The sequence below is a fragment of the Clostridium felsineum DSM 794 genome (assembly GCF_002006355.2).
Taxonomy (GTDB): Bacteria; Bacillota; Clostridia; order Clostridiales; family Clostridiaceae; genus Clostridium_S; species Clostridium_S felsineum.
Genome location: NZ_CP096980.1, coordinates 1,845,487 through 1,903,157 on the forward strand (window position 1 = coordinate 1,845,487; position 57,671 = coordinate 1,903,157).

Sequence of the window (57,671 nt, forward strand, 5' to 3'; positions counted from 1 at the left end):
ATGCAGCAACAGTCACTGGCAGGAGCAGCTTCTGTTGTAAATCCTCCAACAGAAACTGTAAAGCTTGCAACGGCTATAATAGTAACAGGACCAGTAATTTTGTTTTACCCATTTGCACAAAAATATTTTGTAGAAGGTCTTACAATTGGAGGAGTAAAAGGTTAAGCTGATTTATGAAAAAACCCAATTATTAAAGTATAACACGATAATAATTGGGTTTTTTAGTTTATAATATACTTTGAAAAATTACTAATAATATAGAATAGAGTTTAACTTTATGTAGTGTAAAAAAATAATATTAAACGTTTATTTATAATGTATAACTTAATAGAATACATAGATTTTATAAGGTAAGAGGTTGTTTTATGTAGTTAATATGATATAATACTTTTGGGTTTTAAGTAAAAGTTTTGCTACAATATGTAGGATGTATAGTTTAAATTAATATATATTGAATTAGATATATATTAACTATAAAAACATTGGTAAAATTTTAAATTAAAATGTTAATTTGCTTAATAGATGTTTAATATATAAGGAGGTAACTTCATGTTTGATAATGATATATCCATGAGTTTAGTAAGAGTAACAGAAGCAGCAGCACTACAATCTTCAAAGTATATGGGAAGAGGAGATAAAATAGGCGCTGATCAAGCAGCAGTAGATGGAATGGAGAAAGCATTTAGCTTTATGCCAGTAAGAGGTCAGGTAGTTATAGGAGAAGGAGAACTTGATGAAGCACCTATGCTTTATATAGGTCAAAAGCTAGGTATGTGGAAGGAATATATGCCTGAAATGGATATAGCAGTAGATCCTCTAGACGGAACAATTTTAATCTCTAAAGGACTTCCAAATGCAATAGCAGTTATAGCAATGGGACCAAAGGGAAGTTTACTTCATGCACCAGATATGTATATGAAGAAAATAGCTGTAGGACCCGGAGCAAAGGGCGCAATAGATATAAATAAAACACCAGAAGAAAATATTTTAAATGTGGCTAAGGCATTAAATAAAGACATATCAGAATTAACAGTTATAGTTCAAGAAAGAGAAAGACATGATTACATAGTAAAAGCAGCTATAGAGGTTGGAGCAAGAGTTAAACTTTTCGGAGAGGGAGATGTTGCAGCGGCACTTGCTTGTGGTTTTGAAGACACTGGAATAGATATACTTATGGGAATCGGAGGAGCACCAGAAGGAGTTATAGCAGCAGCAGCTATGAAGTGTATGGGAGGAGAAATGCAGGCACAACTTGTACCACATACACAAGAAGAAATAGATAGATGTCATAAAATGGGAATAGATGATGTCAATAAAATATTTATGATAGATGATCTTGTTAAGAGTGACAATGTATTTTTCGCAGCTACAGCCATAACAGAATGTGATCTTCTTAAGGGAATTGTATTTTCTAAAAATGAACGTGCGAAAACACATTCAATAATAATGAGGTCTAAAACTGGTACAATAAGGTTTGTTGAAGCTATTCACGACTTGAACAAAAGTAAATTAGTGATAGAATAAAATTAAAATGTCTGATTTACGGCAAAGGGGGATAGTAAATGCAGCAAGTTAGTATTCAGAGTATAATAGAGGAACTTGATTTAGAGGTTTTAGTAAAGGGGAAGGATGATATAAAACTTGGCTTAAGTGATATAAACAGACCAGGACTTCAGTTTGCTGGGTTTTATGATTATTTTGGAAATCAAAGGGTTCAAGTGATAGGAAAGGCCGAATGGAGTTTTTTAAATGCCATGCGTCCAGAAATAAGAGAAAAAAGAGTAAGAAAATACTTTCAATTTGAAACACCATGCATTGTTCTTGCTAGGGGATTAAAGCCACAGAAGGAAATTCTTGAATGTTCTAAAGAATATAATAGATGGCTTTTAAGGTCAAAGGCACAGACTACAAGGTTTATAAATAAAATAATGAATTATTTAGATGATAAATTAGCTCCAGAGACAAGAATTCATGGTGTATTAGTTGATATATATGGACTTGGAATTTTAATTACTGGAGAAAGTGGAATAGGTAAAAGTGAAACTGCACTTGAACTTATAAAAAGAGGACATAGATTAGTAGCAGATGATGCTGTTGACATAAAAGAAATTGAATCAATGCTTGTAGGTAAGTCACCATACATAACTGCTGGAATGCTTGAAGTTAGAGGAATGGGAATAATAGATGTTCCAGCTCTTTATGGATTAAGTTCTGTTTTGTCAGATAAGAATATCGATCTTGTAATATACTTAGAGCAATGGAAAGAAGGCAGAGATTACGATAGACTTGGCACGGACGATGAGCACATAAAGATTTTGAATATTCCGGTGAGAAAAATGACTTTACCAATAAGACCAGGAAGAAACGTTGCAGTTATAATAGAGGCTGCAGCAGCAAATTACAGATATAATTTAAGCACAAAAATTTCTCCTGTAGATACTATTAATAAGAGAATTGAAGAGTCTAGAAATGATGAGTAGCAGTAAAAAAGAACTTAGAGAAAAAATGATTTTAAAAAGAGATGCTTTAACTTCTGATTTGAAATTAGTTAAGGATAATATTATTTATAATAAGGTTGTAAATAGCATACAATATAGAAATGCTAATAATATATTTATATTTGTAAGTTACAAAAATGAAGTGGATACACATAATATAATAAATAAAGCAATACATGATGGAAAAAGAGTTTTTGTACCTAAAGTTATTTCAAAAGAAAAAGGAATGGAAGCCATAGAAATTAAGGGGGTTTCTGATTTAGAAAAGAGTTCCTATGGTATTTTAGAACCTAAAGGTTTTAGTTACATAGAACCAAAAGATATAGAACTAGTTATTTTACCTGGTCTTGCATTTGATAAAAATGGAGGAAGAATAGGTTATGGCGGTGGATTTTACGATAGGTATATGAAGCTTTTAAAAGACTCAGCAATAAAAATAGGAATATGTTATAATTTTCAAGTAGTAGATAAAGTTATTATGGATGTAAATGACGTTGCAGTTGATAAGTTTATCACTGATTAAATATTTTAGCTTGAGGAGGTTAAATTTATGTCAAAGGATTTATTAAAAGAATACGAAAACGCATGGAATAAGTATAACGAGAAGGAATTAAAAGAAGTATTCGAACTAGGAGATAGATTCAAAGATTTTATCTCTAAATGTAAAACTGAAAGAGAATGTGTAGTAGAACTTGTAAAAACAGCAGAAGAAAATGGATATAGAAATATAGAAGATGTATTAAAAAGTGGTGATACTTTAAAAGAGGGAGATAAGGTTTACGCAAATAATCGTGGTAAAGGTTTATTAATGTTCCTAATAGGAAAAGAGCCAATTACAGCAGGACTTAAGATATTAGGAGCACATATAGATTCTCCTAGACTTGATTTAAAACAAAATCCACTTTATGAAGATACTGACCTTGCTATGTTTGAAACTCATTATTATGGTGGAATAAAAAAATATCAATGGGTGACACTTCCGCTTGCTATACACGGAGTTATTATAAAGAAAGATGGAACTATGATAAACGTATCAGTAGGTGAAGATGATAATGATCCTGTTTTTGGCGTTTCAGATATATTGGTTCATCTTGCAGGCGATCAGTTAGATAAAAAGGGAAGTAAGGTTGTTGAAGGTGAAGATTTAAACATATTGATAGGAAGTATACCACTTAAAGAAGGCGAAGAAAAGAAACAAGTGAAACAGAATATAATGAAAATACTTAATGAAAAGTATGACATTTCAGAAGAAGATTTTGTTTCTGCTGAGCTTGAAGTTGTTCCAGCAGGAAAGGCAAGAGATTATGGCTTTGATAGAAGTATGGTAATGGGATATGGTCAAGACGATAGAATATGTTCTTATACTTCCTTTGAAGCTATGCTTGAAATGAAGAATGCAAAGAAAACTTGTGTTACAATACTTGTTGATAAAGAAGAGGTTGGAAGTATTGGTGCAACCGGTATGCAGTCTAAATTCTTTGAAAATACAGTTGCTGAAGTTATGAGTTTATGTGGAGAATATGATGAATTAAAGCTCAGACGTGCACTATATAATTCAGAAATGCTTTCTTCAGATGTAAGTGCAGCCTTTGATCCTAATTATCCTTCAGTTATGGAAAAAAGAAACTCTGCATATATGGGAAAAGGTATAGTATTTAACAAATATACTGGTTCAAGAGGTAAGTCAGGTTGTAATGATGCAAATCCTGAATATATAGCAGAACTCAGAAGAATGATGGAAAAAGAAAATGTAAGCTGGCAAACAGCTGAACTTGGAAAAGTAGACCAGGGTGGTGGTGGAACCATTGCATATATACTTGCAGAATATGGTATGCAGGTTATAGATTGTGGTGTAGCGCTTTTAAATATGCATTCCCCATGGGAAATTTCAAGTAAAGCAGATATATATGAAACTAAAAATGGATATTCAGCTTTTTTAAATAACTAAAAAGAACCCTTAGGGTTCTTTTTAGTTATATGTATTAAAACTTACTTTTCAAGAAAAAGTTTTATATCATTAGTATTTAGATATATGCTACCTATTCTTCCATGCTTTGTATCACCTGAATCATCTGTATGAAAATCGGAACCAGCTGTAACTATTTTATTATATTTTTTAGCTAAAGCTAGTAACTTTTCAGTATCAGTTTCTGTATTCATTGGATATATGGCTTCTATACCGTCAAAATCAAACTTCATAAAATCCTCTACAGGAGTCTTTTTGATTAAAACAGGATGAGCTAAAACCACTGTGGCATTTACTGATTTTAAAAGTTTAATGCCTTCCTCTACAGTTACTTTTTTATTTGGAATATATGCAGGACTCTCCTTATTGAGTATATTGTTAAAAATATATTCGTAGGTATAATTATAGCCAGCATTAATAATAGCACGTGCTAGATGCGGTCTTGCAATGACATTTTTAGCTTCCTTTAAAATGCTTTCATAATTTAACTTTATATTAAAATAAGTATTTAAATTTTCAGTTATCTTTTTTGCTCTTATGACTCTATAATTTTGTATTTCAGACAAAAAATCCTGAAATTCTTTATTTTCATATGAGTTATCTTTAAAATAACCAAGTACATGAATACTCTCCTCGTTGTGAAGAGTTGATAGCTCAATACCGGGAATTACCTTAATATTAAGTTTATTTCCAATTGAAATTGCCTTTTTAGTTGATGCTGTAGTGTCATGGTCTGTTATGGCTAGTATATCTATATTAGCATTTTTAGCAAACTCTAATATATTTTCTGGCGTATATTTTCCATCAGATGCAGTTGTATGAATGTGAAAGTCACCTTTTAAAAACACAAAATCTCCTCCTTACTATGAAGGTTAATTTATAAACCTTAACTTATAAACAATATACCAAAGATTTTAGTAATTGTCGATTTTTTGGATTATCTTGGTATTATATAAGTGCAAAAATTATATGGATTACAAGAAGGAGGAATATCTTTTATACTTAAAAAATCTTTTGTATAGTGACCATCCCAAGGATACACAGAAACATAATTTTCATTATATACATCCATAACAAATTTTGAATTAGAAAAGGTTAAAAAAAGCTTGTACATAGGCTTATCAGGTAAATTTGATGGTTTGTTTATGTAATTATGTTTTTTTAAATGAAGTAAAAAATCTTTTATAGTGACTATTTCTGAGGTACTTAAATTGTGATTTTTGTAATATGAGGTATCAATAAGTGAGAGTTTTACAGCCTTTTCCTTTGCAAAACTTCTAGATAGTAGATTAGTATAATAAAAATTAAAAGGTTTTTTGTTATCTATTAATTCATTACAAGAGGATAGGCATACACAAAACATCAAAAATAAAATTACAAAAAAAATCTTCTTTGCTTTAATGATAATCACCAGCTTATTTTAGATTATATGGGATTTCTAAAATAAGTTAGAAACCCTATATAATCTAAAATATGATGCACTTTTTTATTTTATTACAAAGTTAAGTGAGACTTTTTTTGTGGAATTTTTCTGTATATGGTTCAGCATGTATTACAGTACAAGAATCAGGGAAAACTTTCTTGATTTCATTTTCAATTGAAGAGCATATATCATGAGTTTTCTTTAAAGAATCTGTGCCTGATATTTGAATATGGATATCAATTTCTCTTGTATTTCCACATTTTCTGGTTCTCAGCTTGTGGTAACTTTTAATATTCGGATAGTTTTTAACTATATTAACTATTCTATTTATGTCGGTTTTATCTAAGCTGCTATCAACTAGGTCTTTTAGTGACTTTTTAATTAAATTAATAGCTGTTTTTATTATAAGAATAGATACAAAGAACGCAGTAATAGAGTCTATTATTTTTATATTTGTAAATTTAAAAAGTATAAGACCTAAAATCACACCTAAAGAGGTAAAGGCATCTGTAAATAAATGCATAGCATCTACTTCAAGGGCAATGGATTTTGTCTTTTTAGAAGTTTTTAATATTATGCTGGAAATTACAAAATTTATAACAGAAGAAAAAACCATTATATATATTCCAGAGTCAACGTTATTAATGGCTGAATTAGATATCAATTTATTAAAGGCCTCATAAATTATCATTATTGCAGCAAATAATATTAATATTGCTTCTACAAAGCCAGATACATTTTCGTATTTACCATGACCAAAAGGATGATCATCATCTTCCTTTAGGGAGGATTTTTTTATGGAAAAGAAGGATACTAAACTAGCTATAAGATCGATAGAAGAATGAATGCCATCAGATATTACGCTAATTGAATTCATTGTTATACCAGCAGTAAGTTTGAAAATTATCAAAGTTGTGTTAGATATTATAGATAAAACTGCTGAATTTTTTTTGTCCATGTTAATCTCTCCAATTCATGTTTGTAATTTTCTGTAGAAAAATTTCAAAAAAGTCAATTTTAATATATAATATAATATAGAGTATTAGCTTATATAAGGATTATAATTCATTTTTTAGAATAAAATAATTTAAGCATATATAACAAACTCTATATATAATATTATTTAAAATTACTTTTGGTGAAGAAAAAAATTTAAAAGCTATGGGGTAATAAAATGAGAAAGAATAATAAATATAAAGCAACTATTTTACTGTTTATTTTTGCTGTTGGTTATTTTATAAGTAGTGCATTTAGGAAAAACTTTTATGGAGGATTAGTAGAAAGTATGTGTGAGGCTGCACTTGTGGGTGGTATTGCAGATTGGTTTGGTGTTACCGCTATTTTTAAAAAACCGTTAAATATAAATTGGCCTAAAAAAATATTCAGAACCAATATACTAAAAGAAAATAAAGAAAAGTTTATTTCTACAATAGTGGATATGGTGGAAAATGATTTACTTAATAAAGAAAAGATAAATACAAAAATTAAAAATTACGACTACATATCGTTTATCATGAGTACAAAGTTTTTAAAAGACGAAAATTTAGAAGAGGTAGCAAGAAAGTTAAATTTCAATAAGCTTATAAAGAAAAAAATATTTAGTAATAAGCATTATTTAGATAAGGTTTTATCTGAATTTGTTAACAGTGGTTACTATGATAAGACTGTTAATATATTTATAGATAAAACTATAGAGGTTTTAAAAGCTGAAAATAGCATAAAATTTATTGGAGATATTGTAAATAAGTCTATAGATAGATACGAGAAGGATAGTTCAGGTAGAAAATTTGCTACAAAAATTATAATAAATACTATATTAAAAGGAAATGTAAAATTAGCACCATATGTTATTGTAGATGGAATTGTACAAAAACTAAAAATCATAAAAGAAAATAAGGATAAATATAGAGAAGAAGTAAAGAAAATGCTAGTATCTGTATACCAAAATGGTGAGGGAGGTACTTTAGATATAATATTGGAGTCAATAGAAAACTGTACAAAAAAATGCAAGGAGTGTTCTGAAGATTGTAAGATAAAAGATGAAAACATTTTATCAAAAATTATTACTAGATTAATAAATAGTTTGGGAAAATCTACATTAAATCAGTTTATAGGCAAAGAATTAGAAAAGGTCGTAGGTTATAAGCATAGCGAGATAGGTAAAATAGTAAAAGAAAGCTTAAATAAATATAATGATGAAGAAATAATAAATTTGGCTTATGATAAAGCAGGAGATGAGCTTCAACTTATCAGAATAAATGGTTCAGTAGTGGGCGGAGTACTAGGTGTTATAATATTTGTGATTACAAAAATATTAATTTAAAATAGGATGGTAATAAATATGAATTATAAAAATAAAGCCAACATTATTCTTGGTATTGTTTCAGTATTTTTTATATTTTCTTTTTTATTAAAATATTATGTTATAAATAACGTATATACGGATTTTGTGTTTACGGTAATTAAAGCAGCACTTGTTGGTTCTGTGGCAGATTGGTTCGCTATAACAGCTATTTATAGAAAGCCACTTGGAATATCTTTTCATACGGCGCTAATACCTAGAAACAGGGAAAAAATAGTGGAAGCTACAGCTGCTTTTGTAGAGAAAGAACTTTTAAGCAGAGAAGCTATAAAGAATAAAATCGAAAAAAATAATATTGCAGTTAAAATATCTAAAACTATTATTAGCAATAAAGATAATATAAACTTGAAAGTAATTCAAATGTTGAATGAGTACATAAGCAAAGCTGATAAGAATAATATAAAAAGAAAAATAAAGGATTTAAGAACTGGATATTTAAATGAATTTTATGATAAAAAGAGAATAAAGTGTGTGCTTACGTGTATATACAAAAATGACGGAGAAAAAATCTTAGATAGTATTTTTGATTTTCTGATTTATGTAGTAAAAAAAGATGAAGTACAGCATTACATATATGATGCCATGAATAAATTAAAAAAAGAAAATACTAAAGGATTTATTTTCAAACTGGGATTGTCACTTTTTGAAGCATCAGATAGTGTTAATTTACGAGATGCCAGTTTAGTAGTACAGGACGAATTATTAGACAAAGTACGTAAGCTTAAAAATTCTGAGGATGCTTACAGAAAGAAAATAAGTGCTTTCATTGAACAATATTTGAATAATTTGCAAGATGATAACGTCTTAGAAAACTTTAAAAATTATATTTTTAAAGATGAAAATATAGATTCTTTAATTGATAAAATATTTGTTAAATCAAAGATAGTATTTAATAGTTATGAGACCGAGGGGTATTTAATAACAAAAATTATATTTGATATTTTTTCTAGTGTTTTTGAAAAAGTAGTTAAGGACGAAGAAAAGTTAAATGAGATTTGCAGATACATAGAAACGGTTGTTATAGATATTTTTGAAGAGAAGCATTACGTTATAGGAAAATTTATAAGAGATACACTTAATGAGTTTGATGATGACAAATTAAATAAATTTATTGATGATAAGGTTGGAAGTGATCTTCAGTGGATAAGGATAAATGGTTCTGTTGTTGGAGGATTTGTTGGCATGATAATATTTTTAATTATGAACTTTATATATAATCCATTTTTGGCACCTCAAATAAGGCGTATATTTTAAGAATTGTAATCAGTGTTTAGATTTAGCAGTGAAGAAAAGCAAAAAATACAAATTTCTTCACTGCTATGCATAACGCATAAATGCTAATACATTCTGACTCATAAAAGATTCTGAGGTCGAACCTCTTTAGCAGGAATATTTTAAGATCCATAATGTAAGAATTTTAGTGCGTTATATAATTAGAAAGCTCTTTTAGGTAGTCTTGAATTTCGTTTTTTTCAAGATTACCTTCTTTTAATTCATCATCAGATTTATTAAGGAGCTCAGAGTAGAAGGCTGCGGCCTTTTTCTTAAAGTTTTCCGTATCGCTGCTTGAATTTATAAGTTCATAAATACAATCATCTGCCTTGGCGTAGTTTTTGGTAAGTTTAAAATAATCGAATAGTTTTTCCATTAGAGTATCATTTAATTCATATTCTAGTAAATTATCAGCTTCAGCATCTGATAATAGTTTGTAATTTTCTATATCGCAATCTAATTCGTTATAAAAAACCTCAAAAGCTAGATTAAAGGCTCTTTCATATCTAAAAAATGCATCTGAAAGTTTGTTGGTATCCTCGTAAAGTTTACCTTCTTCAAACAATAAGGAAGATACAATTATAAGTTTATTACCATCTGGAAGATTATTTGTTTTTAAAAAGTTTAAAAGATCCGAAATAGATAAAGTATTTATGAAGCTAGAGCTCATACCTGAAAATCTTTTTAAAGATACATCTATTTCAGGAAGTGCGTTTTCTCCTAAGTCTTTTAATCTATGTATTTTATCAATAGAGGTTGTAAATTCCTCACTAATTAGTTTACTTAAGTTTTTTTTAATCAATTGAAACACCCCATTAAAAATTTTTCATATATAAAATTATAAACAATATCATAATATATTGCAAAATGTAATTGAAAATAAGTAGCAGACATTAGTTATAAAATAATTTTAAGTTGTGGTATAATATAGTGCGTATAGAAATGTAATGAATTTAAAAACATAAAGTTAATTGTGTAATAGAAGTTGTAAGAAAAGTGAAATAGTATAGATAGAAATTAATTTAGGAGTGATAAGATGGAAAGATTGCTTGTGCTAGACGGTAATAGCCTTATGAATAGGGCTTTTTATGCACTGCCAGAGCTTACAAATACAGATGGACTTCATACTAATGGAATATATGGATTTATGACAATGCTTATAAAAATGAGGGATGAAATAAAACCTGATTTTATAGTCACAACTTTTGATAGAAAAGCACCTACTTTTAGACATAAGGAATATGAAGATTATAAAGCTGGAAGAAAAAAAATGCCGCCAGAACTTAGCGAGCAGTTTCCTGTTTTAAAAGAATTACTTGAAAAGTTAGCTATAAATATATTTGAAATAGATGGATTTGAAGCAGATGACCTTATAGGAACTTTGGCCTGCTTTGCTAAAGAAAGAGGAATAGAAGTATACATAGTTACAGGAGATAGAGATGCACTTCAGCTTGCGGATGATAATGTTAAAGTTGTTATAAATAAAAAAGGCATGACTGAAAAGGAAATATACGACAAAAATAGAATGATTGAAGAGTATGGAGTAACTCCGCTTCAATTTATAGATGTAAAAGGTCTTATGGGAGATAATTCTGATAATATACCAGGAGTTCCTGGAATAGGTCCTAAAACTGCATTTAAACTTATACAAGAATACGGAAGTTTGGAGAATGTTCTTGATAATATAGAAAAATTAAAGGGCAAAAAGGTAAAAGAAAATTTAGAAACTTATAGAGAGCAGGCTGTTTTTAGTAAAAAGCTTGCAACAATAATGACAAATGTGCCTATTGAAATTGACATTGAAGAAATAAGATCTAAAGAAAACTTTGATGTTGATGGAGCAAGACAGCTTTTAAGAAGGCTTCAATTTAAAAGTATAATTGAAAAAATACCAAAACTTAATGTGCCAGAAGAAAAAAACGAAGTTAACGTAGAATATACTTTGATAGATGAAGCTTTAAGGTTCCATTCAGTATTTTCAGCTATTAAAAATACTGAAGTATATATGACATATAATATCGGAGGAGAAAGTTTATATTCGGAAATTTATATTGACAAGATTTTCATTAAAGCAAATGGAGAAGCATATATAGTAGATGTAAATAAAATGATGGAAGATGATAAAGAAAATACAATATTTTATTTAAAATCATTTTTCCAAGATAGAAGTGTCACAAAAATAATACATGATTCTAAAAATATGCTCACAGTCCTTACAAAGCTTAATATAAATATAGAAAAAATGGTATTTGATACGGCAATAGCAGAATACCTAATAAATCCATCTAAAAAGGAGTACAATTTAAAAGATGCAGCAGAAGATCTACTTTTATTGGATTTGACTGGAGAAGATAATGATATTAAAATAAAAGAAGTTTATGTCATGGATAAAATTTACAATAAGCTTAAAGACAAAATTAAAGATTATGACATGGAAGAATTGTATTACAAAGTGGAGCTTCCGCTTATAGAAGTGTTGTCATCTATGGAGAGCTGTGGATTTAAGGTTGAGAAAAATAAGCTTGAGCAAATTGGTGAGAAATTTAATGGAGAAATAGCGAAGGTTAAAGAAGAAATATATAATATGTCAGGAGAAGAATTTAATATAAGTTCTCCAAAGCAGCTAGGTAAGATACTTTTTGAAAAATTGGATTTGCCTGTTGTAAAGAAAACAAAAACAGGATATTCAACTAACGCTGAAGTTTTAGAAAAATTAATAGATAAACATCCTATAATTGAAAAGGTTGTGTATTATAGACAGCTTACAAAGCTTTATTCAACATATGTAGAGGGGCTTAAAACAGTTATAGATGCAGATGATAAAATACATTCAAGTTTTAATCAAACAGTAACTACAACAGGAAGACTTTCTAGTACAGAGCCCAATCTTCAGAATATACCTATAAAAAGTGAAATGGGCAGAGAAATAAGAAAGGTTTTTGTACCGGATAATGATGAATGTGTAATATTATCAGCTGATTATTCACAAATAGAGTTAAGAGTTTTAGCACATATTGCCGATGATGAAAATTTAATAAATGCCTTTAAGCATCACAGTGATATACATACTAAAACAGCATCAGAAGTATTCAGAGTACCTATTAGTGACGTTACTCCTAGAATGAGAAGTAACGCTAAAGCTGTAAATTTTGGAATTGTATATGGCATAAGTGATTTTAGTTTGGCAAAAGACATAAAAGTATCAAAGAAAGAAGCGAAAGAGTATATTGATACTTATTTTGAAAGATATCCCAATGTAAAAAAATATTTAGATGATATAATAGTTACAGCTAAAAAAAGTATGTATGTAAGTACCATAATGAATAGAAGAAGAATTATTCCAGAAATAGCCTCATCAAATAAAATCATTAAGGGGTTTGGAGAAAGACTTGCTATGAACACTCCAATACAAGGAAGTGCTGCGGATCTTATTAAGCTTTCAATGGTCAATGTGTATAGAAAAATTAAAGAATTAAAGCTTAAAAGTAGTCTTATACTTCAGGTTCACGATGAGCTTATTTTAAATGTTTATATGGATGAACTTGAAAAGGTAAAAGAACTGGTAAAAAGTGAAATGGAAAAAGTCATGGAGCTTAAGGTTCCTTTAGAAGTAGATATAGAGTCAGGTAAGACCTGGTATGAAGCAAAATAATCTGTTTGGTGGTGGGTATTATGTTGAAAATTGGTTTAACAGGAGGAATTGGCAGTGGAAAAAGCACAATATCAAGAATATTTAAAGAAAGACAAATTCTTGTAGTTGATGCAGATAACGTTGCAAGAGGTGAGCTAAAAGAACATCCTGAAATATTAACTGATGTTAAAAATAAGTTTGGGGATAGTTTTTTTGATGAAAGAGGAGAATTTAAAAGAAAAGATTTTGGAAACTTTATTTTTAGTAGTGATATTCATAAAAAAGAATATGAAGATATAATAATGCCATATATAAAGAAAGATATAAAAAGAACTATGGACCTTTATGAAAGTCTTAATGAAAATGTATGTGTATTAGATGCACCAACTTTAATAGAAAGTGGTATTTACAAGGATATGGATATAAATATACTTGTATGGGTTGATCAAGCTACTCAAATAGAAAGAGTTAAGAAGAGGGATGGCCTTTCGGAAAAAGAGGTTATTATGAGAATAAATTCACAAATGTCTTTAGAAGAAAAGAAAACCTATGTTGATTTTATTATTGATAACCGTAAAGACTTTGAGAGTACAATTAAACAAATTGACAGAATAATGGAATCTATAAGTATAATGAAGGGAAAATAAATGAAATCTAAATCTAAAATTTTTATATTTATAATAATAATAATTGCTTTGATTGTAGCGTTAAATACAAGAAATATATTAAAACATTTTTATCCGGTGAGATATGTGAGTTATATAGAGAAGTATTCTAAAGAAAATAATCTTGATCCGTATTTTGTTATGGCAGTGGTAAGAGTGGAAAGTAATTTTAATGCATCAGCAAGATCAAACAAGGATGCTTATGGTCTTATGCAAATAACTCCAGAAACTGCTGAATGGGCAGCGGAGAAAATGGGATTAACAGGTTTTAAGGTTGAAGATCTTACAGACCCTGAAATTAATATAAAAATAGGATGCTGGTATTTAAAAGATCTATCAAATGAGTTTGGTGGAGATTGGACATTAATTCTTGCAGCTTATAATGGTGGAAGAGGCAATGTTAAAAAATGGTTAAACAATAAGAAAAACTCTAAGGATGGAAAAACGCTGCACTATATACCTTATGGTGAGACTAACAAATATGTTAAAAAGGTAATGATGGATTATAAAGTTTATAAAAGATTGTATGAGAATAATTAATGTAATATCCTATGTATGTATGTTAATATTTTGTACATGCATAGGATAAACTTTAATAGTATTTTTAATATACATATAATTAATTTATAAAATAAAATATTTTTTGTTGACAAAAGTATTTTATGTAGTATAATAATCATTGTCAGTTCTTTTAGGACTAGTATGCGAGGGTGGCGGAATTGGCAGACGCGCACGTTTGAGGGGCGTGTGGGCAACCGTACGGGTTCAAGTCCCGTCCTTCGCACCAAAATGAATAATTTCTGAAGTATTTGTTAAGCTCTTATTTTGAACCTACAGTTCAAACAAGGGAGTTCGATATTTAGATGATTATATGCGCTTCAAGTGAATCCTTTTACGGTATTGAATGAGATAGAGGCATCTGTGAGGACACCCACCTATCAGATAGATAGGTGTCAAAATTAGGGCAGCGGTATTTTGGATTTCCATTTGAATGTATAGAGAGACTTAGGTCTCTCTTTTTATTTTACGTAATATTTGATAAAAAATCACTTAATAAAAGGACTTTTGTTATTTAATGAGAATTATTTGAAGGTTAAAGTTCTATTAAAATAAAAAAATAAATATCTATATAATAAATAGTTTATAGGAGAGGGGATTCTGCCTTGAAAAACGTTTATGATTACGGAATATATGCTGTTCATTATGACAAGAATGATAAAAGTAATATTATACAATTTACTAAAGTTTGCTTTATAAAAAATAATAATGTAAGTATGCCGATTGAATTTTCAAGAGATTTTTTAATTGCTGATATAGAGGACGGAAATAAATATTATACTATGTATAAGAAAAATAATAGGTGGGAAAAGAAGGAATGTGTAAATATTAAGTATATAAATGGAAATCCTTATGTAAAAATAAACTTAAATAATCTAGAGAGCGATGAATTAGGGGAACTGCCGGAATACTGATAATAACGTTTACAATGGTTTTGGTTATACAATTATAAACTAGGCAGTGTGAAAATAAATATTCCTTAGTTGCCATAAATTTTGCATAGATTAGTCATATTTTATTTGCTAGAATGTTAGCCATAGGGTTTCTGAATCAATTAATTGAATTAGGAACCCTATAAAATTGCCGAATCTTAAGTTTTTAAGTACGGGGGAACACATTGTGGGTGAATCTTACAAGTATATATGTAAGTAGGGTGCCTTCAACCCGAATCCGTAAGCTAACCTCGGAGGCATTAGTAGAAGGGAGAAAATATGATAAAATCTAAATTTAAATTTTTGTTTTTTGCAGCAATTTTAGCTTTTGGTGGAATGGGAAAAAGTGTTGTACAAGCTGCTACTTATAGTGTAAAAAGTGGAGATACACTTTATAGTATAAGCAGAAACTATGGTACTAACTATAATTATCTTATAGCTGCTAATAGGTTGCAAAGCAATGCAATTTATGTAGGACAGAAACTTCAAGTTCCAGACGTAAAGTATACAGTAAAAAGTGGAGATACGCTATATCTTATTTCTAAAAAGTTTGGAGTATCTTTTAATGATATAAAACTTGCTAATAATATATGGAATAATTCCCTTAAGATAGGACAAGTTATAGTGATTCCTGTTATCACAACTACAGCACCTAGTTATGTGATTTCTTGTACAAGCTCGGAAGTTGACTTGTTAGCAAGACTTATAAATGCAGAAGCTGGAGGGGAAAGTTACAATTCGATGGTTGCAGTAGGAGCTGTAATCGTAAATAGAGTTCAAAGTGGTACTTTTCCGAATACGATTACAAATGTAATATATCAGGTATCTAATGGATATTATCAGTTTACACCTGTTTTGAATGGAACTATAAATAAAAGTGCGACTGCGGCATCTTTAAATGCGGCAAAAGAAGCTCTTCGTGGAGTAGATCCTACAAAAGGAGCTTTGTATTTTTATGATAATACGGTAACTAATACGTGGCTTACTTCAAAGCCTGTATCACTTGTGTCTGGAAAATTAATTTTTGCATACTAGTGAATAATTTAAAGGGGCTCTAAAAGGAGTCCCTTTAAATTTGTTTTATAATTAAAAAAATATTTTTTGTTATAATAAATATAAGAATGAATGTAATAGAATTAGCTAATGATATATATAAACTATAATAATTTTTATAAAACTGACGATATATATATAGAATACAATTTAGGATATAAATTTAAAATTTGTCAGTGTAAGCGTACATAAGTTAAAATCTACTTTAGCTTAAGAAGGTAAAGTTAATAATATAAGCATAAAACCGGCATAAACTAACTAAAAACGTTAGGATTACTTCAGTTTAATAACATTTGAATGTATTGTAGGAATTAAAATAAATTGAAAGGTAGGAATTAATTATGGAGAGTAATATATTATTAGAATCAGGAACAGGGGAATTAGAAGTCCTTGAGTTTGTAATAGGAGATAGACATTTTGCTATTAATATTATAAAAGTTAAAGAAGTAGTAGAAGTAGAAGGTGGAAAAATAACAAAATTGCCAGAAACCAATCCTGCAATAGCTGGACTTATATTGTGCAGAAATGAAATAATAACTCTCGTTGATTTGAAATATGTTATAACTAAAGGACAAAAGGTTGAATCATGTTCAAAAGTAATTATATGCGAATTTAATAAGGTAAGAGTTGCTTTTAATATTGATGCTATAGTTGGAGTACATCGTGTTAAATGGGAAGAAATTTTAAAACCAGATAATGTTGCTGAAAATCCATTAGTTATAGGTCATGTAATTTTAGGCGATAAAATACTTCTTATGCTTGATTTCGAGAAAATAGTTACAGATATAAGTCCTAGCACAGGAATAAGCCAAGAAAGAATCGGAAATATAGAATATGATAAGAATAGAGCAACTGTGAGAATAGCAATGGCAGACGATTCTACTCTTATAAGGAAACTTTTAAAAAATACCTTAAATAAAGCTGGTTTTACTAATTTGCACATATTTGATGATGGAAAACAACTTCTTAACTATTTAGAAGAAGTTGTTGAGAAGAAAGGAGAAAAAGTAACAGAAGAAGTTCAGTTAGTTATAACAGATATTGAGATGCCTCAAATGGATGGTCATGCACTTACAAGAAAAATTAAGGAACATCCTCTTCTTAGAAGAATTCCTGTTATAATATTTTCATCACTTATTACAGGGGATTTAAAACATAAGGGTGAATCAGTTGGCGCCGATGCTCAAATAAGTAAGCCTGAGGTTGGTGAATTAGTTAGAATTATAGAAGAATTAATCAATAAAAATAATATTTAAATTTTTGAGTATTTATTACTAATAAAGATAAAACAAAAAGTATTGATTTTATTTTTTTATATGTTATAATAAATTTAAGTAAACGTATTAATACTTTATAAATCAGATATTTTCTAAGGTATACGCCAAGCTCTTATCTTGAACCTACAGTTTAAAAATGGGAGTTCAATATATAAATACCGATATGGATTTCTTATATTTTAAAGAAAAGATAGAAGTATTTTTGAGGACACCCACCTATCATTAGATAGGTGTCAACGAAAGAGCAGCGGTATTTTGGATGTATATGTGGGAGAAGAGAGGTGTATACCTCTCTTCTTTGTGTTTTTTGAGAAAAGTTTTAATATTGATGAAATTGCCTAAAAAAAATGATATAATAATTTTATACACAACGTTTACATAAAGTGTAAGGGTGGGTAATTTTGTGAAAATATTACTAATTTCGGATGAAGAATCTAAATATATGTGGGATTTCTTTGTGCCAGAAAATTTTAAAGATATAGATATAATAATATCATGTGGAGATTTAAAGGCAGAATATCTTAGTTTTTTAGTTACAATGATAAAAGCACCGCTATTTTATATACATGGAAACCACGATAACAATTATAAAAATAATCCGCCAGAGGGATGCGAATGTATTGATGGCAAAATTATAAATTATAATGGTATTAGAATTATGGGATTAGGTGGAAGTATGAAATATAGAGAAACACCTCTTGTTTATACGGAAAAAGAAATGAGAAAAAGAATTAATAAGCTCAAATTTGGTTTGTTTTTTAATAGAGGCGTTGATATTATAGTATCACATGCAGCACCTAAAGGAATAAATGATGAAAATGATTTGTGTCATGAAGGATTTAAATGTTTTCTAGAGCTAATACAAAAATACTCTCCTAAGTATTTTTGCCATGGTCATATTCATTTGAATTATGGTAATAAAAAAAGGATTGCGAATTACAAAAATACAATGGTAATAAATGCTTTTGATCACTATATATTTGAATATTAAAGAGGAATAAATAAAAAATTATTCCTCTTTAATATAAGGTTCTATTATATCTACATTATCAACAAACCAATTCATGGAGAGTATTTCATCAGGAGCGGCTAATTCGTCTGATGATAGTCTTAGGTTGTTTTGATTATCATATATTGGCCCTGTAAATGGATTGAATTCATATGTAGTAATCATTTTTTTCATAGCTTCTACAAGTCTTTGAACTTCTATAGGAACATATTTTTTTGAGTAGTATACATCAACTACACCAGATTTTAAGCCGTACCAAAAATTTATAAGTTTTGAATTTTGATTGAACATATCAAGTAAAGTTGAAAATGTATTATTGAGTATATTATTTAAAATATTTTCATAGTAGATTCCCCAGTTCCATATAGGTGCTGCAAGATATCTATCAGGTATATTCGAATTTTCCTTAAAACTGCAAAGCATAGAGTATACGCCATATTTTTTAGTCTCATCTCTTGGCAACGTTAAATTTCTATTAGATATTATGTCACAGCCACATTTAAGAAGTTTTGTCTCAAGGTTTGAAAATTTGCTATGGCTGTTCCATTCTCGAGTCCAAGCTACTTTTACCTTTGAGTAAGGATTGACAAGTTTTGTTCCTAAGGCAAATGCATTAATAGAACCTATTACTTCTGAGGTTGGGCTTGTTGCAGAGTATCCTATAATATTGGTTTTTGTCATTGCCCCGGCAATAAGACCAGTTAAAAATCTTGGCTCATAAGTTCTTCCAAAATAGCAGCTCATGTGAGTATAAGGACTATCATCTGAACAATTAAAAAATTTAATTTGGGGATATTCTATAGAGCATTTTAGTGTGGCAGTTCTGAATATAGGACTTGTAGTGAAAATTACATTGTTTCCTTTTTCGGCTAGTTCCTTTATATAATTATAAGCTCTATTAGTATCTTCAGGCACACCTTCTACAAAACTTGTTGTGATTTGTCCTTTTAACTTAGTAGATACATATTGCCGTCCTAGTTCATGACCATATGTCCAGCCAGAACTTTCGATTGTTCGAGCATATACAAAGGCTACTTTTAAATTTTTAGAAGGTGTTATAAAATTTGAGATAGTTGAAAGCATATTTAGGGAAGTTTCACTAGAATCGACTAGAATGTCTACGTTTTTTTCGTTGAAATGAGTAAGTTCCTTCATGAATTCTTTGAGTGTCTTCTCAAGTTCTTTTTCTTTTATAGGTTCATTTATGCCATAAATTTTTGCATATTCTAGAAAGGCATCGGCTGTTGTTATAGGAAGCTTTTCACCATCTAATTTAAGGTATACTTCTCTAAAGGTATCATAAATAAAAATCATGAAATGTTTATATTTGTTATTTGAAAAATTATTTTTTATAGTATAAGAATCTAACAAATTTAGAAGTGTGTTAAAGCTATTTTTTTTAGTAAACCATAAGGTATTTATCTTGGTTTTATTATAAAAGTTCAAAAATTCATAGTAAATACAATTGATGATACTTTTATCATTTTTCTTTGGAACTAATCGTATAACCTCTGCAGCGATGGAAGCAGCACCAAAAAATTTAAGAATACTAACACGTTTGTTACCTTCTATAACATAAAATTGATTTAAATATTCGTAAACCTTTATAGGATGATTTATTCCTTCGCTTAAGTGAGATTTACATAATTGAGACCATTTTGTCTTAAATTCAGTATCGTTATCCAATAAAGGCATGAAACTTTTAGAAAAGCATATTCCTCTAAGGTGAGAATATGTTCCTACAATCTTTTTTAATTGTATATCTAGAATTCCTAAGTTGATATTTGCTACAATGTCTTCGTCTCTTAATATCTTTTCAAGGCAGGGAAGATATCCATTTAATGAATAATCAGTTTTGCCACTTTTTAACGCTTCTTTATAATGTTCATCTAAAACTGCCAATTGATTGACCTCCCAAATTATAATTATATATAATGTAATAGTACTTTAATATCATATACTAATTATAGTATTTCTTTAATGATATTTCTAGAAGCTAAACCTTTCTAAAATATTGTTTTTAATTCGATTTTATGATATTATTACATTAGTTTTCGAAGTGCATACAAGTGTTTGTTAAATAAAAACATGGAAGTGGTGATTAAAATTAGTGAATCTGGAGCTAAAAAGTATTTGCTTATTGATACAGCAGTGCTGCCTGATGTGTTTTATGAAGTTATACGTGTAAAAGAACTTTTAAGAGCTGGAAAAGTTAAAGACATTACTGAAGCGGTTAAAACGGTTGGAATAAGCAGAAGTACATATTATAAATACAAGGATTATGTATTTAATGTTTCTGATGGACTGAAGAGTCAAAAGGTTACTATATCAATTTTGATAGAACATAGAAGGGGGACCTTGTCAGAAGTATTAGATGAGCTTGCTCAGACATTTTGCAATATACTTACAATAAATCAGGATATACCAATAAACAATACAGCCAATGTTAATATTACCTTTGATATAAGTGGCATATCAAAGGATGTTAAAGACATTGTTGAAGAGCTTAAAATGATTAAAAATGTATTGAAGGTTGAAATATTAGCCATGGAATAAAAAATATTGGGGTGTTAAAAATGATTAGGGTTAGGATACCTGCTACAAGCGCAAATATGGGGGCTGGTTTTGATACATTAGGTATGGCGCTTAAGCTTTATAATGAAATAACAATTGAAGAAACCCAGGGTAAAACTGAAATTAAACTTTTGGGGGGAGAGCTTGATAAAAATTATAAAGAAAATTTAACTTATATAAGTATTACAAAAGTATATGACTTTTTTAACAGGAAGTATGACGGTTTTAAGATAGATATGTCTGAAACTAATATACCGCTTTCTAGGGGGCTAGGAAGTAGTGCAGCATGTATTGTGGGAGGTATAGTTGGAGCTAATGCGCTTATAGGTGGCAGTATGACATATATGGATATGCTTAAAATAGCCACAGATATTGAAGGGCATCCGGATAATGTAGCGCCAGCACTTTTAGGGGGAATTGTAACAAGCATAAATGATAATGGAAACATAATATACTCTAAGGTGAATGTAAAATCACATTTTAAGTATGCAGTCATGGTCCCAAATTTTAAAGTTAGTACAGCACTTTCAAGGGGAGTTTTACCTGATTCATATTTAAGAGAAGCTGTGGTTTTTAATATTTCAAGGTGTGCTATGCTTATATCAATACTTAATAATGGAGAAGATGAAAAACTTAGATATGTTCTTCAAGATAAAATTCATCAACCATATAGGAAGAAGCTTATAAATAATGTAGATGAAATCTTTTTAAAAGCAAAAGAATATGGAGCACTTGGAGAATTTATAAGTGGTTCTGGTTCGACTTTGATTGCTGTACTTAAAGAAGAAGATAAAAATTTTATAGCTTCAATGAAATTATATCTTAATACACTTAAAGATAAGTGGAAAATTATCGAAGTTGAAAGCGATAATCAGGGGGCTGTTATAATATAATATGTAAAAATTCACCTTTTTTAAAAAGGTGAATTTTTATTTTTGAATCATAAAAAAATCTTATACGCATATATATATCCTATAAGAAAATGATTTTATGTACATAATTTTAATATTTTAGGAGGGATTTTATGGAATATTATGGTGCTAATTATAATAATATGAATTGTGCATATGATGAACCTTATAGAAATGAATTTTGCGGTCATAATGCATATAGAAATAAATACAGAAGGGGTTGTCCTGCATTTGATTACTATAGAGAACCTTTTGCTGTTCCAAATTTTAAAGAAGTAAATGAAGAAGAACTGTTTGGTTAAATAAATAGTATTTATACTTAAGGTGAGAGTATATTAAAGTCAGAAAAAGCGATATTCTTAAAGTATAACTTTAGAATTCATTCACTTTAATTCTTTCACCTTTTGTTTTTGGTAAGAAAAAATTAGAGGATAATTTGCTTTGGTATAGAATTAAATTCTTAGAGGTGAAATTATGTTTGATGTTGATATAAAATTTGAGGATATATGCGTAAATAATATTGAAGAGGAAGATTTGAGCCAACTAAGAGAAATACTAAGGGATAAAAAATTTTACCTAAATGATGATGAGTTAAGAGAAATATATTTGGAATGTTATATGAGTGAGTGTGAGATTTTTACTAAAATATTAAAAAAAGGTAAGTTTATTGGGGTGTTTAGAGGAAGAATAGAATTTAAAAGTAGTAACATGATTTGGATATCTTACTTTTACATAAATAATAAATATAGCTTGAAAAAAAGCAATCAAGACATATTAATGAATATATTGGATTACTTTTCCCACAATTTTGGAGTGTGTGATTTTATAACAGGTGTTACTAATAGTGAAAAAGATATGATAGACATGTGGAAAAATAATGATTTTAGGACGGTAAGAATAAATAAAGAGTTTTATTCAGATAAAGATTACAAAGAAGATTTAATGATAATGAAAAAATATAACTCTATTTAGCTGATAAACAATAAAAGAAAACAATATGAAATTTTTTATTATGTGTAATTTTGTATATAATTCATAAATTGAACTTAAGCTTAGTATATATAGGATAGTAATATTTATACTTAGGGAGATGAGAAAATGAGATATACAAGGTATGATTTTAAACATAAGAAAAGCAGTAGTATACCATTTTTAATATGTTTAATAATTGTTTTAACTTTATCCTTTATAATAGGATCTTTTATTTTTAAAACATTTATAAAAGTAATTGGCACTCCAGGTGGTCAAAAGAATACATCTAGTACATATGATAAAAAAGAAAATATGAATGAAAAAATTTTTGTACTTCAATGTTCTGCAGATTCAAAGAAAGAAAATGCGGATGGGGTACTTAAAAATTTGGTTAGTATAGGAAATCCGTTTGAGGTTAAAGATAAAGGATATTATAAGGTTATTTATGCAATATGTAATGAGAAGGATTATTCTACTTACGAGAAGATAATTAATGATAATAAAGTTATCTCCAATAGGTTTACTATTGCATTTGATAAAAAGGATTCAGATGATGATGAATTATATAATATAGTTAGCGGTTATCTTGAAATTATAAATAAGCTTAGAGATAAGGATGTAAAGTCAGTACAAACAGCCTCATTAAAGAAATGGTGTTCTAACCTTTCAGATAGTAGTAAGGATTATAAAAACTATGCAGTTTCTAATGAAATTAAAAATCACATTAAGAGTATTCCAGGGGAAATCAATAAGGATAATGTAAGTGAACAGGAAGTTTTTATTTATAATGAATTATCTAAGATAAAACGGTAGGAGCATTTGTGAAAAAATCAGCTCCTTTTTTAAATTAAAATTAAAAAATTTTTAATAATGCGTTAAGGACTTGTTTAACAGTATATTAAATGATACACTATATAGGATGTATATTTGATGTAGGGAGTTAATAAAGTGAATGGTAAAGCTTTCAGAAATGTTTTATTTTTGTCTCTAATAGGCTGCATAGGTGGTTCTTTAGTTGGAGATATACTCGGAGAACATTTTGCTAAGATTGAATTTTTAAGAAGAACATACAGTATTGGCACAGCGAAGCCTCTTGTAGTCGATTTTAAGGTTATGAGTTTTACTTTAGGATTAAATTTTAATATCAATTTAATGGCTATAGCAGGCATAATATTGGCTATAGTAGTATACAGTAAAATTAGGAAGTGAAAATATGAAATTGGTGTTAGCTTCATCATCTCCTAGACGGAGGGAAATTCTCAAAAATATTACTGAGGATTTTATTGTTAGAGCAAGTGATTTTGATGAAAGTCTAGTTGAGATTTCGAAGGATATAAAAAGTTATGTCATGACTTTAGCAGAATCAAAAGCAAGAAATACACTTTCAAATATTAAAGAAGAATCTTTCTATAAAAGCGAGGATGAAATTTTAATAATTGGGTGTGATACTGTAGTTTCAATTGATGGTAAAATACTTGGTAAGCCCAAGGATGAGAAAGAGGCTATAGATATGCTTGGAAGTCTTAGTGGAAGAGTACATGAAGTCTATTCAGGGTTAGCTATTATTGATGCTAAAAGAAATAAGATTATAAAAGATTTTCAGTGTACTGAAGTTAAGTTTTCAAAGTTATCATATGAAACTATATTAAAATACATAGCATGTGGTGAGTATGCGGATAAGGCTGGAGCATATGGTATTCAGGGAAAGGCTTCGGTTTTTGTTGAAGAAATTAAGGGAGCGTACTATAATGTTGTAGGGCTTCCCATAAATAAATTATATAGAATTCTTTTGGAGATGGGGGTAAATCTATAAATAGGAGATTGATGAATTTTGATGAATGGCAATCTAAAAATTACAGATTTACCAGAGAGTGAAAGACCGAGAGAAAGGCTCTTGAGATATGGAAGTGAAGTGCTTTCAAATAGTGAGCTTTTGGCTATTATACTGAGAACAGGAACATTAAATGAAAACATAATCAATCTTAGCAGCAGAATTTTAAAGGAAAATGGAGGCTTAAATGGTGTTTTAAGTTTAAGTCTAGAGGAACTTAAAAATATCAAAGGAATAGGAAAAGCTAAAGCAGTTCAAATTTTAGCAATAAGTGAGCTGTTTAAAAGATTTAAAGCTTATAAATCTGGAGATAGTATAAGAATAACCTCGCCTAAAGATGCTGCGAATATTGTTATGGAAGAAATGAAAAGTTTTAATAAAGAGCATTTATATGTTATAATGCTTAATACTAAAAATTCAGTTATAAAGATATCTGATGTTTCTGTAGGAAGTTTGAATTCTTCTATAGTTCATCCTAGGGAAGTATATGTAGAACCGATATTAAAGCATGCAGCATCAATTATATTGTGTCATAATCATCCGTCAGGAGATCCAAAGCCTAGTGGGGAAGATTTGAATATAACCAAAAGGCTTTATGAGTGTAGTAAATTCATAGGGATAGAACTTTTGGATCATATAATAATTGGGGACGGTATATATATAAGTTTAAAAGAAGAAGGACTATTATAACGAAGATTGTGAAAGGAGATAAATTAATGGGATTTTTTGGAATATCAAGAGACATGGGAATAGATCTTGGAACAGCTAATACTTTAGTTTATGTGAAAGGTAAGGGTATAGTATTAAGAGAACCATCAGTTGTTGCTATTAATACTAATAAGGACGTTCTTGCAGTAGGAGACGAAGCAAAACAAATGATAGGTAGAACGCCTGGAAATATTAGAGCTATAAGACCTTTAAAGGATGGAGTAATTGCAGATTTTGATATTACGGAAAGTATGCTTAAAAGTTTTATAAGTAAAATAAGTTCTAAGAGCGCATTTGCAAGTCCAAGAATTCTTGTTTGTCATCCATCAGGAGTAACTGAAGTTGAAAGAAGAGCTATAAAAGAAGCAACAAAACGAGCAGGAGCAAGAGAAGTAAAGGTTATGGAAGAACCTATGGCAGCAGCTATTGGAGCAGGACTTCCAGTTGAGGAACCAAGAGGAAGTATGATTGTAGATATAGGTGGAGGTACTACAGAGGTAGCAGTAGTATCACTAGGAGGAATTGTAACAAGTAAATCCCTTAGAGTTGCTGGAGATGAGCTAGATCAAGCAATAATCAGTTATATTAAAAAAGAATACAATCTTATGATTGGTGAAAGAACTTCAGAAATAATAAAGATTAAAATGGGTTCAGCATTTAAAACAGAAGAATCCCTAGAAAATATAGTTATAAAAGGAAGAAACCTTGTAACAGGGTTGCCTAAAAATATTGAAATCAGTGAAGAAGAAGTAAGAGAAGCGTTAAGAGAACCTGTAGCAGCAATAGTTGATTCTATAAAATTAGCTCTTGAAAAAACACCACCAGAGCTTGCGGCAGATATAATGGATAAAGGAATAATGCTTGCTGGTGGAGGAGCACTTCTTAAAGGACTTGATATGCTCATTAGTAAAGAAACCAACATATCTGTACATATAGCAGAATCTCCTCTTGACTGTGTAGCGCTTGGAGCAGGTAAAGCTCTAGATCACTTCGAAAAATTAGTTAGTGATTAGGCTTAATCAAGATGAAGCTATTTAAAAACAGGCTGACAGTAACAGTTATTGTTCTGTCAGTTAGCTTTTTGTTATTAATTTCATACAGTGCTAAGAGGAAAAAGGTTTCTTTTGTGGAAAATGGTGTTGGTACAGTTCTTAATTCTGTGCAAGGGTTCTTTTATAATGTAAATAGTGATGTAAAGGGATTTTTTGGATTTGTATCTAATTTTTCAGAGGTTAAGTCTGAAAATCAAGAATTAAAGAAAAAAAATAGTCAGCTTAATCAAAAGGCGGCTGCTTATGATTCTCTTAAAAGAGAAAATACGAAATTAAAAAAGATGTTCGATTTTAAACAATCAAAATCTGAATATAATTATGTGGGTGGAGACATAATACTGAAAAGTGGGTCTGATGCACTAAAAGGTTATGTTATAAATAAAGGTTCGAAAGATGGAATAAAGGTTGGAATGGCAGTTATTAACGATGAAGGTTTAATTGGGCAGGTAACCTCTGTAGCAAATAATTATTGTAAGATAGAAACTATTTCTAGTGAAAATATATCTGTTGCAGCGTTAGTTCAAAGTACTCAAGTTAATGACTGTATAGTTAGAGGATACACAGATAACGAAGATAAGGAAAAGAATTTATCAATATTAACTATGCTTCCTTTAAACTCTGTTATTAAAGAAGGAGATACCATAGCAACTTCAGGAATTGGTGGGGATTATCCTAAAGATATAATAATAGGAAAGGTTAAAAGTGTTGAAGATAATAAAGGTAAAATGGAGAAAGAAGCTATAATTGAACCTGCGGTAGACTTTTCAAGGCTTCAAAATGTATTTATAGTAGTTCCAAAAGATACAAGCGAAATTAAATATTAGGTGATGTTTTATGAAAAAAATTTTAACACTATTATTATGTATACTAGGTTTTACATTTGTAGATAACTGCATAGCTCCTTTCATAGCTATTAGGGGATACTATCCTAGTTTTCTCTTTGTATTTATAATAAGCTATTCTATAATAAATGAAGGCTGGGCAGGTATTATTATTGGATTAGCAGCAGGATTTCTTCAAGATATTTATCTTTTTAATGGTATAGGAGTAAATTTATTTATTAATTTGATTTTATGCTACGCATCTGGAATTATTGGTAGAAGTTTATTTAAAGAAAAAGCATTAATTCCAACTATATTAGTATTCTTTATGTCTTTTGCAAGAGGCATTTTAATGTTTGCTATTCTATATGTATGTGGCAGTCGTAGCAATATAAGTGTTAGTTTGTATGGTTCTATTTATAATTTTATTATTGGCGTTCCAATGTATATTTGGGTTTATAAACTCTGTCAAAAAAGATACATGATAACAAAATGGAAATTATAAAGAAAGGTAGTAGAAACCAATGAAAAAAAGAAAACTGAAGAAGATATTCAATAGATTTAATGCTTTAATGGTAGTTGTACTGCTTGTTTTTTCAGGTATTATTGCACAACTGGTAAATCTTCAGATAGTACAAACTGATTCTTATAAAGCAAAAGCTAACAGTACAGCGCATAGATTTATAAAAGAAATGGCGCCAAGAGGAGAGATAACTGACTCAACGGGAACACTTCTTGCAACAAATAAGCAAAGTTTTGATGTTACGTATCTTCAAACCAGCACCAATAAGAATAATTTTTATAACACGGTTGCTAAAGTATTTTATATTTTAGATAAAAATGGTGAAAAGCAAAATGACAGCTTTGCACTTAAGGTTGATGCTAATGAATATAAATTAGATTTTAATACAACTGATCCAGATGAGATAAAAAAAATGCAGCTTAGATTTTTAAAGGATAGAGGTTTTGAAGAGCCAATTATAAAAAAGCTCTATAAGGGAAAATCAAAGGAAGATGATTTAACCAGTCAGCAGAAAGAAAATGTAAATAATGAGCTTTTAAAAATCACACCAGAGAAAATCTTTGAAACGCTTGTTAAAAACTATAAAATACCTAAAAGTTATAAAATAAGTATTGATGGTCAAACAATAAGTAAAAATTGTGATGTAAATGACCTTAGAAGATTTATGGTTGTTGAAGATGCAGTTAAAATGAACAGCTATTCTGGTTATAAGCCAGTTGCTATAGCTAGTAATGTAAAGCAAGAAACTTCATTTACTATTCTTCAAAAAGCAAATGAACTTCCAGGAATAGACGTATCTGTGGATCCAATAAGATACTATCCTTATAATAAATTAGCTTCTAATGTTTTAGGATATATAAGTAAAATAACACCTTCTAGTGCAGAGCAATCTAAAAGCTATACAGAAAAAGGTTATGATGTAAATAGCGATTTAATAGGTACTACTGGATTAGAAGCAGCACTTGAGGATAGACTTAAGGGTACATCTGGTGGAAGAATTGTAGAAGTAAATAAGCAAGGAAAGATAACAGATGAACTTGCTAAAAAAGATCCTTATCCAGGTCAAAATGTACAGCTTACAATAAATAAGGATGTGCAGTATGCAGCAGAGCAATCCCTTATAAATACTATGGCAAAGCTAAGAGCACAGGGATATTCTACAACTAATGGAGGAAGCTCTTACTTAGGAAATGCTACAAGAGGAGCTGCGGTTGTAATAGATGTAAAGACTGGTGGGGTTTTGGCTTTAGCATCTGTGCCTAACTTTGATCCTAATGATTTTTCAGATCCTAATGGTCTTTCAGAGGCGGCTACTGAAAAATATTTTTCAACAGATCTTACTGCTAAAGCTAAGGCTGCAGGAGTTCCAGCAAGTCTTTATGACACTCTGTTTCCTGTAAGTAAAAGTAACAGCAATACTAGAGTTGATAAATACGATTATCTTGCAAAGCCTTTGTATAATTATGCAACGCTTTCATTAATACCACCGGGATCAACATTTAAGCCCCTTACAGCTATAGCTGGTCTTGAAACTGGGGTTATAACACCATATACAACTATTTACGATCCAGGTAGTTTTAATGATGGAATGGGTTTTAAAACTGAATTTAAATCTGATGGTTATCTTGGCTATAACGATTTAACAAATGCTATAGCAAAATCAAGTAATGGATACTTTATGACGGTTGGTCAGCTTTTAAGACAAAAAGGTGGAAGTGATATACTGGCAAAATATGCTTGGAAATTTGGACTTGGAGTACAACCTAATTCTAATATAACAGCATCTACCGGAATAGAGATTCAGGAAAATTTTGGACAAGTATATAATTCCTATACAAATAAAAATAATTTTGGTCAACAAGGTCAATGGAGTATAATGGAAAATCTTCAGGCAGGAAAATACGCTAAAGGAATTTCAATAAATTTATATACTGGTGATAATGATTCAAAGCAGCTTTCTTCCTTAAAGGCGGCAATAAAGGATAACATAAAAACTTCAATTTCCAGTGGGAAATTTGACAGAGATAAAACTGAAGACCTTATTAGTCAACTTATAAGTACTGATCCGCTTTATAAAGGAAAAACATTTTCAAAAGCAGATACAGAGGCTATTGCTAGTTCAATTGTAACTGAGGAGACAAATGATTATACGCAAGCAACGCTTCCATTTAATGTATACAATGCAGCTATTGGTCAGGGTATAGATGAGTTTACACCACTTCAACTTGCAAATTATATTGCAACTATAGCCAATGGTGGAAAAAGGTATAAAGTACATCTTGTAGATAAGGTAACAGACGCCAGTGGAAAGGTTGTGTATCAAAATAAGCCGGAAGTGATTGAGGATACGCAGGTTAAACAATCTACTATAGATGCGGTTAAGAATGGAATGAATGCAGTTAACGATAGAGGTACAGCTTCTGGAGCTTTTGCTAATTTCCCAATACAAGCAGCGGGTAAAACTGGTACAGCTGACCCTTATAGTTCAGATGTTGAAGCAAGTATAATGAGATCATCCTATGCGGTTTATGTTGGTTTTGCACCTAGAGATAATCCAGAAATTGCAGTAGCAACAGTTGTATTTGATGGTGGATTTGGAGGTAATACTACTCAAATTGCTAAAGGTATATATGAAGCTTACTTTAAAAATCAACTTAAACAACTTAACTTTAATTTTGATACAGATGTAGATGCAAAGCCAGAAACAGATGCAGCAACTACGACAAATAATCAAACTGAAACTCAAAATTAGCATAAATAGACCATGAATATTGATATATAGTCAATATTTGTGGTCTTTAATTTATGGTTTTTATTGACAGTATATTACATACAAAGTATAATTTTTATATAATGATTAAAAATGCTTTGAATTTAATTTTAATACATATATGAAAATAATGTTATAAAGAAGGTAGTAGTTGTTATGAAAAGAAGAATAAAACTAAAAAAAATATTTAATAGGATAAATGCTTTAAGATTAGTAGTAATATTAGTGTTTTTGGCAATTATTATTAAACTTATAAATTTACAAATAGTACAAAGTGATTCTTATAAGGCTCAGGCTAATAATACAGCACATAAGTTTATAAAAGAAGCTGCACCAAGAGGAGAAATAACAGACTCTACAGGAGCTACTCTTGCAACAAATAAGCAAAGCTTTGATGTTACATATCTTCAAACAGAGGATAATAAAAATGATTTTTATAATACAATGTCTAAATTATTTTACATTTTAGATAAAAATGGTGAAAAACAAAATGATAGTTTTGGACTTAAAGTTGATGATAGTGGTTATAGATTTGATTTCAGTACTACAGATGAGAATGAAATAAGAAAAATGCAGCTTAGGTTCCTTAAAGATAGGGGATTTGAAGAGGATATTATAAAAAAATTATATAAAGGTAAATCGAAGGAAAGTGATATAAGCTCTTCACAGGTTACAAAAGTTAATGATGAACTTCTTAAAATTTCGCCAAAGAAAGCTTTTGAAACCCTTGTTAAAAACTATAAAATACCAAAATCATACAAGATAACAATAGATGGACAAACTATAAAAAAGAATTGTGATGTTAATGATGTTAGAAGATTTATGGTTGTAAAAGATGCAGTTAAGATGAATAGTTATTCTGGATATAAACCGGTTGCAATAGCTAGTAATGTAAAGCAAGAAACTTCATTTACTATTCTTCAAAAAGCAAATGAACTTCCAGGAATAGATGTTTCAGTTGACCCTATAAGATACTATCCTTATGATAAATTGGCATCTAATGTTTTAGGATATATAAGTAAAATAACACCTTCAAGTGCAGAACAATCTAAAAGCTATACAGAAAAAGGTTATGATGTAAATAGTGATTTAATAGGTACAACTGGACTAGAGGCGTCACTTGAGGATAGACTTAAGGGAACCTCTGGTGGAAGGATTGTAGAGGTTAATAAGCAAGGAAAGATAACGGACGAACTTGCTAAAAAAGATCCATATCCAGGTCAAAATGTACAGCTTACAATAAATAAAGATGTGCAGTATGCAGCAGAGCAATCGCTTATAAATACTATGGCAGATTTAAGAAAGCAGGGATCTTCTAATAGTGCAAGTGGATCTACGTACTTAGGAAATGCAACAAGAGGAGCAGCAGTTGTAATAGATGTAAAAACTGGTGGAGTTTTAGCCCTAGCATCTGTTCCTAACTTTAATCCTAATGATTTTTCAGATCCAAATGGACTTTCAGAGACAGCTACTGAAAAATATTTTTCGACAGATGTTATTGCTAAAGCTAAGGCTGCAGGAGTTCCAGCAAGTCTTTATGACACTTTATTTCCTGTAAGTAAAAGTAACAGTAATACTAGAATTGATAAATACGATTATCTTGCAAAGCCGCTTTATGATTATGCAACACTGTCATTAATACCACCAGGATCAACATTTAAACCACTTACAGCTGTAGCTGGGCTTGAAACAGGAGTTATAAATCAATATGAAACTATATATGATCCGGGTAGTTTTAACGATGGGATGGGATTTAACCCTCAATTTAAAGCTGATGGATATATGGGATATGTAGATTTAAATACAGCTATAGCGAAATCAAGTAATGGATATTTTATGACGGTTGGTCAGCGTTTAAGACAAAAGGGTGGAAGTGATATACTAGCAAAATACGCTTGGAAGTTTGGACTTGGAGTACAGCCAAATTCTAACGTAACTCCATCTACAGGAATAGAAATTCAGGAAAACTTTGGACAAGTATATAATTCTTATACAAATAAAAATAATTTTGGTCAACAAGGTCAATGGAGTATAATGGAAAATCTTCAGGCAGGAAAATATTCTAAGGGAATTTCTATAAATTTATATACTGGTGATAATGATTCAAAGCAGATTTCTTCCTTAAAGGCAGCAATAAAAGATAATATAAAAACTTCTATTTTCAATGGAAAATTTGATAGAGATAAAACAGAAGACCTCATAACTCAGCTTGTAAGTAATGATCCACTTTATAAAGGAAAGACATTTTCAAAGGCGGATTTAGTAGCTATTGCAGGTTCAATTGTAACTGAAGAGACGAATGATTACACACAGGCAACACTTCCGTTTAATGTATACAATGCAGCCATTGGTCAAGGTATAGATGAGTTTACACCTCTTCAACTTGCAAATTATATTGCAACTATAGCCAATGGTGGAAAAAGGTATAAAGTACACCTTGTAGATAAAGTAACAGATGCAAGTGGTAAGCTTGTATATCAAAATAAGCCAGAGGTGATTGAGGATACTCAGGTTAAGCAGTCGACTATAGATGCAGTAAAGAATGGAATGAATGCAGTTAATGATAGAGGTACAGCGGCAGGGGCTTTTGCTAATTTCCCAATACAAGCAGCAGGAAAAACAGGAACAGCTGATCCTTATTCTCCAGAGGTTGAAGAAAGCATAATGAGATCTTCCTATGCAGTTTATGTTGGATTTGCACCTAGAGATAATCCACAAATAGCAGTAGCAACAGTTGTATTTGATGGTGGATTTGGTACTGGTATTGCACAAATTTCTAAAAGTATATATGAAGCTTACTTTAAAAATCAACTTAAACAACTTAACTTTAATTTTGATACAGATGTAGATGCAAAACCAGAAACTGATGCCACAACTACAGGAAATAATCAAACGCAAACTCAAAACTAATACAATAGGCCATGTATAGTGATGTTATAAGTTACTGTACATGGCTTTTATTATAGAAATTTATTTACAATATATTACATTTAAGGTATAATTTTATATAGCGCTCAAAAATGTTTTAATTTAGTTTTAGTGTATATTTAAAAATAATATTATGGAGAAGGTAGTAATTGTTATGAGAAGAAGAATAAAATTTAAAAAAATATTTAATAGAATAAATGCGTTAAGGGTAGTAGTCATATTAGTGTTTTTGGCAATTACTATTAAACTTGTAAATCTTCAAATAGTACAGAGTGATTCTTATAAGGCAGAGGCTAATAATACAGCACATAAATTTATAAAAGAAGCAGCCCCAAGAGGAGAAATAACAGATTCGACTGGAGCTACTCTTGCAACAAATAAGCAAAGCTTTGATGTAACATATCTTCAAACTGAGAATAACAATAGTGATTTTTATAATATAATGGCTAAGTTATTTTATATATTGGATAAAAATGGTGAAAAGCAAAATGATAGTTTTGCACTTAAGGTAGATGATAATGATTATAGATTTGATTTTAGTACTACAGATGATGGCGAAACAAGAAAAATGCAGCTTAGATTTCTTAAGGATAGAGGTTTTGAAGAAGGCATTATAAAAAAATTATATAAAGGCAAATCAAAAGAAAGTGACCTAGATTCTTCACAAGTTGCAAAAGTTAATGATGAGCTTCTTAAGATTTCGCCAAAGAAAGCTTTTGAAACCCTTGTTAAAAATTATAAAATACCAAAAGCATATAAGGTAACAATAGATGGACAAACTATAAAAAAGAATTGTGATGTTAATGATGTTAGAAGATTTATGGCAGTAAAAGATGCAGTGAAAATGAATACTTATTCGGGATATAAACCAGTTACAATAGCGAGCAATGTAAAACAAGATACGTCATTTACTATTCTTCAAAAGGCAAATGAACTTGGAGGAATAGATGTAACAGTTGATCCTATAAGGTATTATCCTTATGGAAAACTTGCATCAAATGTTCTAGGTTATATAAGTAAAATAGCACCTGCAAGCGCTGGTGAGTCAGATAACTACAAGGAAAGGGGCTATGATGTAAATACTGATTTAATTGGTACATCTGGTATAGAGTCAGCACTTGAGGATAGGCTTAAGGGAACCTCTGGTGGAAGAATTGTTGAGGTAAATAAGCAGGGAAAAATTACAGACGAGCTTGCTAAAAAAGATCCATATCCAGGTCAAAATGTGCAGCTTACAATAAATAAAGATGTACAGTATGCAGCAGAACAATCACTTCTAAATACTATGGCTGATTTAAGGAAGAAGGGCTCTACAAGTTCAGGCAGTGGGGTATCTTATACTGAAAATGCTACAAGAGGAGCGGCTGTTGCAATAGATGTAAAAACCGGTGGGGTTTTGGCTTTAGCAACTGAGCCTAACTTTAATCCTAATGATTTTTCAGATCCAAATGGTCTTTCAAAAGAAGCTATAGAAAAATATTTTTCTACGGATGTAATTGCTAAAGCAAAAGCTATAGGGGTTCCAGAGAACCTTTATGATACCTTATTTCCTGTAAGCAAAAGTGATAAAAATGTAAGAATTGATAAGTATGATTATCTTGCAAAGAATCTTTATGATTATTCTAGACTCTCATTAATACCGCCAGGTTCAACTTTTAAACCACTAACGGCTATAGCAGGTCTTGAAACTGGTGTTATAACAAGAAATACCACAATTGATGATGAAGGCTTTTTTAATGATGGAATGGGATATAATCCTCAGTTTAAAGCAGATGGACCTCAAGGAAATAATAATTTAATAGGGGCCATAGCAAAATCAAGTAATGCATATTTTATGACAGTAGGGCAGAGGTTAAGGGCAGCCTATGGAAGTGATATTTTAGCTAAATATGCTTGGAAATTTGGCTTAGGTGTGCCTCCAAATTCTAACATAAATCCATCTACTGGAATAGAAATTCAGGAAAATTTTGGACAGGTATATAATTCATATACTAGTAAGAATAGCTTTGGACAACAGGGCGAATGGAATATAATGGAGAAGCTTCAACAGGGTCAATATCTTAAAGGATCATCTCTAAACCTCTATACAGGAGATAATGATTCTAAAGCTGTTTCTGATCTTAAAGCTTCTATAAAGGCAAATATAAAGGATTCTATATTTACAGGAAAACCCAATAGAAGTAAAATGGAAGATCTTATAGAAAATCTTATAAGTAAAGATCCATCATATAAGGGTAAGACATTTTCAAAAGCAGATATAGATGCTTTTACTAGTGGTATAGTACATGATGAGGCAGATGAATATTCTCAAGCAACGTTACCTTACAATATTTATAATGCATCTATTGGACAGGGTATAGATGAGTTTACACCACTTCAACTTGCAAATTATATTGCAACTATAGCTAATGGAGGGAAAAGGTACAAGGTACATCTTGTAGATAAGGTTACAGATGCCAGTGGAAAGGTTGTATATCAAAATAGGCCAGAGGTAGTTGAAGATACAGGTGTTAGTAAGGCAAATATTGCAGCAGTAAAAGAGGGAATGAATGCAGTTAATGATAGAGGTACAGCAGCAGGAGCTTTTGATACATTCCCAATACCAGCGGCAGGAAAGACAGGAACGGCAGATCCGTATAGTTCAGAGGTTGAAAGAAGTATAATGAGATCTTCTTATGCCCTCTATGTTGGTTTTGCACCTAGAGATAACCCCGAGATAGCTATAGCAACAGTTGTATTTGACGGTGGCTTTGGTACAGGAATTACCTCAATTGGGAAAAATATGTATGAAGCTTATTTCAAAAATGAACTTAAACAAAAATATAATTTCAATTTTGATACAGATGTTGATGCAAAGCCTGAAATTGATGATAATCAAAATAAATAATTATAGTATTTTCCATAAAAAAACTCGCAGTTTAAAATGCTGTGAGTTTTTTTATTATATAGATGTTACATAATTTATCTTCTCATGGAAATAATATTATAAAAGTTCTTCTTTGAGAAGGGATGTAAAATAGATGAAAAAAAGAGTAAAATCCAAAAAAATAGTTTATAGATGTGATGTTCTAATGGCTGTAGGGATACTACTTTTTTTATGCATTACGTTTAAGCTTATAAATCTTCAAATAACTCGAAGTGTTTTGTATAAAGCAAAGGCAAACATTGCCTCACATAGATTTATAAAAGAGTTTGCACCAAGAGGACAAATAATAGATGCTACCCAAACGGTTTTGGCAACCAATAAACAAAGTTTTAATATTACATATATTCAAACTGATGATAATAAGACAGAGTTCTATAATACGGCAGCTAAGGTATTTTATATTTTAGATAAAAATGGTGAAAAGCAAAATGACAAATTTGAACTTAAGCTTGATGGCGGATATAGGTTTGATTTCAATACATCAGATATAGAAAAAATAAAAAGGATGAAGCTCAGATTTCTAAAGGATAGAGGCTTTGAGGAAGATATTATAAAAAATATGTACAAAGGAAAAAGGAGAGAAATAGAACTTACAGAGTGTGAAAAAAAACAAGTAGATGATAAGCTGCTTAAAATATCAGCCAAAGAAGCTTTTGAGAAATTGATTACATATTATGAAATTCCTAAAAAATACTCAATAACAGTTGGCGGACAAAAAATAATTAAAATTTGTGATTTGGAAGATTTAAGAAGGTTTATGGTAGTTAAAGATGCAGTTAAAATGAATATTTATTCAGGATATAAACCAGTTGTCATAGCAAAGAATGTAAAAGAAGCTACAGCTTTTGAGATTCTACAAAAATCAAATGAACTTATGGGAATAAATATATCAGTAGAACCTATAAGATATTATCCGTATGGTAAACTAGCATCAAATGTTTTAGGATATATAAGTAAAATAACACCTTCAAATTCTAAAGAAATAGATGCGTATAAGGAAAAAGGTTATGATGTTAATACTGATTTAATAGGAATGACAGGAATAGAAGCGGCTCTTGAGAATAGAATGAGAGGTACTTCTGGAGGAAAAATAGTTGATGTAAATAAGTATGGGAAAATAACTGGTGAGATTGCAAAAAAAGATCCATATCCAGGTCAAAATGTACAACTTACTATAAACAAAGATGTGCAATATGCGGCAGAACAATCCTTGATAAATACAATGGCAAGGCTTAGACAGCGAAAATCTACAGTTACTAATTCTGGCACTGCATATTTGGGGAATGCTACAAGGGGAGCAGCTGTTGCTATAGATGTAAAAACAGGAGGAGTGATAGCTTTAGCATCTGTACCAAATTTTAACCCTAACGATTTTTCGAATCCAAGTGGTATTTCCAATGATGTAATAGAAAAATATTTTTTGAGCGATATCCTTTCAAAAGCAAAAGATATGAATGTGCCAGAGGAACTTTATAATACCTTGTTTCCTAAAGTTGGGGGAGTAAGGATTGATAAATATGACTATCTTCCAAAGCCTCTTTATGATTATGCAACATTGTCATTGATACCACCAGGGTCAACCTTTAAATTATTAACAGCTGTAGCAGGTCTTGAAACTGGAGTTATAACAAAAGATACAAAGATTGATGATCCTGGATATTTTATAGATGGAAATTATAAAGCAGAGTTTAAAGCAGATGGACCACAAGGAACTAATAATTTAATAACTGCTATATCAAAGTCGAGTAATACATATTTTATGACAGTTGGAAAATATTTAAGACAAAAATGTGGCAGTAATGTTTTGGCAAAGTATGCATGGAAGTTTGGACTTGGAGTACCACCAGAGTCCAATGTAAATCCTTCTACTGGAATAGAGATTAAGGAAAACTTTGGGCAGGTATACAATACTTATACCAGTAAAAATAGCTTTGCTCAGCAGGGTCAGTGGTTTATAATGGAGGAACTTAAAAACGAAAAATATTTAAAAGGTATATCTATAGATTTGTACACTAGTGATAGTGATTCAAAACAGCTTTCAAACTTAAAAATAGCAATAAAGGATAATATAAAAACATCTATAAGTACAGGGAAATTTGATAAAAATAAAATAGAGAATCTTATAGACAAACTTGTGAATACAGATAGCATGTACAAGAATAAAAAAATTTCAAAGTCAGATATAGAGTATATTGCAAGTTCAATAGTTAAGGTAGAAGAGGATCAGTACAATCAAGCTACTACTACATCCAATATTTATGGAGCAGCTATAGGTCAAGGAATTAATGAGTTCACACCACTTCAACTTGCTAATTATGTTGCCACCATAGCTAGTAATGGAAAGAGATATAAAGTTCATCTTATAGATAGAATTACTAATGTAGATGGAAAAGTAGTGTATGAAAATAGGCCGGAAGTTGTAGAGGATGCAGCAATTAAAAAATCCACTATAGATGTGGTGAAGGAAGGAATGAATGCAGTTGATGATAGCGGTACTGCTAGTGGTACCTTCGCTAAATTTCCAATATTAACAGCTGGAAAAACAGGAACAGCAGATCCTTATAGTATTGATACTGAAAAGGCAATAAAAAGAACCTCCTATGCTGTTTATGTTGGTTTTGCTCCTAGAAAAGATCCTAGAATAGCAGTAGCTACTGTGGTATTTGATGGTGGATTTGGAAGCGGAATTACTAATATTGCTAAAGACATGTATGAAGCTTATTTTAAAGATGTATTAAAAGAGAAAAATTTTAAATTTGATGTGGATGTAGATGCAAAACCTGAGAATTACAGTGAAAACAATAAGACACTTGAAAGATAGTAGATGATAATCAAAGAAGCTACAATTTTGTTAGTTTTGTATGCGGAAAATGAATAATAAAAGAAGGAATTTACAAAAAAATGTTGAATTATATTATAATCGAAGAAAGTCATTTCGATATTTTCCCTATATTTAGAATTAGCTACTTAGTATAGGATGTGTGGAGGGTTGGTATGATTAGGGACGGAATAACTATTAAGGGAAATAAAGAGGGATTAAATGTAATAATAAATATAAATAGTTTCAAAGATTTTGATGAAATGTTGGAGACTTTTATAGAAAAGCTATCCAAGGGAAAAAGATTTTACAAAGGATGTACACTAAAGATCACTACACAGCTGAGGGAAATAGATGAAAGAAATACAAGAAGGCTTAAGGATGTTTTATTTGATGAATTTTTGATAAAGGATTGTATTTTTGAAGATAGTGATGAAAAGAAAAACAAGGTATTTAGTGGAATTTATGAGGGAAGAACTAAATTTTTAAGAAGGACTATAAGAAGTGGGCAGATTATTAGATATTCAGGAAATGTAGTTATAGTAGGAGATGCTAACCCTGGTTCGGAAATTTATGCTGGTGGAAATATAATTGTTTTTGGTGTATTAAGAGGGGATGTACATGCTGGATTTAGCGGAAATGAAAAAGCTATAATTGCTGCCTTAAGGCTTGAACCTAAAATACTTCAAATTTCAAATAGAATTTCTAGAGCGCCAGAGGATGACAGTAAACCTGATTATCCAGAAGTAGCAAGACTTAAAGGAGATTCTATAATAGTTGAACCATATTCTCCTAATAAATTTATATAAAGATTCAAAAATGAGGAGATATCCTCATTTTTTTATGTTATGACTAATTATCCAACTATGGATTAAATTTACTTTTATTTTGGAGATTTATAAATAAAACTTAGACTAAAAATTAAACAATAACGAATAATAAAAGGGTTTTTTTGCTTTTTGTAGAATTATTTATAGTGTGTGAAAAATTCTTAAGAATATTATGTAAATAAAATAAAATGTTTATACATATATAAAATTCGCCTAACAAATATATTTAATGGAGGTAATATTAATGGGAGAAGCTATAGTAATAACATCTGGAAAGGGCGGAGTTGGAAAGACTACAACTACTGCCAATATTGGTACAGCACTTGCAGCAATGAAAAAAAAGGTTGTATTAGTTGACGGTGATACAGGTCTTAGAAATTTAGATGTTCTTATGGGTCTTGAAAATAGAATAGTATTTACGCTTCTTGATGTAGTAGAGGGAAATTGTAGATTAAAGCAAGCGTTAATTAAGGATAAGCATTATGAAAATTTGGCATTACTTCCTACAGCGCAAACAAGAGATAAAAATGATGTAAAGCCAGAGCAAATGCTTAAATTAGTAAATGAGCTTAAAGAAGAGTTCGATTATGTTATTATAGACTGTCCGGCAGGAATTGAACAGGGCTTTGAGAATGCTGTAATTGGTGCAGATAGGGCAATAATTGTTGTTAATCCAGAGGTTACATCTGTAAGAGATGCAGATAGAGTTATTGGCAAAATAGATGCTAAAGGAATAGAAGATCATCAAGTTATTGTAAATAGAATTGATTATGAAATGGTTAAGCGTGGAGATATGCTTGGTATTGAAGACGTTATAGATAATCTTGCTATAAAGCTTATAGGTGTAGTTCCAAATGATAAGCAAATAACAGTATCTACTAATAAAGGAGAGCCTATAGTATTAAACCAAACTGCCAACGCAGGCAAGGCATTTAGAGATATTGCTAGAAGAGTTCTTGGTGAAGAGGTTCCTTTTGAAAAATATGAAACCCCAACAGGATTTATTGCAACAATTAAAAAACTATTTAATAAATAATAGGAGGTAGGGAATATGGATTTGTTTAGTTTTTTTTCTGGAAAAAATTCGTCCAAGCAAGTTGCTAAAGAACGATTAAAGTTAATACTCATACATGATAGAGCAGATTTATCTCCTGAATTATTAGAGCTTATAAAAGGAGAAATCTTAAATGTAATTACAAAATATGTAGAGATAGATAATTCTGATATTGAAGTAAAGCTTACTAGAACTGATGTGGAAGAAGGAAACTCTCCAGCGTTAATTGCAAATATACCTATTAGATCTATGAAAACTAGAAAACAATAGAGTTATAATTAGAAGGCTGTGTATGTCTATATTCAAAGTTGTTTACAGTAAATTAATTATTTGTGTATAGAACTCTAATATAAGTGCATAGCTTTTTCTTTTTTTTGTGGTATAATCATAAAAGTGGAGGGAGAAGACATGATATTAAATAAACTAAAAATTGATAAAAGAGAACTAAAACAAATAGATTTTTTAATATTGATAATACCCATAGTAATTGCTATATATAGTTCACTCAATATTTACAGTGCAGTTCATAGAATTAGCTCACTTTCAAATACTTGGGAACTTCAACTAATATGGTGCGTGATGGGGTTAATTGCTATATACCTAATAATTAAAATGGATTATAATTTTTTTAAAAACTATGCCGAGATTATATATGGATTATCTATTGTGCTTCTTATAATTAATGATTTCTTTGGAAGTACAAGAAATGGTGCTACAGGATGGATTGCTATCGGTCAAAGAGCTATTCAACCTTCTGAATTTGCAAAGGTTGCTTTAGTCATTATACTAGCAAAGAGATTAGATGGTATGAAGGATGGAATAAACACTGTAAAGAACTTTTTTATAATATTGTTATACGCAGCAGTGCCTACAGCACTTGTTTTAATTCAACCGGATATGGGAATGGCAATGGTGTATTTCTTTACAGTACTTGGAATTGTTTTTGTAGCAGGACTAGACTTGAGGGTTATTTTAGGTGGAATATTTGGTATTATAGTTGCAGTGGTTGGAATTTGGAACACCTCACTTATGCAGCAATACTGGAAGGCAAGACTGACAACCTTTTTGAATCCAGAGCAATATAGTTCTTCCACAGGACTTCAATTGATTCAATCTCAAATAGCTATAGGTTCTGGCGGTATACTTGGAAAAGGTTTCTTAAAAGGAACTCAGATACAAGGCGGATATATTCCTGAAAACTACACGGATTTCATATTTTCTGTAGTTGGAGAGGAATGGGGACTAATTGGTGCAATAGTACTAATGCTTCTTTATATTATTTTAATATACAGGATTATTAAAATGTCTAAAAATTCAAAGGATACCTTTGGAAAAGTATTTTGTGTTGGTATGGCGTCAACGCTTTTATTCTCAATATATCAAAACATGGGAATGACCATAGGAATAGCACCAATATCAGGACTTACACTTCCATTTATGAGTTATGGAGGAAGTGCTATGTTTACCGCTTTTATATCTATTGGTATTGTACTTAGTATAGGAATAAGAAAGAATAAAATTAACTTCTAATAAAAAACTTTTAAATAGTAAAATGTACCCCCTAAAAGAGACAATTAAAAATGTCTGTTCTAGGAGGTATTTTTTTATTTTAATTGCTAAGTTTTTTTATTATAAAACCTAATGTAAGTAATAAAAGATAAAAAATAAAATATATATATACAAGGAAATTAATTTAAGAGGTTGTTTCTGGAAAATGATTTTTAAAGAGGATAATTAAAAATCTAAGCTCCATTTTGAAGCAGCCTTTTAATTATTTTGTTACTAATTTTAGAAGTTATATGTTTGTAAAGCTAAATAAACATAAATTTCAAGGCTTCAATAGGTTAACTAAAGTATTAAGGGAGGATAAAATGGGAAATTACAATTCTCAGTACGAAAATTATTATAGGAATTTACAAAGTAGGGGAAGTAGAACTAATAGTTATTATGGAGGAGGGATAAAGAAAGGCAATTTCGGGGGATGGATAATAAAAAAATTGGAATTTCAACTGGTAGGAACTTTAGTAATGTTCATACTAATATTAGGATTGAGGCAAGTTGTAACACCAGAAACTAAATCTATTTGTGATTATATTAAATACACTCTTTCTTACAATTATAATTATGAAGAAACCCTTTCTTATATTGAGGGCATTAACTTAAATGAGGTGGAAGCTTATGCTAATAACATAAATGTTGATTCTATCAAAAACCAGTCGGTTGGGTATATTGAAAATTTAAGGTCAAAAATAACAGGTGAAAAGACCTTTTCTACAAAAATAAAGCAGGAATATACCGTGCCACTTAAAGGAAAAGTTGTTTCTGGTTTTAAAGATAAGGATAAAGGTATTTCAGGAAATGAAGGAATAAACAATGGTGTAGATATCGAAGTTTTAAAAGATTCAGATGTGAAAACCGTATATGATGGAACAGTTGAAAAAGTAGGAGAGGATAAAAACTTTGGAAAGTATATTTTGGTAGATAATGGTGATGGTATTGAAAGTAAATACTCCAATATGGATTCTTTTGAGGTTGAAAAAGGTGATGGAGTTACTAAAGGAGAAGTTTTAGGTAAGGTAAAAAAGAATGATGAAAAAACTAAATCATATTTACATTTTGAAATAATGTATATGGGAGAAAATCAGAATCCAGAAGATTATTTTACATTTAATTAGTACTAAAGCAATGTTTCGGAGTGATTAATTGTTTAAATTAAGCAAATACTTTATTCCATATATGATAATTTTATTTTTTATAGGGTTTAGAGGCGAACTTTTTAGTGTTATTATTTTAGTTATTATACATGAAATTACACATTATGTAACTGCCAGAATATTTGGGTTCAGCGGTTTCGATGTAGAAATATTGCCTTTTGGTGCAGTACTTAAGCTTAAAAATATTGATTATGCAACTCAAAAGGAAGATATTATTATTTCTTTATCTGGACCTATTTTAAACTTGATTCTGGCAGTTATTTTTTATGTTATATTTAAAGATAGCGGCAGAAGTGTATATTATTCGCTATATGTTACAAATTTATCGCTGGGTATTTTTAATTTAATGCCTGCATATCCGCTAGATGGTAGTAGAATTTTAAAAAATATACTGTCTGAAAAAATTACTTATAGAAATGCAAGTGAGATAAGTATATATGTAAGCATATTCATAGGAGTAATATTTCTTATAATTTCAATTTTTAGTTTTTTCTTTAACGTAAAAAATTTCAATATGTTGATAGTTGCTTTCTTTATACTGTTCTGTTCTTTTAAGGAGAAGGGAAGGATGGTTTATATTGTTATGGGCGATATAGTAAGAAAAAAAATAATATTTTTACGAAAAGGGTATATTGAAAATAGGATGATTTCTGTTTCTGTGGAAAATAATCTCTTAAATGCATTAAAAGTAGTAGATAAAAATAAATACACAGTAATAACAGTTTTAGACAAAGAGATGAGAGTTATTGATGTAATATATGAGGATGAAATACTTGAAGCTCTGAAGAATTATGGAAATATTACCTTTGCAAAATTGGTGGAGTTAAGGGAGAGCAATGAGTAATATGAATTTTATTGTTGAACATTTTTTTAACTATGTGTTAGAATATAAAAATGAGTGATTTTTAGGAGGAAAATAAATGAATAACATTATTGATGATGTTTTATTTAGAGTAGAAAAACCTGCAAGGTATATAGGTGGGGAGTTTAATTCTGTTATAAAGGATAAAAACAAGGTAGATGTAAGATTTGCTTTTTGCTTTCCTGACGTATATGAAGTTGGAATGTCTCACCTCGGAATGAAGATATTATACCATGTTTTAAATAAGAGAGAGGATACTTATTGCGAAAGAGTTTTTTCACCATGGCCAGACATGGAAAAATTAATGAGAGAAAATGATATACCACTTTATGCGCTTGAAACGAAGGATCCTATAACAAACTTTGATTTCATAGCTTTTACACTTCAATATGAGATGAGCTATACTAATATATTAAACATGCTTGATCTTGCAAAAGTTAAGGTAAGAGCTTCTGAAAGAGGAGAGGATGATCCTATTATTGTTTGTGGTGGACCATGTGCATATAATCCTGAACCGCTTTACGATATAGCAGACATTTTTTCTTTAGGAGAAGGGGAAGAACATTTAAGTGAATTAGTTGATTTGTATAAGAAGTGCAAAAGAGATAAATTAACTAGAAAAGAGTTCTTAAGATTAGCAGCTAAAATTGAAGGAACGTATGTGCCATCTCTTTATGAAGTATCCTATAATGAGGATAATACTATAAAAGAATTTAAGCCTTTATATGATGATGTTCCAAAGAAGGTTAAAAAAAGAATAATAACAAATTTTAATGATGTAGTATATCCAGATGATTTTATAGTACCATATAGCGAAATAGTACATGATAGAATTATGCTTGAAACCTTTAGAGGGTGTACAAGAGGATGTAGATTTTGTCAAGCAGGTATGATATATAGGCCAGTAAGAGAAAAGACAACAGACAAACTTATGGAGCTTGCTGATAAAATAATAAAAAATACTGGATATGAAGAAATGTCATTAACATCTCTTAGCATATGCGATTATTCAGATATTAAAAATCTTGTTTATGGTTTAATTGAGAAATATAAGGAAGATAATGTGAGCGTATCATTACCTTCACTTAGAATAGATTCTTTTTCAGTTGATCTTATAAAAGAACTTCAAAAGGTTAGAAAGTCAGGTCTTACATTTGCACCTGAAGCTGGAAGTCAAAGAATGAGAGACGTTATAAACAAAGGTGTAACAGAACAAAATTTAATTGACTCAGTAAGCAGTGCGTTTAAAAATGGCTGGACTACTATAAAGCTTTATTTCATGATAGGACTTCCATATGAGACTATAGATGATGTAAGAGGTATAGGAGAATTAGGAAAAAAAGTAGTTGAGGAATACTACAAAGTGCCAAAGGAAGAGAGAAAAAAAGGACTTAAGGTTACTCTTAGTACATCAATATTTGTACCTAAACCTTTTACACCATTCCAATGGGCTCCTATGGATAATATAGAGTCAGTAAGGAAAAAAATAGTTGAATTAAGAGATGAACTTAAAGCAAGTCGTATGATAAATTATAATTGGCATGAAACACCTGTAAGTTATCTTGAAGCAGCTTTTGCAAGAGGAGATAGAAGAGTTTGTGATGTCTTAGTGCGTGCCTTTGAAAAGGGAGAAAAGTTCGATGGATGGTCAGAATACTTTAATAATGAGGTTTGGATGGAAGCCTTTAAAGAATGTAATGTTGACCCCGATTTTTATGTTTATAGAAATAGAAGTTATGATGAAGTACTTCCTTGGGATTTTATAGATATAGGAGTAAATAAAGAATTTTTAATAAGAGAAAATGAAAAGGCTAAGGAAGAAGTAGTTACACCAGATTGCAGAGGCGGTTGTACAAATTGTGGTGTTAATGTGAATTTCAAAGAAGGGAAGTGCTTTGAAGGTGCGATATTTAATAAAATACAGTAAGGGGTCAAATATAAAATTTGTTTCACATCTAGATATAATGAGGGCTATTCAAAGAACGGTAAAAAGAGCTGGACTTCCTGCTGAATATTCTAAGGGATTTAATCCACATATGTCAATGTCAATAGCCCAACCTCTTTCTGTTGGAATTTACTCGGAAGGTGAGTATTTTGATCTTAGGTTAAAAGAAGAAGTTTCTGAAGACAAGATAAAAGAAGCTTTTAATAATGCGGCGACTAGCGATTTAAGAGCTGTAGATGTAATTAAGATAGAAAAAGAGTACTACGATTCGGGTAAGAAAGTAGAAAGCTCTATGGCAATAATAGAAGCAGCCACATATATTATGAAGATACGTTATAAAAATATAGATAAGCTTAAAGAAGAAATTGAAAAGATTATAAAAAGTGAAGATTGGTCAATACTTAAAAAGACTAAAAAAAGTGAAAAAATAGTTAATATAAAAGGAATGGTAAAGAAAATTTCCTACAAGATAAAAGAAAATACTTTAGAAGTAGAAACTTTAATAGCTGCAGGAAGTCGTGAAAATCTTTCCCCAGACCTTTTATGTGAATACATAAAAACACATACAAGTGAAGTACTGGAAAATGTCTTTTCAGATATAAAAAGGGTTGAAATGTATGCACTTAAAAATAAAAAATTAGTGGAACTTTATAGGTATTTCGTTTAGTTTCTATGAAAAGTCCAGTGAGGTGTTTTTAGTGAAGAAGATTTTTATCGAAAGATGTACAGATTTTTTGAAAGTAGCTGTAGAGGAAGATGATGAATTTAAGGAATGCTTTATAGAGGATGAAAGAGAAGAAATTTATTCTGGACAGATATATAAAGGTGTTGTTAAGAATATAGTACCTGCTATAAAGTGTGCATTTGTTGACATAGGAAAAGGGAAGAATGGATACCTCTACATGGATAGTAAGTTCAATAATGTAAACATAAAAAAAGGCGATGAAATGCTTGTTGAAATAGTAAAAGAGAGCATAGGTAGTAAAGGTCCTAAAGTAAGTAATGCAATAACTATTCCAGGCAGATATTCAGTTATAATTACCCTAAACAAGGATATAAATATTTCAAAAAAAATATCTGATGTTAATTATATAAAAGAATTAAAGCAAAATATAAAAAAACCAAGTGATGTTGGGGTAATGATTAGGACAAATGCAAAAAATGTAAGCATAGAGGATATAAATCACGAAATAGAAAATTTGTATAAAATATATGTTGATATAAGAAAAAAGGCAGAATACTCTAGTAAGGTAGGAATTGTCTATAATGCAGGTGGGACCTTAGAAAGAATCATGAGAGACAATGCTGATGTTAAGAATTTAAGTGTTGTAGTGAATGACAAAAAGGATTTTGACAGCATAGAAAAATATATATCAACTAAAAATGATATGGAGTGTAATTTGAAGCTTCATGAAAACAAAATAAGTCTTATGGAATATTATGGCTTTGAAAAGGAAATAATAAAACTTATAGATAGAAAAGTTATGTTAAAATGTGGGGGGTACTTAGTAATAGATAATACTGAAGCAATGTATGTAATAGACGTTAATTCAGGAAAAAATATAAAAAATTCTAATCTAGCTAAGACTGCATTTTTAACTAACATAGAGGCTGCAAGAGAAGCTGCAAGGCAAATTATCCTTAGAAATTTAAGCGGAATAATAGTTATTGATTTTATAGATGTAAGTGATGATAATCTAAAAACTAAAATTATTAATATACTTAAAGAAGGGTTTCTTGATGATAAAAATAAAACTATAGTATATCCTTTTACAGAACTTAATATAGTACAGATAGCTAGGAGAAGAAGAGGAAAGTCTATTTATGATTATCTTGAAGAAAAATGTGACAGCTGCCTAGGAAGTGGACGCAAGCTTAATTTTGAGTATATGAAAAATCTAATGAGAAATAAAATTATAAGATTTTTAGAAGAACATGAAAAAGCAAAGAATATTTATATTCAAATAGATAAAAGATATAAAAATAAAATCTCTTTAGATGTAAAAGGCTTTGTTAACGATATAGGAGCGAATAAGCTATCAGTTTATATTGAATATAAGGATAACGTAGACGTATTTAAAATGAATTTTGGAGAACTTTTAAGCGACATGGAAAAAATGCAGCAATATAAAATTTATGGATGAAAAATTCTTTACAAAGTTTAAATGATATGGTACAATGGCACATGTAGACCGCACAAAACGGGTTTTGAGTAAACACAAATTAATGTGTACCCCTATTGGCGAGGCCGTAAATGAGGAGGTGTTTGTTAATGTACGCAGTTATAGCTACTGGAGGAAAACAGTACAAAGTTCAAGAAGGAGATGCAATTTATGTTGAAAAAATTGCAGCTGATGTTGATTCAACAATTGAACTTAACGAAGTTCTTGCAGTTTCAAAAGAAGATGGTTTAGTTTTAGGAAAACCTGTAGTTGAAGGAGCAAAAGTTATAGCAAAAGTTGAAGCTCAAGGTAAAAGTAAGAAAATTATCGTTTTCAAGTATAAAAGAAAGAAAGACTACAGAAGAAAAAGAGGACACAGACAATCTTATACTAAACTTGTAATCGAAAAGATTGAAGCATAATCATGATTGATGTAGTATTTAAGAAAAAGAATGATGCTATTGTTTCTTATGTTATAACAGGTCATGCTGAACGTGTGGCAAAGGAGTCGGAAAGACATCTTGAAAATTATGATGAAGAAACAGATATGCTATATGATAATGCAGTTTGTAGTGCTGTATCTCTTTTGGGTCAAGTGTGCATTCTAGGTGTTGAAGAGGTTTTACATATTAAAGTGAATTATTCTACCGAAGAAGGTTACATAGCTTTGAATCTTGAAAAATTAGATTTAAGTGATCTTGAGAGAGCTCAAGTTCTTATGAAAACTACATTGTTAGGTTTTGAAAATTTAGCGGAAAGCTATGATCAGTATATAAATGTTATCGTTGAGGAGGTGTAATTTATGCTTTCAATTAATCTTAGTTTATGTGCCCACAAAAAAGGAATGGGTAGTTCTAAAAACGGAAGAGACAGTGAGTCTAAAAGACTTGGAGTTAAAGCTTCTGATGGTGAATTTGTTTTAGCTGGAAACATAATTGTTAGACAAAGAGGAACAAAAATTCATCCAGGTGCAAATGTAGGCAGGGGTAAAGATGATACTCTCTTTGCTAAAGCTGATGGATTAGTTAAGTTCGAAAAACGCGGAAAAGATAAGAAATTTGCAAGCGTTTATCCAGTTGAAATTGAACAAAGCGTAGCTGAATAATATTAAGCACCCTTCCTTAAGGGTGCTTTTTTAAAATTTAAATTATAAAAAGAATTGAATGTAGGAATAATAGATACATAATCTATAAAAATTCTTTTATAGTAAAATAACTATTATACTAATTTAAAAAGTCAGTTTTTAGAGTGTGAATTTTACTAAAAGAGACTTTTGAAATAAAGTAAAAGGTAAAGGTGAGATAAATGTTTGTAGATAAAGCTAGGATTTTTGTTAAATCCGGAGATGGTGGAGATGGTGCAATATCATTTAGACGTGAGAAATACACACCACTTGGAGGACCTGACGGAGGAGATGGTGGAGAAGGCGGAGATGTAATACTTGTAGTAGATGCTAACATGACAACTTTGCTTGATTTCAAATATAAAAGAAAGTATGCAGCAGAAAGAGGTCAAAATGGTCAAGGATCTAAATGCTATGGAAAAGATGGAAAAGATCTTTACATAAGAGTTCCAATGGGAACAGTGATTAGAGATGTAGAAACAAATAAAATCATGGCTGATTTAGCGCATAAAGATGATAAGTTTGTAGTAGTAAAAGGTGGAAGAGGCGGAAAGGGTAATGTTAAATTTTGTACGCCAACAAGGCAAGCACCTAACTTCGCTCAACCAGGTATGCCAGGAGAAGAAAGGTTTGTAAATTTAGAATTAAAACTTCTTGCAGATGTAGGATTGATAGGATTCCCTAACGTTGGAAAATCTACTCTTCTTTCGGTATCATCAAAAGCAAGACCTAAAATTGCAAATTATCATTTTACAACTATAACACCAAATCTTGGAGTGATAGATGTACCTGGAATTACAAGTTTTGTAATGGCTGATATACCAGGAATAATTGAAGGTGCATCAGAAGGTGTTGGACTTGGATTTGAATTTTTAAGACATATTGAAAGAACAAGACTCTTAGTTCATGTAGTTGATATATCAGGTTCAGAAGGTAGAGAGCCAATTGAAGATTTTCTTAAAATAAATGAAGAACTTAAAAAATACAATATTAAATTATGGGATAGACCTCAAATTGTAGTTGCAAATAAGTCAGATATGATGTATGACGATGAAGCCTTTAATAAATTTAGGGATGAAGTTAAAAAACTAGGATATGATAATGTATTTAAAATTTCTGCTGCTACAAAAATGGGTGTAGAAGATTTATTAAAGGAATGTGCTAGAGTATTGAGTACAATACCAGTTACTGATATTGAAATATCAGAAGAAGAGAAATTTGTACCAGAAGAGAAACATTTTACTTACACAATTAGAAAAGAAGACGATACTTATATTATTGAAGGAACTTTTGTAGATAGACTTCTTGCCAGTGTAAATGTAAATGAGCCAGATTCTTTTAGATACTTCCATAAGGTTTTAAAAAATAAAGGTGTAATGGCAAAGCTTGAGGAAATGGGAATAAAAGATGGAGATATGGTAAGACTTAACGATTTTGAATTTGAATTCTTAAAGTAGGAGGAGATTTATATTGACTGGTAAACAAAGAGCTTATTTAAGAAGTATGGCAAACACTATGGAGGTTATATTTCAAATAGGTAAAAACGGAATAGATGAAGCTATTGTAAAGCAAATAAATGATGCATTAGAGGCTAGAGAGCTTATAAAAATAAATGTTTTAGAGAGTAGTGGATTACAGGCAAGAGAAGCTAGTGATATTTTGTGTGGACTTTTAAAATGTGAAGGAATACAAGCAATAGGTAAAAAAATTGTTATATACAGAAAATCAGAAAAGAAGCCTAAAATAGAGTTGATAAAATAATAAAGCGTGTAAAGTTTTATAATTAGAAGTGCAAAAGAGTGATAAAATGAAGAAGAAGGCTATATTTGGAGGAACTTTTAATCCTATTCATAATGCACATTTAAAAATAGCACTTAGGAGTTTAGAAGAACTTAAGCTTGATGAAGTAATATTTATGCCATCGGGAAATCCTCCACATAAAAATGAAAAGCAAATAGCTCCAGCAAATTTAAGATATGAAATGGTAAGAGAGGCTATTAAAGATAACTGTAAGTTTAAAATAGATGACTATGAAATAAAAAGAGAAGGATTCAGTTATACTTATAAGACTTTAGAACACTTTTCTTATGTAGAAAAAGATGTAGAATGGTTTTTTATAGCAGGGCTAGATAGCCTTATGGATCTTGAAAAGTGGAAAAACGTAAATATCATATTGAATTTATGTAAGTTTATAGTATTTAACAGAAGTGGCTATGATAAAGAGCAGATTGCAAAACAAAAGAAGATGTTGGAAAGAAAATACAATAACAGTATAGTATTTTTGGATATTGAGCCTATAGATATATCTTCTACAATAATAAGGCATAAAATTAGAAGAAATGAGTATATAGGTGATTTGGTTCCAGAAAAAATTTACGATATAATAAAAAAAAATAAACTATATGTTTGAAGGTGTATATTTTAAATGTGGTCATATGATAAAATTACAGATTATTTAATGGAGAATTTAGGTGAAAAGAGATTTAAACACAGTTTAGGAGTAATGGATACTGCAGTTGAACTTGCCCAAAAATATGGTGAAAATGTAGAAAAAGCCAAAATAGCAGGACTTGTACATGACTGTGCAAAAAAGTTATCTGGAGAAAATATTATTGAAATATGTACTAAAGAAGGCATAACATTAGAAGATGAGGAAAAGAAATATTCTTATCTTCTTCATGGCCTTGCTGGAAGAATTTTAGCACAAAAGGTTATAGGGATTTGTGATGAAGATGTACTTAATTCTATAGAATTTCATACCACGGGAAGAGAAAATATGTCCCTTTTAGAAAAAATAATATATATAGCAGATTACATTGAACCCACAAGAGATTTTGAAGGTGTTGATAAACTTAGGAAGGCAGCATATGAGAATTTAGATAAGGCTCTTTTGATGTCTTTTGATAATACAATTAAGTTTATAATTGATAAGGGTGGATTTCTTCATCACAATACTATAGAAGCAAGAAATTATTTGATTTCTAGAAAAGGGTAGGTGTGGCTTATGTATTTTAATAAAAAAAGGATAATATTAGTTTGCTGTTTTGTTGTGTTGTGTATAGCAATCGGTGTGGGTAGTTTTTTCTACGTATCCTTATTCTCTATTAATACTGATTCTAAAAATATAAATGTAGCGGCTGTAAAGCCTAAAAGTAATGAAGCAGTTAATATATTAATTACAGGAATAGATACAGGACGCAAAGAAAGCGAGTTTGGAGATTATTCAAAAAGAAATGATGCAATAATGCTGCTTCATTATGATCCTAAAGATAAAAGTGCAAATCTTATTTCAGTGCCAAGAGATACAAAGGTAACTTATGAAGGCAATACAAAGAAAATAAATGAATTAAGTTCTATAGGAGGACCTAAATATTTAGTTAATGCTATAAAAAGTAACTTCGGAATAAATGTGAATTACTATATTCAATTGGATTATAAGGGATTTCAAAATATAGTTGATTCTATTGGTGGAGTAAATGTAACTGTAAATAATAATATGAATTATGATGATTCCAATGGTAACATTCATATACATCTTAACAAAGGTGAAAATCAGAAACTTGATGGAAAGAAAGCTGAACAATTTATAAGATGGGAAAAAAATAATAATTCAAGTGAAAACATTGACAGTGATTTGGCTAGAATAAGGAATCAGCAGCAATTTGTATCAGCAGTAGTTCAAAATTTAAAAAGAAAAAGCATGATATTTAAAATGCCATCTATATTAAAGGCAGTTGCTAAGAATGTCCAAACCAATATGACCTCATCCGAAATGTACAAGTATGCAAAAGCTTTAGCAGCCGTAAAAGGTGAAAATTTAAGAGCTAAAGCGATAAGTGGTTCAGAAGTGTATATTGGTGGAAATACGTACTTTGTATATAATCACAAAGAGAATAAAAATATATTTGTTACAGGAAAGACAGAAAAAGTAACAAAGCCAAGTTTGAATTATAAAATAGAAATTTTAAATGGTACAGATAAAAATGGTCTTGCAAAGCAATATAAGGATGTACTTTTAAAGAATGGCTTTTCAAGTGGTGATTTTACTACAGGAAATTATCCTAAGAAGCCTGTTAAAAATACAAAAGTAACTTTGTATGGAATAGATGAGGGAGAGGTTCCTTATATAAAGAGTAAACTAAAGCTTAATAATGTTGAACTTATAAGTAAAAAAACTGATAAGTTTGATATAATAATACTACAAGGTGAAGATTTTAAATAATGAAAGGTTAAAAGATGAAGGATAATAAACTTGTATATTTTGTAGAAAAAGAACGTGAAAATTCTAAAATAAAAGATTATTTAAAGCAGGTTCATGGCTTCTCTACTAGGCTAATAAGGGGTGCAGCCTTTAGTGAAAGACTATTTGTAAATGGAAAAGTTGTAAGATTATCTTATAGAGTGGCAGCAGGTGACAAAATTGAGATAGATGTAAATAAAGCTGAAAGCCAGAATGTTGATCCTGAAAAGATGGACTTAAATATAGTTTATGAGGATTCTGATGTAATAGTACTTAATAAACCAGCTAATATGATAGTTCATCCTACTAAAAATTATCAGCATGGGACTCTTTCTAATGGATTATTGTACTATTTTAGAGAAAAGGGGGAGAATTGCATTGTTAGGCTAGTTAATAGGCTTGATATGGATACTTCAGGTTTAGTTTTAGTAGCTAAAAATCAATTTTCTCATATGGCACTTGCTAGAGATATGAAATTAGACAGCTTTAAAAAAGAATATATAGCTATAGTAAGTGGTAATTTAAGTGACACTAAAGGAACTCTAAATAAACCTATATATAAAGAAGAAACTGAGCCTATAAGAAGAGTTATAGATGAAAGAGGACAGGAAAGTATAACCCATTTTGAAGTTTTGGAAAGATATAAGAATGCAGATAAGGTAAAATTAATACTTGAAACTGGAAGAACTCATCAAATAAGAGTTCATTTGAGTAGTATAGGCAATCCTATAATAGGTGATAGCCTTTATGGAGAAGAAAGTCATTTAATTAAGAGGCAGGCGCTTCATGCATTTAAACTCCAATTTCCACATCCTAGAGATGGAAGAATAGTTAATATCGAAGTAGAACTTCCAGAAGATATAAGGGAGCTTATAGATGCAGTAAAAGGTGAGTAGAGAAGGAAATTCTCATACTCACCTTTTTTAAATAAAAATATATGTAAAACTTAAAAGTAGGAACTGTTATTTTTGGCTTGTTTTGCTCTTATTCTAAAAATCAGTAAAGCTAAAACCAATAAAAGTACACATAAGGCAAATCCTATAACTTCTTTATGATTTCCCATATATGAAATAAAGGATTGACCAGAAGTAATAGAGCTATTTGATTTTATAGAAACACCACTATTAAGTTTTAAAGTACATATTTGTTTTTTATCAATATAAACTTTAGCAGTCATAATTTGTGTTCCCTTTGCGAAAGACTTTTTCTTTAAAGAATTTTTATCTACAACAACTTTAGGTACGCTTTGGGATCCATTTTCAATCGAGTAATAATAGTCATCTGACGCTAAAAGAGGAACTTTAACACCATTTATAGAGTAATTATCAACTACAGAGTCTTTTGAAAATAATTTTTTTTGCTGAAAGTTGTTAAAGCCGTATTCAAATAATGCTTTTGAGTCATCATAAAAAGTTTTATCTTTACTATGTACAAGGGTGACTATAAGCTTCCTGTCGTCCTTATTAGCAACAGATACAAAAGAATGAAGCGATAATATAGTATATCCTGCTTTTCCTCCAATACATTTATCATAATAGTATTTTGAACTCTTATAAATTAACTTATCTTCATTCCAAAAATTTCTCGATTTCTTTGTCTGCTCTGGATTCATTTTGTTTGTAGGAGCCATTTCATAATTAAGGGTTGTTGAAATCTTTTGATATTCTGGATATTTTGAAAGAGCTCTTAAAATTAAAGCTAAATCTTTAGCAGAGGTTTTATGATCTTTATCATATAGACCATTCGGATTTTTGAAAGTTGTATCCGTACATCCTAGTTCACGAGCTTTTTTGTTCATTAAAGTTGCAAAAGCTTCTGGTGATCCGCTTACATGTTCAGCAAGTGCAACAGCCGCATCATTTGCTGATATCATTAAAAGTGAATATAGAAGATCACGAACAGTAAATTCTTCTCCGTTAGTTATTCCTATAGAATTTCCATCACGAAGTGGAAGATATTTTGTTGTGAAGTTATCGCTTACTTTCACCTTATCATCTAATTTACAATGTTCTAGAGTTAAAAGCGCTGTCATTATTTTTGTAGTTGACGCTGGCGGATAAGAAGCATCCATGTTTTTTGAGTATAAAATTTGACCACTATTACCATCCATTAAAACAACACCGTCAGCAGAGACTTTTGGAGGCTCTGGTATAGCGGCATGTACATTTAAACTTACGTTTGAAAATAGAAATATCACAATAAATGTGCATAATATTAATTTTCTCATGTCACCCTCCTAAAAAATTCATAATAACAGTATACCAAAAAAAAATCAAGGTGGCAAAAATAATGTTTAAAAAAAACTTATATGTTAAAAATATCAACTAAAGACTTATTTATTTAAAATAAAGATTAATTGAGTAAGAGAGGTAATAGAGTGAAAAATAAAAAGACCATTGTAGGATCTGTTGCTATAATTATTATATTTGTAGTAATGATTTTAATAGGATATAAAATGGAAAATGGAGAAAGTGACGACTACACCAAAGCTTCTGTTTCAGAAGTCATGAATAAGAAAAAAGAAACATCAGTAAAAAATAATTATAACAAGGAGATAAATGCTCAGATTTTTGGAGCGGTAAAAAATCCGGGAGTATACTCATTAAAGGGTAATAGTATGGTTAAGGATTTAGTGAATTCAGCAGGTGGATTTTCAGATAATGCAGATAAATTTAGTATAAATGGTGCTGCTAAAGTGCTAGATGGAGCAAATATATATGTTAAAGCTCAAGGAGAAAATGTTAATAAAGCGGTAGCTAACAATACTAATGGCAATTTAACATCGACTTCTAATAATACTAATGATGAAAAATTAGATATAAATACAGCAACTGTAGAAGATATAGTAAATAAAAAAATAAAGGGTGTAGGTGAAGGTATTGCTAAAAAAATAGTTGATTATAGAGAGAAAAATGGTGGTAAAATAAATTCAGTAGAGGATTTACAAAAGGCAATAGGAAAAAAAAGAGGCCAAGATTTAATGGAATATGTAAATATAAATTAAAGAATATTAAAATAAAAACGATAAAAAATGATATAAATATAATAATTGTAAAGTTTTCTTTATAGCATTAATATAGTACTATATTAGAAACTTAATCACACTAAAGTTATATTTTCCATTGTTATGAGGTGATAAAAGTGGCAGATTGGTATGGGTTAGCAGCTGTGGATGTTGTTAATCTTTTTAGAAGCAATTACACTAGGGGACTTACTGATGAAGAAGTAATACAAAACAGAAACTTATATGGAAGCAATAAG

At 30.1% G+C, this 57,671-nt stretch carries 55 protein-coding genes, 1 tRNA gene, 2 other RNA genes and 1 riboswitch (2 of these 59 only partly in view); of the genes, 52 read left to right on the plus strand and 6 right to left on the minus strand.

Features of this window, described 5'->3' with window-relative positions; all coding sequences use genetic code 11:
* From CLFE_RS08620 to CLFE_RS08640, 5 genes are all read left to right on the plus strand, one after another.
* A protein-coding gene (locus CLFE_RS08620) for a carbohydrate ABC transporter permease (protein WP_077893718.1) crosses the window boundary here: on the plus strand, window positions 1–165 show its 3' portion. 756 nt of this gene lie to the left of the window's left edge; only the last 165 of its 921 coding nucleotides appear in the window; the start codon falls outside the window, past its left edge; its stop codon occupies window positions 163–165.
* A gap of 384 nt (window positions 166–549) precedes the next feature.
* Window positions 550–1,524: a class II fructose-bisphosphatase gene (gene glpX, locus CLFE_RS08625; RefSeq protein WP_077833378.1), complete on the plus strand. Its 975-nt coding sequence runs from the start codon at window positions 550–552 to the stop codon at window positions 1,522–1,524.
* A 38-nt stretch (window positions 1,525–1,562) separates the two neighbouring features.
* On the plus strand, window positions 1,563–2,480 hold the full coding sequence (gene hprK / locus CLFE_RS08630) for an HPr(Ser) kinase/phosphatase (RefSeq protein ID WP_077833379.1): 918 nt from the start codon (window positions 1,563–1,565) through the stop codon (window positions 2,478–2,480).
* Window positions 2,470–3,021 carry a 5-formyltetrahydrofolate cyclo-ligase gene (locus CLFE_RS08635; RefSeq protein ID WP_349497239.1) on the plus strand — a complete coding sequence of 184 codons (552 nt, stop codon included), beginning with the start codon at window positions 2,470–2,472 and terminating at the stop codon, window positions 3,019–3,021. Before hprK ends, CLFE_RS08635 begins: the two co-directional genes overlap by 11 nt.
* Before the next feature lie 27 nt (window positions 3,022–3,048).
* Entirely contained in the window at window positions 3,049–4,446 is a 1,398-nt protein-coding gene (locus tag CLFE_RS08640) for an aminopeptidase (protein ID WP_077893719.1), read from the plus strand.
* 41 nt (window positions 4,447–4,487) lie between these two features.
* Here the strand turns inward: CLFE_RS08640 and CLFE_RS08645 are convergent, their stop codons facing one another.
* The 3 genes from CLFE_RS08645 to CLFE_RS08655 form a co-directional block, all read right to left on the minus strand.
* On the minus strand, window positions 4,488–5,312 hold the full coding sequence (locus CLFE_RS08645) for a PHP domain-containing protein (RefSeq protein WP_077893720.1): 825 nt from the start codon (window positions 5,310–5,312) through the stop codon (window positions 4,488–4,490).
* Between the two features lie 89 nt (window positions 5,313–5,401).
* On the minus strand, window positions 5,402–5,875 hold the full coding sequence (locus CLFE_RS08650) for a DUF4883 family protein (protein ID WP_250944754.1): 474 nt from the start codon (window positions 5,873–5,875) through the stop codon (window positions 5,402–5,404).
* Between the two features lie 91 nt (window positions 5,876–5,966).
* Window positions 5,967–6,845, minus strand: a complete 879-nt coding sequence (locus CLFE_RS08655) for a cation diffusion facilitator family transporter (RefSeq protein WP_077893721.1) — start codon at window positions 6,843–6,845, stop codon at window positions 5,967–5,969.
* 216 nt (window positions 6,846–7,061) lie between these two features.
* Between CLFE_RS08655 and CLFE_RS08660 the strand changes: the two genes are divergently transcribed.
* On the plus strand, window positions 7,062–8,210 hold the full coding sequence (locus CLFE_RS08660) for a DUF445 domain-containing protein (protein ID WP_077893722.1): 1,149 nt from the start codon (window positions 7,062–7,064) through the stop codon (window positions 8,208–8,210).
* Window positions 8,211–8,228: 18 nt separating this feature from the next.
* Window positions 8,229–9,503, plus strand: a complete 1,275-nt coding sequence (locus tag CLFE_RS08665; protein WP_077893723.1) for a DUF445 domain-containing protein — start codon at window positions 8,229–8,231, stop codon at window positions 9,501–9,503.
* 163 nt (window positions 9,504–9,666) lie between these two features.
* On the opposite strand, the gene CLFE_RS08670 is transcribed toward CLFE_RS08665, so the two are convergent.
* Window positions 9,667–10,323, minus strand: a complete 657-nt coding sequence (locus CLFE_RS08670) for a DUF6483 family protein (RefSeq protein ID WP_077833386.1) — start codon at window positions 10,321–10,323, stop codon at window positions 9,667–9,669.
* 234 nt (window positions 10,324–10,557) lie between these two features.
* Between CLFE_RS08670 and polA the strand changes: the two genes are divergently transcribed.
* The 10 genes from polA to CLFE_RS08720 all read left to right on the plus strand — a co-directional run bounded on the left by polA (window position 10,558) and on the right by CLFE_RS08720 (window position 18,628).
* Window positions 10,558–13,173 carry a DNA polymerase I gene (gene polA / locus CLFE_RS08675; RefSeq protein WP_077893724.1) on the plus strand — a complete coding sequence of 872 codons (2,616 nt, stop codon included), beginning with the start codon at window positions 10,558–10,560 and terminating at the stop codon, window positions 13,171–13,173.
* Between the two features lie 20 nt (window positions 13,174–13,193).
* Window positions 13,194–13,799, plus strand: a complete 606-nt coding sequence (coaE, locus tag CLFE_RS08680; RefSeq protein ID WP_077833388.1) for a dephospho-CoA kinase — start codon at window positions 13,194–13,196, stop codon at window positions 13,797–13,799.
* Entirely contained in the window at window positions 13,800–14,357 is a 558-nt protein-coding gene (locus CLFE_RS08685) for a lytic transglycosylase domain-containing protein (protein ID WP_077893725.1), read from the plus strand.
* Window positions 14,358–14,521: 164 nt separating this feature from the next.
* Window positions 14,522–14,604 (plus strand) — tRNA-Leu (locus CLFE_RS08690).
* Window positions 14,605–14,611: 7 nt separating this feature from the next.
* Window positions 14,612–14,803, plus strand: a non-coding RNA gene (gene ssrS, locus CLFE_RS08695) — 6S RNA.
* Window positions 14,804–14,980: 177 nt separating this feature from the next.
* A complete protein-coding gene (locus tag CLFE_RS08700; protein WP_077833390.1) occupies window positions 14,981–15,289 on the plus strand; it encodes a DUF3892 domain-containing protein in 309 nt (102 codons plus the stop codon).
* Between the two features lie 157 nt (window positions 15,290–15,446).
* Window positions 15,447–15,583, plus strand: a riboswitch (cyclic di-AMP (ydaO/yuaA leader).
* 3 nt (window positions 15,584–15,586) lie between these two features.
* On the plus strand, window positions 15,587–16,342 hold the full coding sequence (locus CLFE_RS08705) for a LysM peptidoglycan-binding domain-containing protein (RefSeq protein ID WP_077833391.1): 756 nt from the start codon (window positions 15,587–15,589) through the stop codon (window positions 16,340–16,342).
* A gap of 359 nt (window positions 16,343–16,701) precedes the next feature.
* Window positions 16,702–17,616 carry a chemotaxis protein gene (locus CLFE_RS08710; protein WP_077833392.1) on the plus strand — a complete coding sequence of 305 codons (915 nt, stop codon included), beginning with the start codon at window positions 16,702–16,704 and terminating at the stop codon, window positions 17,614–17,616.
* A 107-nt stretch (window positions 17,617–17,723) separates the two neighbouring features.
* Window positions 17,724–17,903: non-coding RNA, 6S RNA (gene ssrS, locus CLFE_RS08715), on the plus strand.
* Window positions 17,904–18,040: 137 nt separating this feature from the next.
* Entirely contained in the window at window positions 18,041–18,628 is a 588-nt protein-coding gene (locus CLFE_RS08720; protein ID WP_077893726.1) for a metallophosphoesterase family protein, read from the plus strand.
* A gap of 18 nt (window positions 18,629–18,646) precedes the next feature.
* On the opposite strand, the gene CLFE_RS08725 is transcribed toward CLFE_RS08720, so the two are convergent.
* Window positions 18,647–20,548, minus strand: a complete 1,902-nt coding sequence (locus CLFE_RS08725) for a BMP family ABC transporter substrate-binding protein (protein WP_077893727.1) — start codon at window positions 20,546–20,548, stop codon at window positions 18,647–18,649.
* Window positions 20,549–20,734: 186 nt separating this feature from the next.
* On the opposite strand from CLFE_RS08725, the gene CLFE_RS08730 reads away from it, so the two are divergent.
* The 33 genes from CLFE_RS08730 (at window position 20,735) to CLFE_RS08890 (ending at window position 55,306) form a co-directional block, all read left to right on the plus strand.
* Window positions 20,735–21,202, plus strand: a complete 468-nt coding sequence (locus CLFE_RS08730) for an ACT domain-containing protein (RefSeq protein ID WP_077833408.1) — start codon at window positions 20,735–20,737, stop codon at window positions 21,200–21,202.
* 20 nt (window positions 21,203–21,222) lie between these two features.
* Window positions 21,223–22,113: a homoserine kinase gene (gene thrB, locus CLFE_RS08735; RefSeq protein ID WP_077893728.1), complete on the plus strand. Its 891-nt coding sequence runs from the start codon at window positions 21,223–21,225 to the stop codon at window positions 22,111–22,113.
* Window positions 22,114–22,244: 131 nt separating this feature from the next.
* A complete protein-coding gene (locus CLFE_RS08740; RefSeq protein ID WP_077852468.1) occupies window positions 22,245–22,433 on the plus strand; it encodes a hypothetical protein in 189 nt (62 codons plus the stop codon).
* 172 nt (window positions 22,434–22,605) lie between these two features.
* A complete protein-coding gene (locus tag CLFE_RS08745) occupies window positions 22,606–23,103 on the plus strand; it encodes a GNAT family N-acetyltransferase (protein ID WP_077893729.1) in 498 nt (165 codons plus the stop codon).
* 126 nt (window positions 23,104–23,229) lie between these two features.
* Window positions 23,230–23,916 carry a hypothetical protein gene (locus tag CLFE_RS08750; RefSeq protein ID WP_077893730.1) on the plus strand — a complete coding sequence of 229 codons (687 nt, stop codon included), beginning with the start codon at window positions 23,230–23,232 and terminating at the stop codon, window positions 23,914–23,916.
* 135 nt (window positions 23,917–24,051) lie between these two features.
* The gene (locus CLFE_RS08755) at window positions 24,052–24,312 is read left to right on the plus strand and encodes a DUF4321 domain-containing protein (protein WP_077833399.1); all 261 of its coding nucleotides are present in this window, start codon (window positions 24,052–24,054) and stop codon (window positions 24,310–24,312) included.
* Between the two features lie 4 nt (window positions 24,313–24,316).
* Window positions 24,317–24,916 (plus strand): Maf-like protein, encoded by a 600-nt coding sequence (locus tag CLFE_RS08760; RefSeq protein WP_077833400.1) that lies wholly within the window; start codon window positions 24,317–24,319, stop codon window positions 24,914–24,916.
* Window positions 24,917–24,934: 18 nt separating this feature from the next.
* Window positions 24,935–25,624, plus strand: a complete 690-nt coding sequence (gene radC / locus CLFE_RS08765) for a RadC family protein (RefSeq protein ID WP_139356175.1) — start codon at window positions 24,935–24,937, stop codon at window positions 25,622–25,624.
* Between the two features lie 26 nt (window positions 25,625–25,650).
* Complete coding sequence (locus CLFE_RS08770; protein ID WP_077833402.1) at window positions 25,651–26,655, plus strand: rod shape-determining protein; 1,005 nt, start codon at window positions 25,651–25,653, stop codon at window positions 26,653–26,655.
* Between the two features lie 11 nt (window positions 26,656–26,666).
* The gene (gene mreC / locus CLFE_RS08775) at window positions 26,667–27,518 is read left to right on the plus strand and encodes a rod shape-determining protein MreC (RefSeq protein ID WP_077893732.1); all 852 of its coding nucleotides are present in this window, start codon (window positions 26,667–26,669) and stop codon (window positions 27,516–27,518) included.
* Between the two features lie 10 nt (window positions 27,519–27,528).
* Complete coding sequence (gene mreD, locus CLFE_RS08780) at window positions 27,529–28,020, plus strand: rod shape-determining protein MreD (protein WP_077833404.1); 492 nt, start codon at window positions 27,529–27,531, stop codon at window positions 28,018–28,020.
* A gap of 19 nt (window positions 28,021–28,039) precedes the next feature.
* Window positions 28,040–30,790, plus strand: coding sequence for a peptidoglycan D,D-transpeptidase FtsI family protein (locus CLFE_RS08785; RefSeq protein WP_077893733.1), 2,751 nt, complete (start codon window positions 28,040–28,042; stop codon window positions 30,788–30,790).
* A gap of 174 nt (window positions 30,791–30,964) precedes the next feature.
* Window positions 30,965–33,718: a peptidoglycan D,D-transpeptidase FtsI family protein gene (locus CLFE_RS08790; protein ID WP_077893734.1), complete on the plus strand. Its 2,754-nt coding sequence runs from the start codon at window positions 30,965–30,967 to the stop codon at window positions 33,716–33,718.
* Between the two features lie 172 nt (window positions 33,719–33,890).
* A complete protein-coding gene (locus tag CLFE_RS08795) occupies window positions 33,891–36,623 on the plus strand; it encodes a peptidoglycan D,D-transpeptidase FtsI family protein (protein WP_077893735.1) in 2,733 nt (910 codons plus the stop codon).
* Between the two features lie 133 nt (window positions 36,624–36,756).
* On the plus strand, window positions 36,757–39,483 hold the full coding sequence (locus CLFE_RS08800; protein ID WP_077893736.1) for a penicillin-binding transpeptidase domain-containing protein: 2,727 nt from the start codon (window positions 36,757–36,759) through the stop codon (window positions 39,481–39,483).
* Window positions 39,484–39,656: 173 nt separating this feature from the next.
* A complete protein-coding gene (gene minC, locus CLFE_RS08805; RefSeq protein WP_077893737.1) occupies window positions 39,657–40,289 on the plus strand; it encodes a septum site-determining protein MinC in 633 nt (210 codons plus the stop codon).
* Between the two features lie 265 nt (window positions 40,290–40,554).
* Window positions 40,555–41,346 (plus strand): septum site-determining protein MinD, encoded by a 792-nt coding sequence (gene minD / locus CLFE_RS08810; protein WP_077833461.1) that lies wholly within the window; start codon window positions 40,555–40,557, stop codon window positions 41,344–41,346.
* Window positions 41,347–41,361: 15 nt separating this feature from the next.
* On the plus strand, window positions 41,362–41,634 hold the full coding sequence (minE, locus tag CLFE_RS08815; protein ID WP_077833460.1) for a cell division topological specificity factor MinE: 273 nt from the start codon (window positions 41,362–41,364) through the stop codon (window positions 41,632–41,634).
* Window positions 41,635–41,772: 138 nt separating this feature from the next.
* Window positions 41,773–42,894 (plus strand): rod shape-determining protein RodA, encoded by a 1,122-nt coding sequence (gene rodA / locus CLFE_RS08820; protein WP_077893738.1) that lies wholly within the window; start codon window positions 41,773–41,775, stop codon window positions 42,892–42,894.
* A gap of 341 nt (window positions 42,895–43,235) precedes the next feature.
* On the plus strand, window positions 43,236–44,039 hold the full coding sequence (locus tag CLFE_RS08825) for a murein hydrolase activator EnvC family protein (protein ID WP_077852459.1): 804 nt from the start codon (window positions 43,236–43,238) through the stop codon (window positions 44,037–44,039).
* A 61-nt stretch (window positions 44,040–44,100) separates the two neighbouring features.
* Window positions 44,101–44,922, plus strand: a complete 822-nt coding sequence (locus CLFE_RS08830; RefSeq protein ID WP_250944756.1) for a site-2 protease family protein — start codon at window positions 44,101–44,103, stop codon at window positions 44,920–44,922.
* A gap of 76 nt (window positions 44,923–44,998) precedes the next feature.
* Window positions 44,999–46,867, plus strand: a complete 1,869-nt coding sequence (locus CLFE_RS08835; RefSeq protein WP_077893739.1) for a TIGR03960 family B12-binding radical SAM protein — start codon at window positions 44,999–45,001, stop codon at window positions 46,865–46,867.
* On the plus strand, window positions 46,836–47,552 hold the full coding sequence (locus CLFE_RS08840) for a TIGR03936 family radical SAM-associated protein (RefSeq protein ID WP_077833455.1): 717 nt from the start codon (window positions 46,836–46,838) through the stop codon (window positions 47,550–47,552). Before CLFE_RS08835 ends, CLFE_RS08840 begins: the two co-directional genes overlap by 32 nt.
* Window positions 47,553–47,583: 31 nt before the next feature.
* Entirely contained in the window at window positions 47,584–49,029 is a 1,446-nt protein-coding gene (locus tag CLFE_RS08845) for a ribonuclease E/G (protein WP_077833454.1), read from the plus strand.
* Between the two features lie 128 nt (window positions 49,030–49,157).
* Window positions 49,158–49,469, plus strand: coding sequence for a 50S ribosomal protein L21 (gene rplU, locus CLFE_RS08850; protein WP_077833453.1), 312 nt, complete (start codon window positions 49,158–49,160; stop codon window positions 49,467–49,469).
* 2 nt (window positions 49,470–49,471) lie between these two features.
* A complete protein-coding gene (locus CLFE_RS08855) occupies window positions 49,472–49,846 on the plus strand; it encodes a ribosomal-processing cysteine protease Prp (protein WP_077852455.1) in 375 nt (124 codons plus the stop codon).
* 3 nt (window positions 49,847–49,849) lie between these two features.
* The gene (rpmA, locus tag CLFE_RS08860) at window positions 49,850–50,152 is read left to right on the plus strand and encodes a 50S ribosomal protein L27 (protein WP_077833451.1); all 303 of its coding nucleotides are present in this window, start codon (window positions 49,850–49,852) and stop codon (window positions 50,150–50,152) included.
* A 200-nt stretch (window positions 50,153–50,352) separates the two neighbouring features.
* On the plus strand, window positions 50,353–51,627 hold the full coding sequence (gene obgE, locus CLFE_RS08865) for a GTPase ObgE (RefSeq protein WP_077852454.1): 1,275 nt from the start codon (window positions 50,353–50,355) through the stop codon (window positions 51,625–51,627).
* A gap of 10 nt (window positions 51,628–51,637) precedes the next feature.
* Window positions 51,638–51,931, plus strand: a complete 294-nt coding sequence (locus tag CLFE_RS08870) for a YhbY family RNA-binding protein (protein ID WP_077833449.1) — start codon at window positions 51,638–51,640, stop codon at window positions 51,929–51,931.
* 46 nt (window positions 51,932–51,977) lie between these two features.
* Window positions 51,978–52,580 carry a nicotinate-nucleotide adenylyltransferase gene (gene nadD / locus CLFE_RS08875; RefSeq protein WP_077833448.1) on the plus strand — a complete coding sequence of 201 codons (603 nt, stop codon included), beginning with the start codon at window positions 51,978–51,980 and terminating at the stop codon, window positions 52,578–52,580.
* A gap of 15 nt (window positions 52,581–52,595) precedes the next feature.
* Entirely contained in the window at window positions 52,596–53,165 is a 570-nt protein-coding gene (gene yqeK, locus CLFE_RS08880) for a bis(5'-nucleosyl)-tetraphosphatase (symmetrical) YqeK (protein ID WP_077833447.1), read from the plus strand.
* 9 nt (window positions 53,166–53,174) lie between these two features.
* Window positions 53,175–54,392 carry an LCP family protein gene (locus CLFE_RS08885; protein ID WP_077893740.1) on the plus strand — a complete coding sequence of 406 codons (1,218 nt, stop codon included), beginning with the start codon at window positions 53,175–53,177 and terminating at the stop codon, window positions 54,390–54,392.
* 14 nt (window positions 54,393–54,406) lie between these two features.
* Complete coding sequence (locus CLFE_RS08890; protein WP_077893741.1) at window positions 54,407–55,306, plus strand: RluA family pseudouridine synthase; 900 nt, start codon at window positions 54,407–54,409, stop codon at window positions 55,304–55,306.
* 50 nt (window positions 55,307–55,356) lie between these two features.
* Here the strand turns inward: CLFE_RS08890 and CLFE_RS08895 are convergent, their stop codons facing one another.
* The gene (locus CLFE_RS08895) at window positions 55,357–56,637 is read right to left on the minus strand and encodes a D-alanyl-D-alanine carboxypeptidase family protein (RefSeq protein ID WP_077893742.1); all 1,281 of its coding nucleotides are present in this window, start codon (window positions 56,635–56,637) and stop codon (window positions 55,357–55,359) included.
* A gap of 150 nt (window positions 56,638–56,787) precedes the next feature.
* Here CLFE_RS08895 and CLFE_RS08900 point away from each other — a divergent pair, with 150 nt between their 5' ends.
* Window positions 56,788–57,414 (plus strand): ComEA family DNA-binding protein, encoded by a 627-nt coding sequence (locus tag CLFE_RS08900; RefSeq protein WP_077893743.1) that lies wholly within the window; start codon window positions 56,788–56,790, stop codon window positions 57,412–57,414.
* Between the two features lie 137 nt (window positions 57,415–57,551).
* A protein-coding gene (locus CLFE_RS08905; RefSeq protein ID WP_077893744.1) for a P-type ATPase actuator domain-containing protein crosses the window boundary here: on the plus strand, window positions 57,552–57,671 show its 5' end (the start). It continues 2,421 nt past the right edge of the window; 120 of the gene's 2,541 nt are visible here — the first part of the coding sequence; it begins with the start codon at window positions 57,552–57,554; its stop codon lies off the right edge, out of view.

Coding starts and splice junctions, on each gene's coding strand:
- CLFE_RS08640 (WP_077893719.1), top strand. CDS start 3,049: ATGTCAAAGGATTTATTAAAAGAATACGAAAACGCATGGAATAAGTAT.
- thrB (WP_077893728.1), top strand. CDS start 21,223: ATGATTAGGGTTAGGATACCTGCTACAAGCGCAAATATGGGGGCTGGT.
- rplU (WP_077833453.1), top strand. CDS start 49,158: ATGTACGCAGTTATAGCTACTGGAGGAAAACAGTACAAAGTTCAAGAA.
- obgE (WP_077852454.1), top strand. CDS start 50,353: ATGTTTGTAGATAAAGCTAGGATTTTTGTTAAATCCGGAGATGGTGGA.
- CLFE_RS08750 (WP_077893730.1), top strand. CDS start 23,230: ATGAGATATACAAGGTATGATTTTAAACATAAGAAAAGCAGTAGTATA.
- CLFE_RS08655 (WP_077893721.1), bottom strand. CDS start 6,845: ATGGACAAAAAAAATTCAGCAGTTTTATCTATAATATCTAACACAACT.
- CLFE_RS08830 (WP_250944756.1), top strand. CDS start 44,101: ATGATAATTTTATTTTTTATAGGGTTTAGAGGCGAACTTTTTAGTGTT.
- CLFE_RS08740 (WP_077852468.1), top strand. CDS start 22,245: ATGGAATATTATGGTGCTAATTATAATAATATGAATTGTGCATATGAT.
- CLFE_RS08855 (WP_077852455.1), top strand. CDS start 49,472: ATGATTGATGTAGTATTTAAGAAAAAGAATGATGCTATTGTTTCTTAT.
- CLFE_RS08665 (WP_077893723.1), top strand. CDS start 8,229: ATGAATTATAAAAATAAAGCCAACATTATTCTTGGTATTGTTTCAGTA.
- CLFE_RS08710 (WP_077833392.1), top strand. CDS start 16,702: ATGGAGAGTAATATATTATTAGAATCAGGAACAGGGGAATTAGAAGTC.
- minD (WP_077833461.1), top strand. CDS start 40,555: ATGGGAGAAGCTATAGTAATAACATCTGGAAAGGGCGGAGTTGGAAAG.
- CLFE_RS08835 (WP_077893739.1), top strand. CDS start 44,999: ATGAATAACATTATTGATGATGTTTTATTTAGAGTAGAAAAACCTGCA.
- rpmA (WP_077833451.1), top strand. CDS start 49,850: ATGCTTTCAATTAATCTTAGTTTATGTGCCCACAAAAAAGGAATGGGT.
- CLFE_RS08770 (WP_077833402.1), top strand. CDS start 25,651: ATGGGATTTTTTGGAATATCAAGAGACATGGGAATAGATCTTGGAACA.
- CLFE_RS08760 (WP_077833400.1), top strand. CDS start 24,317: ATGAAATTGGTGTTAGCTTCATCATCTCCTAGACGGAGGGAAATTCTC.
- coaE (WP_077833388.1), top strand. CDS start 13,194: ATGTTGAAAATTGGTTTAACAGGAGGAATTGGCAGTGGAAAAAGCACA.
- minE (WP_077833460.1), top strand. CDS start 41,362: ATGGATTTGTTTAGTTTTTTTTCTGGAAAAAATTCGTCCAAGCAAGTT.
- CLFE_RS08685 (WP_077893725.1), top strand. CDS start 13,800: ATGAAATCTAAATCTAAAATTTTTATATTTATAATAATAATAATTGCT.
- CLFE_RS08800 (WP_077893736.1), top strand. CDS start 36,757: ATGAAAAAAAGAGTAAAATCCAAAAAAATAGTTTATAGATGTGATGTT.
- CLFE_RS08705 (WP_077833391.1), top strand. CDS start 15,587: ATGATAAAATCTAAATTTAAATTTTTGTTTTTTGCAGCAATTTTAGCT.
- CLFE_RS08730 (WP_077833408.1), top strand. CDS start 20,735: ATGGAAGTGGTGATTAAAATTAGTGAATCTGGAGCTAAAAAGTATTTG.
- nadD (WP_077833448.1), top strand. CDS start 51,978: ATGAAGAAGAAGGCTATATTTGGAGGAACTTTTAATCCTATTCATAAT.
- CLFE_RS08890 (WP_077893741.1), top strand. CDS start 54,407: ATGAAGGATAATAAACTTGTATATTTTGTAGAAAAAGAACGTGAAAAT.
- CLFE_RS08895 (WP_077893742.1), bottom strand. CDS start 56,637: ATGAGAAAATTAATATTATGCACATTTATTGTGATATTTCTATTTTCA.
- CLFE_RS08785 (WP_077893733.1), top strand. CDS start 28,040: ATGAAAAAAAGAAAACTGAAGAAGATATTCAATAGATTTAATGCTTTA.
- CLFE_RS08825 (WP_077852459.1), top strand. CDS start 43,236: ATGGGAAATTACAATTCTCAGTACGAAAATTATTATAGGAATTTACAA.
- hprK (WP_077833379.1), top strand. CDS start 1,563: ATGCAGCAAGTTAGTATTCAGAGTATAATAGAGGAACTTGATTTAGAG.
- CLFE_RS08795 (WP_077893735.1), top strand. CDS start 33,891: ATGAGAAGAAGAATAAAATTTAAAAAAATATTTAATAGAATAAATGCG.
- mreD (WP_077833404.1), top strand. CDS start 27,529: ATGAAAAAAATTTTAACACTATTATTATGTATACTAGGTTTTACATTT.
- polA (WP_077893724.1), top strand. CDS start 10,558: ATGGAAAGATTGCTTGTGCTAGACGGTAATAGCCTTATGAATAGGGCT.
- CLFE_RS08885 (WP_077893740.1), top strand. CDS start 53,175: ATGTATTTTAATAAAAAAAGGATAATATTAGTTTGCTGTTTTGTTGTG.
- minC (WP_077893737.1), top strand. CDS start 39,657: ATGATTAGGGACGGAATAACTATTAAGGGAAATAAAGAGGGATTAAAT.
- yqeK (WP_077833447.1), top strand. CDS start 52,596: ATGTGGTCATATGATAAAATTACAGATTATTTAATGGAGAATTTAGGT.
- CLFE_RS08635 (WP_349497239.1), top strand. CDS start 2,470: ATGATGAGTAGCAGTAAAAAAGAACTTAGAGAAAAAATGATTTTAAAA.
- CLFE_RS08745 (WP_077893729.1), top strand. CDS start 22,606: ATGTTTGATGTTGATATAAAATTTGAGGATATATGCGTAAATAATATT.
- CLFE_RS08790 (WP_077893734.1), top strand. CDS start 30,965: ATGAAAAGAAGAATAAAACTAAAAAAAATATTTAATAGGATAAATGCT.
- CLFE_RS08660 (WP_077893722.1), top strand. CDS start 7,062: ATGAGAAAGAATAATAAATATAAAGCAACTATTTTACTGTTTATTTTT.
- rodA (WP_077893738.1), top strand. CDS start 41,773: ATGATATTAAATAAACTAAAAATTGATAAAAGAGAACTAAAACAAATA.
- mreC (WP_077893732.1), top strand. CDS start 26,667: ATGAAGCTATTTAAAAACAGGCTGACAGTAACAGTTATTGTTCTGTCA.
- glpX (WP_077833378.1), top strand. CDS start 550: ATGTTTGATAATGATATATCCATGAGTTTAGTAAGAGTAACAGAAGCA.